Raw genomic sequence first — 57,671 nt, forward strand, 5'->3', positions numbered from 1 at the left:
AGCTACTGCCGCATAATTGGCGGCCGTAGGCAACGTGGGTTTGCCGGACGCTTACGAAATCCTGAGTTTAGAGTGGGCAGCTTGCCTTTAAAATTCCATTGTCTCAGTTATTTGCGTGTTGGGTTTTAGGGCTGCTGCCAGCTTGGCTCCCATGTTTTAGAAAATGCGGGGCTTGCCCAGCCGACGGGGAAATTGGCCGGCGTCATTTGCTCGCCGCCGGTAATAACATCGCCTTTTTCGTCTTGATACTTTAGCCATGTTACCGTGCGCTGCCACGCCAACGGACGTTTAGACCAATCACAAACGCCAGTCGCAAAGGTTTGCTCCAATACTAGCCAGTCGGCCTCTTGCCACAGGGTATTGCCCAGTCCGTAATTGTCGGTGCGGCTAAAGGGCTTCAATTGGCATTGTATTTGATCGCCATACTTATCGGCCCCTGCTTGGGTGCGAGGTGTGCCAAATACCGTCATCAATTCTTCTGGGCACATTTGGCCGGGTACGCCGCTGCACTGGTCCTGCACGCTTGCAGGTTTATTCACAATGATTTTTTGTGCTAGTGGCGTAACACTGGTATCCGCCTCAATGGCATCTAACCACGAGGCCATGGCTACCAAAGATTGATTCATGTAATTAAGGTCGCCGACCAAGGCGGTGAGGCCACCCCAGTGAACAAAGTTGTCGCGGTGACCAAATTCACGTTCAAGGCGCCAGCGCACCCAATAGCCGTGCACCGCGTCGTGCGCCGCGCCGGGATCTGGGCCAGTCATATTGATAATCGGCACGGTATCCATATTCACTACGGTATTCAAAATGCCGGTCCGGTAGGCATTGGGCAGCGCTGGGTAATCTGCCTTCATACGGCCTGCTGTCACATTCAAGCTCGGGTCTAAGCCGCCGATATTTGTGTTCAAGGCTAAAAATTGTGCAGGACTTATAGTGCCCTGTTGCAGAGGGACTAAGCCGTACTGTACGCCTTCGTTACCCAATGGGAAGCCGGCAAAACCATAGCCAAGATCTTTTTCAATTTGTGACCAGCGGTCGCTCAGCGGATCGGCAGCAGGGACGCGCTCGCGCTCACCAACCATATTTTCCATAAAGCTAATTACATCGCAGCGCACGCCGCCGGGATTGGTGTCTTGATCAAAGCGCTCTTCAGCGCTCACGCCGCCGCAGGCAGATGCGGGGTCTACTGCCTCGCCAAACAGCGCGGTGTCAGCCACCGTGGCATTAACAATACCGTTCACGTGACCGTAAATTTCGTTTTGTTGGGGTATAGCATAGACAGTGCCATCGCGAGAGGTTGGCGCCACAGGATTATCGGCGGTAATACCAAAGTAGCGCAGCAGCATATGGTAGTCGGCAAACTGGGTCGCGGTGCTCATTACATCAGGGTAAGTACAGGTGGTTAACAAGCCCTGATACAAGCCAGGGTATGCATTGGCAATCATGTTTTGGGTAATTGCGCCGCCAGAGCAACCTGTGCCTACGGTGTAACGCAACTCGCCATACTGTTCAATAAAATGCTCTTTGGCCATCATTAGCGATTCTGCTTGATAGCTCAAATTGCAATTGTGCCCTAAGTTTAACTGCGCGGTAGAGAGTACCGACCAGCCCATGCTCAGGGCGGTAATATACGATTGTTCGATGAGCGGGTTGCCTGGAATCGTGCCGGCGTAGTCATCAGTGGGCGGCGAATCGGTGTCGTGGTCGCCTCGGCAATTGCCACCGTGGGTAACTAATAAGCGACGATTCCACTGGGATTGTGGCTGTATTGCGGTCCAGTCTTCACCAGTTTTGTGCAAAGTAAAAATACTGTACTGATCGCGCGCCTGATAGCCATTTTCCTGACGCACAATAAATGGCAGCGTCTCACCCGTATCAGTCGTGGTGGTGGCGACATCGGCGGCTGGATTTTCGGGGTCATATGGCTGTAAGCCGCTTAGCGTCGGGTTGGTCGACTTGTATAGCCAGAGATATTCCACTTGTTGGTTGCAATCCTCGTCGTCAGCGCCATCTTGACACTTCCAAGGCTGAATATGCGGCCCAGTAAAAACAGGGCCACCCGAGGGGTGGTTGATTACGGTAATGCTATTGCCGATATTTGCGCTGATAGTGTTTTCGCCGAGGCTTAAGCCTTCCACCAGGCCTAGTAAGCGCAGTGGGTTGCTTGTGGTGGCTTGTAGCGTGCTGCTTACATCAACATTATTGAGGCGAAGGGTCAGATCTTCGGCGGCTTGAGCGTCCTTTAGTAGGACCTCAATTAATACATCGCCTGCCGATACGAGGTCGGGGCGGTTTGAGAGCACCTGCACGATCGCTCGATCGCTGGCCGGCCCCGTATGAGGAGGCTGAGCGCGGCTATTGCTTGAGCTGCCGCCGCAGGCGGCTAGCATTAGGGTGGCCGCAATGGCGAGAATTTTTGTATTCACGGTAATACTCCTCTGAGCGCTAGCTAATCGCGGTTTTTATGCGCACCACAACTATGGCACTTTGATTAGTTTTTGTGTAGTTATAAATGTTTACACCTAAAACAAGTGTAGCTTGCTATTAACAGAGCGGCTGTGGTTAATGGCTGAAAGTGCATAACAAGTGATTTTGGTGTGGGGTTGGCAAGGCCTAAAAAGCCGTTGTTATAACGAGTCTGGTGAGCTGACTCTGGGGCTCAAAATTGCGCTAACCTTTTAGGTAGTATTTATTTTGAGTACGGTGCAATTTGATTCATTCTTTCAGATACTTGGTACAGTCAGTTCAAAAATATAATATGGAAAGGGTCTTGGCTAAGTACATAGGGAATGCTTTGTTTGGTGCAACGTTACGACAATGTCGAAAGCAGCGAAATTTTTCGCAGCAATTTGTTGCCTCAGCGGCGGGCATTTCAAGTCGTCACCTCAGTTTTGTCGAGTGCAACAAGACGGGTGTTAGCCGTAAAACTTTAGCGCGCATTTTTACCGTATTAGAATTGCCCCCGAGCCAAGAAGAGATGTTATTGCAATTGGCGGGCTTTGCTTCGCGGCAGTCAGCGTATAATGAAATAAATTTAAATGAAGCATTACCTCGGCCTATACAGCAAGTTTTAGATGTATACAGCCCGTATCCCGCATATTTACTTGATCGGCAACTCAATATTGTGTCGATGAATACAGTGTCTAAGTTGTATTTGGAGTATTTTGAAATTAATTTAAAATACTTTAAAGGCAAACCTAATTTATTGTTGTCGGTCGTTGACCAAAGTAGTCTCAAGCCTTATTTTTTTAATTGGCACGAAGTGGTTAAGAGCATGATTTGGCGCTTGCGCAATCATGCTCGGCGGGCTCCAGAGGTCGAAGTATTTGAACATTTGGAACGCGAAGCTACAGCCAGTGAGGATGTGCGTGAGGCCTTGCGTCTTGAACCCAATGAACGGGCGCTACATGGCATTAATAATATTTTAATTGGTGGTGCCGCAAGAAGTGTGGAGTTTACTCATATCACCAGCAGCTTTCACGGGCCGATTAGTAATGGCCATTCCCCACGGTTTTTTGTTGAATCCTTTATACCCTCTAACGAAAAATCCGCGCTGCTTTTTGAGCAGTGTATTGCGGATCTTCCGACGCGTACATCGAATAAGAAGTTTTGATTGAGCGGCTGGGTGTGATTACAGCATTGCGCGCTGCTGAAACCGCTGCTTTTTCCGATAGGGGAATACATCGGCAACATAGCCGTTGCGAATTGTTTCCTGCAGGCCCTGCCAGTAGGCTGGGTCGTAGAGGTCACTGTGCAGCGAATCAAACACCTTCTTGGCGCGCTGGTTGCCAGAGAAGAATAGGCGAAACTCCTCAGGAAAAACATCTTCCGGATTAACCTCATACCAAGGCTGAGTCGCCATGGCTTGCTCATCATTTTTGGGCTCGGGCAGTTTTCTAAAATTACAGTCGGTGAGTGGGCATATTTCATCGTAGTCGTAAAACACCACGCGGCCGTGACGGGTTACCCCAAAGTTTTTCAGTAGCATATCGCCGGGGAAAATATTACCAGCGGCTAATTGTTTAATGGCATTGCCGTATTCGCCCATCACGCTTTCAAGCTGCTGTTCGTCGCAGTCTTTGAGATAGAGGTTGAGGGGCACCATTTTACGTTCTACATAGACGTGCTTGAGCAGCAATGCGTTGCCACTTACGCTGACTTTTGATGGCGCTTCTTTTTCTAGCTCGGCAATGAGTTCGTCGGAAAAGCGGCGGCGGTCAAAGGCGAGGTTATTAAACTCTTGGGTGTCGGCCATGCGTCCGCCGCGGTCCCAGCGCTTTACCAAGCTATAGCATTTGCGCACATGTTCTTGGCTCATGTCTTTGGGTGGCGTGAAGCGATCCTTAATAACCTTATATACATAGCCAAAGTCGGGGCGGGTAAATACCAGCATGACCATACCCTTTATACCGGGGGCAATGATATAGGGCGACTCGCTATTGGCGGTCTCGTTGACGGCAAAACGGAAAAACTCGGTTTTGCCGTGCTTGGGCATGCCGATGGCAATATAGAGTTCAAAGATTTCTTTGTGGGGCATTAGGCGGTGTAAGAAAGCGATGTACTCAGATGGAATGGACGTGTCCACCATAAAGTAGCTGCGACTAAAGCTGAACAATATTGAGATGTCGTCGGGGTCGGATAGCACCGTGTCGACAAAAATCGAGTTGTTTTCGCTGTGCAATATCGGCAGTACAAAGGGCATGCTGAAATCGCCGCTCACAATGCGGCCGACTAAATAGGCCGCCTTATTGCGAAAAAACAATGACTCGAGGGTTTCAACGTAAATCTCTTTACTGCGATCGCGGATTTTGGGAATCAATTCGGCGTTTACCACGTTCATGATAAATCCAATATCGCGGTCGAGGTTTTCCCAAGGGATATTGAATTCGCAGTCATTTAACAGTGAGCGGGCGATGTCGGCGGCGTTGTCGCCGTCAAAACGGTAGCGACGAAGTATGGACTCGGTGGAGGCGGGGGTGCAGTGCTCTACTGAGCTGAGCGCAAACGTATGCACATCGCGAATTTTTTCATGTTTAAAGACATAGCAGTATATGGAGTTGAAGAATGACTGGGCTATTTCGTAGTTGTCGTGATTCTGGATTAGCTCAGCGTACTCTTGTTTGGCAATCTCCCAGTTATCGCGGTCTTCGACACTACCGCCGGTAATTGTGTAGGCGGCTTCGGCGACAATCGACCGTTTTTGTTTCCACAAATCTAGGCGATCGCGCATGGCTTTTTGGGCGCCGTGCCAGTCTGCCGCCTCGAAGCGCGCTTGGGCGCCAAGGGTGATGTTTTTGTATTCGGCAAAAAAGGCGTCAAAGCCATTGAGTATGGCCATTGCGAGGCGGCGGGTTACTGCGGTCATTTGTGGTTCCTAGGTGTGTTGCTGGTTGCTTGGTATGGCGAGGAGACGCTTGCCGAGAGACGGTAGATGCAAATGCTGCCAGATTTTCGCGAGGTCTTTGCGTTTCCTGTCTCCCAGTAAGCCTCTCCCGCTTCCACTAAAGGAAACAATCCGCCATGACTTCCATTGCGTCGGGCTGCTGACAGTTTAACAGCATGGTATTAATTTCGCCTCGGCTAGATGCGGCATTCCAGTCTTTGGCGCGTTCGCGTATTCGCGCTTCGGGGCCAACAAGGGCAACTTCGTCAACAAGGGCGTCGGGCACGGCCGCGCGTGCTTCGTCCTTTTTGCCAGCTAAGTAAAGGTCTTGAATTTTTTCGGCGTCGTCGCCATAGCCCATTCGGCTTGCGTAATCGGTATAAAAGTTTTTGCCTTTGGCGCCCATGCCGCCGATATACAGCGCTAGGAAGTCTTTGATAAAGGCGCGGCAGCCGTCGAGGTTGTCGTCCATAATGACGCCAACAAAGGGTGCGACGTCGAAGTCAGCTTTGCTGCGGCCACTTTTTTGCAGGCCTTTTTCAATGCTGGGTTCCAAAACCGAGTATTTTTCTGGGCTCATCCACACTGGAAACACGCCGTCGGCCACTTCGGCGGAAGCGCTCACCCCGGCGGGTGTGATCGATGCAGTGTAAATAGGAATGTTAGGGTCGCCGTGCAGTATCGATTTTAGTGGCTTGCCTAGTCCGGTAGCGCCAGGGCCTTTATAGGGCATTTGGTACATGCCGCCGTCGAATTCTACTGGGCCTTTGCGTTCGAAAATCTGTTTCATGATTTGAATGTATTCGCGGGTGCGAGTGACGGGTTTACCGTAGGGCACCCCATGCCAGCCTTCTACCACTTGCGGGCCGGATGCGCCGAGACCGACGATGAAGCGACCGCCAGAGAGTTGGTCTAAGCTCATGGCGGTCATTGCCGCCATGGCCGGTGTGCGCGCCGGCATTTGCATAATGGCGGTACCGACTTTGATTTTGTTGGTAAGGGCTAAAATCCACGCGGCAGGGGTAACGGCGTCGGAGCCATAGGCTTCTGCTGTCCACACCGAATCAAAGCCGAGTAACTCCGCTTGCCTAACGGCGTCCATCGGCAGCGCGAGCTTTGCCCCAGAGTAGCCCAGTAATAATCCAAGTTTCATTGTCTGTTCCTTATTATTGGTTTTCGACAGTGCTAAGTCTTATTAGACCCTAGTAGATTATTAGCTATTTGTCAGGGGCTGGGCGGCCACAATAACGCCGCTTAGGTCGGCGTAGAGGTGCTCTCCTGGGCTGAGCGTGGTGCCGCCAAATTCGAGTGCAATATTGCAGCGGCCGTCACCAAGCTTTTCTGTTTTGCGGGGTACGCTACCCAAGGCCATGATACCGATGGGCATATTGGCGAGCTCTTCAACGTCGCGCAGATAGCCGTAAATTACGATGCCGCGCCAGCCGTTGTCGGCGGCCGCGCGGGCGAGGTTGTCGCCCAGCAGTGAGCGCCGTGGGGAGGCGCCGCCATCAACCACTAGCACGCGATCTTTACCGGGTTCTTTAACCATCTCGGCGACTTTGGAGTTGTCTTCAAAGCATTTAATGGTCGCGATCTCGCCCCAGAAATGCTGCTTACCACCGTAGTGGCGGAAATTGCCTTCGAGTACGCGAACTTTGTCGCCATGTTCGTCGCAGAGGTCGGGGGTGGATATTGTAATCATAGTAACTCCTACTGTGCCTGATGGTGGGCGAACAATGGAAAAAGGGGAAACTGCTAAGCCTTTTTGCCTCTCGCGTCTAGCATTGGTCAAACGGGTTCATTTATCCAGTAATGATGTCTAGGTATGAAACATTAATATCGGTATTAAGATATGCCATACCTAATACATTTAAGTAGGCTAAGCGGTCGGCTGTCATTAGGTCTATATTGGGTATGTCAAAACCACTTTCTTGATAAATATGGGCGAGATAAGCCATATAATCTTCACCTTCTTTTAGCAGCAGTAAGCTCGCGGCTCCAACATCAGGCTTTACTTTAGCGTTTAGTTCTTCTGGCAGGTTTACGGCAAACACGACGGCGTGCTCGTCACCTTCAACGCGCACGCTGCGGTTTCGCACGGCTTGCAGGGCCCAGTAAAAAGCCAGCTCTTTGCTTTGGGTTAAAAATACCGGCTCTATCGATTCAGTGTAGCTATTGCCGATCGTGGCCATGGTCTTTTTTGCAGCGCGCTTAAGTACTTGGTCGCCAGAGCGTTTCAGGCCCTGTGCTTTGATTGAATCGACTAGCGCCGATGAGGTGCCGTGATACCAGACATTGCTTGAGGCAAAGCCATGTTCATTTAACAACGCTTTAGCGTCTTTAAGATAAGCAGGTGTATCAGCCATATTCGAAATCACTCAATTGTTTGAGGTGGTAAGCATTTGGAATTCTAGCGTAAAAAGCTATTCAATACTTTTGCTAGGATCGTTAGCGGTCACTCTATTTCAGTTGTAAAAAAGGCGACACCTTTTGCAAGGAGTCGCCTTTTGGTACTGCGATAACGGTGCCCTAGTTATACAAGTGTATTCACCAGGGTAACCGCTTGCAGCTTAGTTGAACTGGTTAGAGGTGTTCTTCGCGCCACCTGCTTTCAGTGCAAGCTCGCCAGCGTAGTATTCTTTGTGATCGTCACCCATGTCTGAACCTGACATGTTCTGGTGCTTAACACAGGCAATACCCTGGCGGATTTCTTTACGCTGTACGCCGGCAACATAACCCAGCATACCTTGCTCACCGAAGTACTCTTTTGCGAGGTTGTCAGTAGACAGCGCCGCAGTGTGGTAAGTCGGCAGAGTGATTAGGTGATGGAACACGTTCGCTTCACGGGCAGTATCTGCTTGGAAAGTTCTGATGCGATCATCAGCAACGGCAGCCAATTCAGTTTCGTCGTATTCGGCTGACATGAGGTTCGCACGATCGTAAGCAGATACGTCTTTACCTTCAGCAGTCCAAGTGTCAAAAGTTTGCTGACGGAAGTTCAGTGTCCAGTTGAAAGAAGGCGAGTTGTTGTAAACCAACTTCGCATCTGGGTGAACTTTACGAACTTCGTCCATCATGCCTTTGATTTCGTGAACAGTTGGAACCGCAGTTTCAATCCACAGCAGGTCAGCGCCGGCGTTAATAGCTTCGATACAATCGAATACGCAACGCTCGTGGCCAGTGCCTTCGCGGAATTGGTACAGGCCAGAAGGTAAGCGCTTAGGACGAACCAGCTTGCCGTTACGGTTGAAGCAAACATCGCCTTCAGCCATGTCAGCTACGTCGATTTCTTCAACGTCTAGGAAAGAGTTGTAAACATCGCCCTGATCGCCTGGCTCTTTAACAACGGCGATTTCTTTAGTCAGGCCAGCGCCTTCAGAGTCAGTACGTGCAACGATAACGCCGTTGTCGACACCCAGCTCCAAGAAAGCGTAACGCAATGCGCGCAGCTTATTGTGGAAGTCGGCGTGAGGTACGGTCACTTTGCCGTCTTGGTGGCCGCACTGCTTCTCGTCAGCAACCTGGTTTTCGATCTGCAGGCAGCAAGCGCCAGCTTCGATCATTTGCTTGGCCATCAGGTAAGTCGCTTCAGCGTTACCGAAACCAGCGTCGATATCAGCAACAATCGGCACTACATGAGTAACGTGGTTGTCGATTTGATCTTGAATTTTAGCTTCTTCAGCGGTGTTACCGGCTTCGCGAGCATCATCTAGTGCGCGGAATAGGCCGCCCAGCTCACGTGCATCAGCTTGACGTAGAAAGGTGTACAGCTCGCGTACTAAGTCGGCAACAACCGTTTTTTCATGCATTGATTGGTCAGGCAGAGGACCGAATGAAGAGCGCAGTGCAGCAACCATCCAGCCAGACAGGTACAAGTAGCGACGATCGGTTTTACCATTGAAGTGTTTCTTAATAGAAATCATCTTCTGCTGGCCAATAAAGCCATGCCAGCAACCCAGCGACTGAGTGTATTTGGTCTTGTCTTTGTCGAAGGCAGCCATGTCTGCACGCATGATGTCGGCAGTGTATTTGGCGATGTCTAAACCCGTTTTGAATTTGTTCTGGGCACGCATACGCGCTGCGGATTCTGGGTTAATCGCGTCCCAGCTGCTGCCGCCGGTTTCTTTGAGTGCGGCAACTGCCTGGATGTCTGCTTGTAGAGTTGACATATATGGTCCCTATTTTGTTGCGTTGGGGTGGTTTAATGCTGGCTAGTCTACGCGCGGCGGCTAAATTTTTCTAATTTATAGATTTTATGTCGATTATTTATTTTATGAATGCTGACTGCCTGATTGCTACTAGCAGCTTATCTCGCTACGTAATAATAGCCGTGATAACGAGGGGGTGTTGAATTTCAGCATTGCCATCGCGCAATTTAGATTTATTCATTCACATAAAGAATAGTAACGATAATATGGATAAATTTGCAGAATTATCCCTAGCTGCTAGGATGGTGGTCTACATTGAGGCTTAGTTCAAACAGTGATGCCTCAAATTGCAATGTCTTATACAGAATATATTTAAATCATAAGGAGTGATTATGTCATCGCAGGCCAGTTCTAGGGTGCAGCACGCCGGCTTACAAATTGCCGATGTACTTTATCGTTTGGTCAACGATGAGGTCGCTCCTGGCACGGGCATTAGCCCAACTCAATTTTGGGATGCCATGGCGGCAGTCATTAGAGACCTCGCCCCTAAAAACCGTGCCTTATTAGCTAAGCGCGAGCAGATCCAAGCTCAGATCGACGAATGGCACCGCGCCAATCGCGGTCAGTTCGACGCAGCTAAGTATAAAGCATTCTTAACAGACATTAATTACCTGCTCCCAGAGCCGGCTGATTTTGCGGTTAGCACCGTGAATGTTGATGAGGAAATTGCCAATTTGGCAGGTCCTCAGTTGGTGGTGCCGGTAATGAATGCTCGCTACGCCTTGAATGCCGCCAATGCGCGCTGGGGCAGCCTTTACGATGCGCTATATGGCACTAATGTAATTTCCGAGGCCGATGGTGCTGATAAGGGTGTGGGTTACAACCCAGTGCGCGGCGCCAAAGTTATTGCTTACGCGCGCCAATTTTTGGATAGCAGCGTGCCTTTGGCCAGTGGTAGTCATGCAGATGCCACCCTATATAGCGTTGTAAATGGTGCATTGGCGGTTAGCTTGGCCGACGGCTCTGTTACTGAATTGCAGCAGCCCGAGCAGTTTGTAGGTTTTCTCGGTGCTGCCGCCAGCCCTAGCAATGTTTTGCTGGTGAATAACGGTCTGCACATTGATATTCAAATCGACGACCAACACTCCATTGGCAAGGATGATCCTGCGCGGGTTAAAGATCTGGTACTGGAGTCGGCCCTGACCACTATCCAAGATTGTGAAGATTCGGTCGCGGCAGTAGATGCTGCCGATAAAGTTGAGGTTTATCGCAATTGGCTGGGCTTAATGAAGGGCGATCTTCAGGAAAAGCTCACCAAGGGTGGCAAAGAGCTGGTGCGCACCTTGGTTGCTGATCGCGTGTTTACCGCCGCCGACGGCAGTGAGAAAACCTTGCACGGTCGCAGCTTGTTATTGGTGCGTAATGTTGGTCACTTGATGACCAACGAAGCCATTATTGATGCCGACGGCGTTGAAGTGCCCGAAGGCATTATGGATGCCATGGTCACCGTTTTGGCGGCGATGCACGATCTTAAGCAAACTGGCTCGCTGCGTAATTCGCGCACCGGCAGCGTGTATATTGTTAAACCCAAAATGCACGGCCCAGAAGAAGTGGCCTTTGCTGGCGAATTATTCTCGCGAGTTGAAGACGCTTTTGGTCTGCCGCGTAACACCTTAAAAATTGGCATAATGGATGAGGAGCGCCGCACCACGGTTAACCTTAAAGCGTGTATTGCCGCCGTTCCTGAGCGGGTTATTTTTATTAACACTGGCTTTTTGGATCGCACTGGCGACGAAATTCATACCAGTATGGAAGCCGGCCCGTTTGTGCGCAAGGCGGACATGAAAAAGCAGGCGTGGATTAACGCCTACGAAGATTGGAATGTTGATATTGGTCTGGCCTGTGGCTTAAGCGGCCGCGCTCAAATTGGTAAAGGCATGTGGGCTATGCCCGACGAAATGGCGGCAATGATGGATGCAAAAATTGCACACCCTCAAGCCGGTGCTAACTGCGCTTGGGTGCCGTCGCCCACCGCCGCTACCTTGCATGTTATGCATTACCACCAAGTTAATGTGAAGTCAGTGCAAGCGCAGCTGGCTAGCCGCCAACGCGCGGCACTTGACGATATTTTAAGTATCCCGGTTGCGCAGAACCCCAATTGGAGCGCTGAAGAAATCCAGCAAGAATTGGATAACAACGCCCAGGGCATGCTCGGCTACGTAGTGCGCTGGATCGACGCGGGTGTGGGCTGCTCTAAAGTGCCTGATATCAACGATGTTGGCCTGATGGAAGACCGTGCCACCTTGCGGATCTCCAGCCAGCACATCGCCAACTGGTTGCACCACGGCGTTTGTACGCAAGCCCAAGTGATGGAAACCATCAAACGCATGGCGGCGGTGGTTGACCGCCAAAACGCCGGCGACCCGAGTTACACGCCAATGGCGCCCAATTTTGACGACAACGTGGCTTTCCAAGCCGCCTGTGAGTTGGTGTTTAAAGGCTGCGAACAGCCCAGCGGTTACACCGAGCCAGTCCTTCATCGCCGTCGTATTGAATACAAAGCTCAAGCTAAGGCTTGATCTGTAAACGATTCCTTTCCTGTCAGTGAGGCTTGGCCCGGGTTTTCCGGGCCTTTTTTATTGCGAGGTCGGGTGTCGGAAGTCTGACGCCAGACGAAGGTATTGCGGCCTTTACGTCCGACATCAGGCGTCCGCCGCCAGACCTAATTTGCTGCCGCTGGCAGCAAAGCTTAAAAACGCCCATAATCACGCAAAACTATTAAGCCCTGCGGAGTTATTCTTAGTATGAATCTATCGCGAATCGACCTTAACTTGCTGGTCTACCTTGATGTGTTGCTGCGAGAAAAGAATGTGACCCGCGCCGCGGAGCAGTTGGGTATTACCCAGCCCGCACTGAGCAATGGTCTGCGCCGTTTGCGTGATTTGTTTAATGATCCGCTGCTGGTACGTACTAGCGAGGGTATGACGCCTACTGAGCGAGCGTTGGAGTTGCAGCCTCAAGTGCGGACTATTTTATCTGCGGTAGAGCAGGCGGTACTGCCAGTTTCTGATTTTGAGGTCACGAAGAGTAGTCGTGTCTTTCGGATTATGGCCAGCGACTACGCTGAATCGACTCTGCTGATGCCGCTGCTATTTAAGCTGCGCGATGAAGCCCCTAATATTACCTTGGACGTGCTTACGCCCAGTGATGTGACCTTTCAGGATTTAGAGCAGGGCAAAATTGATATGGCGATCAATCGCTTCGATCGTTTGCCTCAGTCGTTTCATCAGGCCACGGTGTGGCGCGACAGCTTTTCTTGTCTGATGAGTAGTGATAACAAAGCGCTTAATAATTTTGATATGGACGCCTTTTTGGCTGCTCCCCATATTTGGGTGAGCAAGACCGGTATGGGGGTCGGTCGCGGTATGAGTCAGCGCGACAGCCAACGCTTGGGCTGGGTTGATGAAGCCTTGGCAGAGTGCGGTCACGAGCGCCAAATTAGGGTATTTACCCGCCATTACCAGGTGGCGGCGCTATTGGCCAAACACCCCGATCTTATTGCCACCCTGCCAACCCAAGTAGCCAATTTGTACGCCGATGACCCGCGCTTAGCGGCGCGTAAGCCGCCATTTATGATTATTCCTATTGAGCTTAAATTGGCTTGGAGTCCGCTCTTGCAGCACGACCCCGGTCATATTTGGCTGCGCAGGCGCATTGTTGAGGTGGGCGAGGGAATTTCTGGTCGCGCTTAAACTCGGGCATGGCGACAGATTGCCGGGGCTGGCAAGTTTCTCACTTGGGCGTCGATATTGATCGCTAGGCAGCGAATATCGCCAAATACGCAATAATTTTGCCGCTCGGCGTGACCTCGTCGGCCAAAACTGTCATGCTTGTCGGCTTATTTTAACGGGAGGCTCCCATGATTATTGCTAACGATTGCGTAGTGGCTTTTCACTACACCCTGACCGACGAAGCTGGCGTTGAGATTGATACGTCTAAAGGTCAAGAGCCACTGGCCTATCTGCATGGTCACGGCGGTATTATCCCCGGTTTAGAGCGTGAACTGACGGGTAAAACCATTGGCGATGCGATGAAAGTAACTGTTCAGCCAGAAGATGGCTACGGTGAACTGAACCCTGAATTGATCCAAGCGGTACCTCGTGAAGCATTCCAAGGCGTCGATCAAATCGAAGTCGGCATGCAGTTCCAAGCCTCAGGTGCTCAAGGCCAAGTGCAAACTGTTGTCGTTAAAGCGGTTGATGACGAGTCTGTTACTGTTGATGCCAACCACCCTTTGGCCGGTCAGGTATTGCAGTTTGATGTCAGCATTGAAGAAGTGCGTGTTGCCAGCGAAGAAGAGCTTAGCCACGGCCATGTTCACGGCGCCGGCGGTCATCAGCACTGACTGCGAAGGTGTTTTAAAAGAGGCCTAGTGGCCTCTTTTTTTTGCCTGTTGTTTTATCCCTCGGAACTACTTTCTCCCGTCTCACCCTAGGTGGCAAGAAACCTGCTTAGCTCATATTGGTATGCTTGGTAATGGGGCTTACTTGCGGTTGTGTTATAACTAAGCTCTTAAACAAACTACTTAAGAAGTAATTCTATAGGTTATAGGGGGTTTTCTTTGTCTAACGCGGACCTCGCAGCGTTTTTATTGCAGGAGCGTTTGCCGGAGCAGTATCGGCAGCAGATTCACGCCTACTTCATCCCGTTTATAGAGGGTGTGTTGCCGCGTATTCGCGCTGGCGATTTGCGGGTATTGGGTATTCACGGCGCCCAGGGCAGCGGTAAGTCGACCTTGGCCGCGCTTTTACAGTGGTATTTACAGTGTGAGCACGGGATGACGGTTGCGGTGGTGTCCATCGATGACTTTTATCTGCGTCGGGCTGAACGAGAGGTGTTGGCGAAAACCGAGCACCCTTTGCTCCTAACCCGCGGTGTGCCAGGCAGCCACGACGTGGCGCTTGCCAAACAGACCTTGGCGGCCTTATTGGCCCTCAAGTCTGGCCAGTCGCTGGATTTACCGCGCTTTGATAAATCCTGCGACGACCGCGCCCAGCGGTCAGCTTGGCCGCGAATCAGTGGGCCCGTTGACCTCGTTATATTTGAAGGCTGGTGTTTGGGTGCAGAGGCTTGCGAGCCCGCAGCACTGCTGGCGCCGGTGAATGCTTTAGAGTTGGCAGAGGATAGCGACGGGGCTTGGCGTCGTTATGTGAATACCGCGCTCGCTGGTCCGTATCGCGATCTTTTTGCCCAAATTGATTATCTGCTAATGCTGGCGGCGCCCAGTTTTGGCTGTGTGCAGGGCTGGCGGCTTGAGCAAGAACAAAAATTGGCGGCGAAGGTGGATGCGGGTTCCGCCTCGGCATTAATGGATGCGCCGGCCATTCAGCGCTTTATTCAGCACTACCAGCGCATTACCGAGCAATGTTTGCGAGCGCTGCCCCTGCGCGCAGACTGCGTAATGACGATGGCGGCGGATCGTCAGATTAGCGCTGCGCACTATCCACGGCAAGGCGATGACCATGCTGCTGAGACATGCCCAAGCCTTGTGTTTAGTGATTTAGACGGCACCTTGCTCGATCACGACAATTACTCTTTTAGCGCAGCATTGCCAGCCTTGGCACGTTTAGCTGAATTGGGGGTGATTTGGGTACTCAATACCAGCAAGACCCAAGCGGAGTTGCATCAGTTGGCGGCGCAGCTGAATAATCCCTATCCCTTTATTATTGAAAATGGCGCGGCGGTGGTGGTGCCCGCCGGCTGTGATTTGCTGGCCGATGTTGATTTGAGCATAGTAAATGGCCAGCGGGTAAAGGAATTTGCGCCACGCCGCGAACAGATTTTAACGCTATTGCACGGGTGGCGAGCACAGTATGGCTATCAGTTTTCCGGTTTTGCAGACCACGATGCACCAACTTTGTGCAAAATAACGGGTTTAAGTTTACAAGAGGCAGAGTTGGCTCTGCTGCGTGAATATTCTGAGCCTATTCGCTGGGAAGACAGTGACGAGCGCTGGCAGGCGTTTGCGGTGCTGCTGGCTGCGGAGGGCTTGCAGGCACTAAAAGGCGGGCGTTTTATCCATATTATGGGCGCCGCAGATAAGGGGCGGGCGATGGCGTGGCTGGCTTCTTGCTTATACCCATCTGGCCCTGCGCCGCAGCTGATCGCGCTGGGTGACAGCGGCAATGATATTGCCATGTTAGAGCGAGCCGATATTGCTGTGCTGGTGCGTTCACCACATCATTCGCCGCCGCAAATAGTGGCGCCACAGGGAGACTTGCATATTACCGAAGGTTTTGGTCCGGTGGGCTGGAATGAAGCCTTGTTGGATATTTTTGGCGCCGGCGATTAAGCCGAGCCACCACCATGAACGTATGACAATAATATAGGGAAAGTTATGGGTGATTTTTACCAGAACGGTATCATTACTACCTTACACAATTTAATTGACCGGCCGGTGAGTGATATTGAGGCTGAACTGAAGCAGTTTGCTAAGCAGCGGCCAATGGCGCTGATGTTGCCCTCGCTGTTTTCGGAGTTGGAAGGTCCGGCACTGGCTGCGATCATTGATGAAATTGCCAAGGTCGATTATATCGATGAAATTATTATTGGTTTGGATCAGGCCGATGAGGCTCAGTATCGCTACGCCTTGAAATTCTTTAGTCGGCTACCCCAGCGTCACCGCGTGCTGTGGAATGATGGCCCGCGGCTGCGAGCCATTGATGCTCGGCTGCAAAAGCGCGGTCTTTCTCCCGAAGAGCCAGGTAAAGGCCGCAATGTGTGGTATTGTCTTGGCTTTATTCAGGCTTCGGGTCGCGCCGAGGCCATCGCCCTGCACGACTGCGATATTTTGACTTATGACCGTCGCTTGCTTGCGCAATTGTTTTATCCCGTGGCTAATCCGGCCTTTAATTACGAGTTTTGTAAGGGTTATTACGCGCGGGTTGCCGACGGCAAAATCAATGGCCGAGTGAGTCGTTTATTGGTCACGCCGCTGATTCGCTCCTTAAAGAAAATTCTCGGTGGCTCGGATTATCTCGAGTATTTAGACAGCTATCGCTACCCCCTGTCGGGGGAGTTCTCAATGCGCATGGATGTGTTAAATGATCTGCGTATTCCCAGCGACTGGGGCTTAGAGATTGGCGTGCTGTCGGAGATGTACCGCAATTACTCCACCAACCGGCTGTGTCAGGTTGATATTGCAGATGTTTACGATCATAAGCACCAGTCCTTGTCGGCGGCGGATGACGGCAGTGGTCTGTCGAAAATGTCGATTGATATATCCAAAGCGATTTTTCGCAAATTGGCCACTAATGGCGTGGTCTTTAACAGCGAAACCTTCCGCACCATCAAGGCAACCTATTACCGAGTTGCCCTAGATTTTGTCGACAGCTATCGCGCCGACGCGGTGATGAACGGCCTTGATCTAGATTTGCACCGCGAAGAACAAGCGGTCGAGCTATTCGCCCAGAATATTGTGAAAGCCGGCAATATGTTTTTAGAGAACCCCATGGAAACACCGTTTATACCGAGCTGGAATCGGGTAGGCAGCGCCGAGCCAACCTTGCTGGCCGATATGCTGGCCGCGGTGGAGGCTGACAACGAGGAATTCGCACAGTAATGACGGAATTAGGTCCCGAGCAGCATTTACGCACGCGCTTAGCCGCCCATTTAAAGGTTTTATATCCAGACCTTGGTGGCGAGGTGTTAATTGATCAGATGATGGGTGCAATGGCGCTAGACCAGCGCTGCTTTATGCCTGAGGCCCATAAAAACCACTGGGACGAAAGTGATACATTGGTTATCACTTACGGCGACTCAATTCTGCGCGAAGGGGAGTGGCCGCTGCACACCCTGCACGATTTTTTGCGCAGGGAGCTGCGCGGGGTGGTGAGCGGCGTCCATATTTTACCCTTTTACCCTTATAGTTCCGATGATGGTTTCTCGGTGATTAACTACGTGGAAGTGAATCCTTCGCTCGGTGATTGGCAGGACGTGAGTGCGATTGCCCGTGATTTTGATTTAATGGCCGATTTGGTCATAAATCACTGCTCTAGCCGCAGTCTGTGGTTTGAAAATTTTAAGCAGCGCCGCGACCCCGGCCAAGATTATTTTGTAGAGGTCGATCCCAGTGTCGATTTAAGTGCCGTGGTGCGGCCCCGCACCAGCTCTTTGCTAAGCGAGGTGCAAACCCTCGACGGCAAGCGTCATGTTTGGTGTACCTTCAGTCATGACCAAGTTGACCTTAATTTTGAGAATCCCAAGGTGCTATTGGAGTTCATCAAGATTATCCGCCATTACCTCGATATGGGGGTTAGGATTTTTCGTCTCGACGCGGTGGCTTTTCTGTGGAAAATTCCGGGCACCAGCAGTTTAAATTTAGAGCAGACCCACGAGGCGGTGCGCTTGCTACGCAGCTTGATTGAGCACGCGGTGCCAGACGCTATTATTATTACCGAAACCAATATTCCCCTGCGGGAGAATCTGGCGTATTTCGGTAATGCCAATGAAGCGCATATGGTCTACAACTTTTCGCTGCCGCCGCTATTAATTAACACCTTAGTTACCGGTAGCAGCCGCGCTCTAAAAACCTGGATGATGGGTATGCCAGCAGCTCAAGATGGCACCACCTATTTTAATTTTATTGCCTCCCACGACGGCATCGGCCTGCGTCCGGCGGAAGGTTTACTCGGCGACGATGAGATTCAGGCCCTTGTTGGTGTGATGCAAAAAAGCGGCGGCAGAGTGTCGTGGCGAGCCTTGGCCAATGGCGAAAATCGGCCTTATGAAATCAATATCAGTTTGTTCGACGCCATGCGTCGGCGGCTTGATGGCAGTGATAGTGACAATGGTGGCGAGGATGGCTACCAAGAGCAGCGGTTTATCTGTGCCCACGCCCTGATGTTGGCTGTGCAAGGGGTGCCAGCGTTCTACATTCACAGCTTACTGGCCACCGAGAACGATGAAAATCGGGTTTTGCACACCAGTCACAATCGCTCAATCAACCGCCATCAGTGGTCGGCGGATGATCTAGAGGAGCAGCTGGCGACGTCGAGCCACCACGCGCGCATTTTTACCGTGCTTAAAGAGCTCATCGCGCTGCGCTCAACGCAGCCCGCGTTTCATCCCAATGCTGCGCAATACCCGCTGCATCTTGGCGATCAAATTTTTGGTATTCGCCGTGAGACGCGAAGCAAGGATTTACGGTCACCGCAAACCATTGTTGCCCTGTATAACATTAGTGCTGAAGCGCAAACTATTCCCCTGTCAGAGTTAAATCTCGATCCGCGTCTGCAGTGGAAGGATTTACTCAGCGGTGGCCAAGTAATAGGTGATGTGGGCAGTATCAAGCTGCCACCCTACGCCTATTGTTGGTTTCAAGCGTCGGGTGGCGATGGCCGCTAAGGGAGGTTTAGCGGTTTAGGCGGTGCTCAATAAGCTCCTCTACCACGCTGGGGTCGGCTAGGGTCGATATATCGCCAAGGCTGTCGAGTTCATTGGCGGCGATTTTGCGAAGAATCCGGCGCATAATTTTTCCAGAGCGGGTTTTGGGTAAGCCCGGTGCCCATTGAATTAAGTCGGGTTTGGCGATGGGGCCAATTTCTTTAACGCAAAGTGCGATCAGCTCTTTGATTAATTCAGGGCTGCCTTGGACATCGTGCATCAGTGTTACGTACGCATAAATGCCTTGTCCCTTAATGTCGTGGGGGTAGCCAGCCACAGCGGCCTCGGCCACAGCTTCGTGGAGTACCAGCGCACTTTCTATTTCGGCGGTACCCATGCGGTGGCCAGAAATATTCAATACATCGTCAACCCGTCCGGTAATCCAGTAATCGCCATCGGCATCGCGGCGGGCGCCGTCGCCGGTAAAGTAGTAGCCGGGGTGGGTGCTAAAATAGGTTTCGATTAAGCGCTGATGGTCGCCATAAACACTGCGAATCTGGCCGGGCCAAGAGCGTTTAATAACGAGCAGGCCTTCGCCTGGGCCGACGATTTCCTTGTCATCATTATCGAGCAGTGCGGGTTCAACGCCAAAGAAGGGTTTGGTTGCCGAGCCGGGCTTCATGTCGATGGCGCCAGGCAGGGGTGTAAGCATGTGGGCACCGGTTTCAGTCTGCCACCAAGTATCGACGATCGGGCAGCGATGTTCGCCGATTACGCGGTGATACCACTCCCAGGCCTCTGGGTTTATCGGTTCGCCCACCGTGCCAAGCACACGCAGGCTGCTGCGGTCGGTACCGTCCACGTACTCGTCGCCAGCGCCCATTAAAGCGCGCAGCGCGGTAGGCGCGGTGTAGAAAATATTTACCTTGTGTTTGTCGACCACCTGCCAGCACCGCGAGGCGTCGGGGTAGGTGGGCACGCCTTCAAAAAGTAGGGTGGTGGCGCCGTTGGTCAGTGGGCCGTAGACAATATAGCTGTGGCCGGTGATCCAGCCGACATCGGCGGTACACCAAAACACTTCGCCGTCTTTGTAGTCGAAAACGTATTTATGGCTCATGGCCGACTGCAGTAAATAGCCGGCACTGGTGTGCATTACGCCCTTGGGTTTACCGGTGGAGCCGGAGGTGTACAAAATAAAGAGTGGCGTTTCGCTGGGCATGGCGACGGCGGGGCAGTCGCTGCTCGCACTGGCCATCTCGTCGTGATACCAGAGGTCGCGTCCATCCTGCCAGTTAATCTCACCGCCAGTACGTTTCACTACTAAGCACTTTTCAATGCAGGGGCAGTGCTCCAGTGCTAGGTCGGCATTGGCTTTTAATGGGATTTTTTTGCCGCTGCGCAGGCCTTCGTCAGCGGTGATCAACATTTTACAGTCGGCGTTTTGAATACGATCTTTTAGGGCGTCGGGTGAAAAACCGCCGAATATCACCGAATGAATTGCACCGATGCGGGCGCAGGCCAGCATGGCATAGGCCGCTTCGGGAATCATCGGCATATAAAGACAAACTCGGTCGCCCTTGGTGACGCCTTGGGCTTTTAAAACATTGGCGAGTTTACATACTTCTTCGTGTAATTCGCGGTAGCTAATGTGTTTGGATTCACTTGGGTCATCGCCTTCCCAAATGATGGCAGTTTGTTCGGCACGGGTTTCAAGGTGGCGGTCTATACAGTTGTAGGCGACATTGAGTTCGCCGCCCTCAAACCAGCTGGCTTCGCCCTTGCTAAAGTCGTAGCTGTTGACGGTGTGCCAATCTCGATCCCACGTTAAGAAGGCCTTTGCCTGATTTGACCAGAAGGTATCTGGATCCGCGAGGGATTGCTCATACATGGCGTCGTATTGCTCACGGTTGATGTGGGCATCGGCTGCGAAATTATCTGGCACGGGGTGTACATGGACTTTACTCATAGCAGAACTCTCAAATGCGCGATTGTTATCGTTGGACGGCGTGGCGCGTCGAATAGCGGATTTTCAACTTGCAGGATAACGGCTTGGCGGCAGTGATTGAAGCCCCCTACGACTAAAGTCGAGTAAGGATTTCGCTGGGAGTATTTGCTCGGTGGTATTAATAAATTTGGTGCAGGGGTGCCTAGCCATAACTTACTGGTAAATAGCGGGGCGGGAGGGGTGTGCGGGAGTCTCGGCTTGTGGCCGCAGCTCCCGCTCGGGGTCAGGCGACTTGAACGGGGATAGCGTTGCTGGCGTGGCTGACGGTATTGTCTGGGTTCATGTAGATCAGGCGCGGTTTGAAGTTGATAAGTTCAACTTCGGAATACGTAGCATAGGCGCAGATAATAATAATGTCGTCGACATTGGCCTTGTGAGCCGCCGCGCCATTAATCGAAATAATGCCACTATTGTCTTCGCCACGAATAGCATAGGTGGTGAAGCGCTCGCCATTGGTGACGTTGTAAATCTGAATCTGTTCGAACTCACGGATGCCCGACATATCGAGCAATTTACCGTCTATCGCGCAGGATCCTTCATAGTTTAGCACTGCGTGAGTAACGCAGGCTTTATGGAGTTTCGCTTTCAGCATAACGGACTGCATAACGCTGTTCCTTTCTCTTCGGTCGCTGCTGGCTTAATTAGTCGCTAGCATTCCCCAGTCGGCGCTGGAGTTAACGTTCAGGGTGACGTTGTCAATCAGGCGGGTAGTGCCAAGTTTGGCCGCCGCCAGAATTACAACTTCCTCGGTGTCCGCTGTTACTGGACGCAGGGTACGGGAATCGCAAATACTGAAGTAGTCTGCCTCTAAGCCGGCCTGGTTAAGGCTGGTTTTGGCGTGCTGCTCCAGTTTGCAATAACTGTCAAAGCCGCAGGCAATCGCCTCGCGACACTCCTGTAATACCTTGTGCAAAACGGGTGCAATTTGGCGCTGCTCGGCATTGAGATAGCCGTTGCGAGAGCTCAGTGCAAGGCCGTCGTCGGCGCGGGCGGTGGCAACACCAACCACGTCGATCGGCATGCATAAATCGCGCACCATTTTACGGATAACGCTAAGCTGCTGGAAATCCTTTTCACCAAACACCGCGGTGTCTGGTTGCACAATATTCAATAGCTTGGCCACCACGGTGGCAACACCGGTGAAATGACCGGGTCGGCTTGCGCCGCAATGTTCATTAGACAGTTCTGGCACAGATACTTTGCTGTGGCTGTCCATTCCCTCTGGGTAGATTTCGTCTACCTGCGGAAGGAATAAAAACTGCGCGCCTTCGGCAAACAATTTTTCTTTGTCTGCAGCGAGGGTTCGCGGGTAGTTGCTCAGGTCTTCGTTGGCACCGAATTGCAGTGGATTGACGAAAATGCTGACAACCACAATATCGGCATGTTGGCGCGCTCGACGTACCAAGCGCAAGTGGCCTTCATGCAAATTACCCATAGTCGGAACAAAGGCGACGGTTTTACCGGCGCGTTTTCCCGAATTAAGGGCGGCCCTTAATGCTGCGGCTGTGCTGTAAGTTTTCATACCCCTAACTTCCCAATCTCATACTTCGCCGGTTGCGAAGGTAGTTTGCTGTGAAGTCAGTCCGCGCACACCGCGGGCTGGCGACCAAAACACTGGCGTAAAGCCTTTTAAAAAACACTGATGGATTGTTCATAATCTGATCAGTTTGGCCAGTGGCGGGCAAGTATGCCCGAATCGGAATGGCCGTTCAATGCTTTGGTAACAAAAAATTCACGAGATTGTTACCCCGTAAATTGTTCCTCAAGGTAACAGTTTACACCTTTTTGCTATCAGTCAAAACTGTGCTCATCGGCGGGAAAGCTGCCGTCTGCTACGGCGTCATTGTAGCGGCCTAGCGCGTCGCCAATGCTACTGCTGCCTTCAGCAAAGTTGCGAACAAAGCGGGCGGTTTTCTCGGTGACGCCCAAGAGGTCGTGCATAACGAGTACTTGAGCGTCGGTTTCATTGCCTGCGCCAATGCCGATAACGGGGATTTTTAAGGCGCTGCTAATCTCGGCGCCTAATTTACGGGGCACGCACTCGAGTACCAGTAATGCGGCGCCAGCGGCTTCTAGGGCAAGCGCATCGTCGAGGATGGACTGGGCTTGGCTGTCTTCACGGCCTTGCACGCGGTAACCGCCTAGAACGTTGACCGACTGCGGGGTCAGGCCCAGATGGCCGCAAACAGGGATGCCAGCGTGGTTGAGTTGGGTAATGCTAGTGCAGAGCCAGCTGCCGCCTTCAAGTTTGACCATTTGCGCGCCAGCGCGCATCAGTTGGGTGGCGTTGTTTAGGCACTGCTCAGGGGTGTTGTAGCTGCCAAAGGGCATATCGCTAATGATGAGCGGGCGCTGGCAACCGCGGCTTACGCAGGCGGTGTGATAAGCCATGTCGTCAACGGTGACGGGCAGGGTGGAATCGTGACCCTGCAATACCATGCCTAGTGAGTCGCCCACTAAAATGGCATCGATACCGGCTTTTTCGACCAATTTGGCAAAGCTGGCGTCGTAGCAGGTGACGACGGCAAATTTTTGCTGGCTTTGCTTTTTGGCTAGCAAGCTGAGGATGTTGACCTTACTCATAGCGCGCCTCGACGGTGCTTAAAAAAAAGTGGGGTTAAAGTAATGGCGACCGCTGCGAATTTCCAGCAGATATTGCAATAACTGCTCATATTGCTGGTCATTATGGGCAAAATCAATTTCTGCGGCGTTAATAATGAGCAGCGGCGAGTCTTGGTAGGAGTGGAAATACTCGCTGTAGGCGCCGTTAATTTTCTCTAGGTAGTCTATATCGATATTGCGCTCAAAATTTACGCCGCGCTGGTGGATGCGCTCGCGCAGGGTTTTGGCCGGTGCTTGCAAATAAATCACAAGGTCGGGGGTGGGTACATCGACTTGGACCTGCTGGTAAACCTTGCGGTAGAGCTCAAGCTCGTTAGCATCAAGGGTGATTTGGGCGAATAGCGGGTCTTTTTGAAAGACAAAGTCGGCGACGTGGGTTTGTTCAAATAAATCGCTTTGGCGCAAATCGCTGAGCTGCTGGGCGCGCTGAAATAAAAAGAATAGCTGGGCAGAAAGCGCCGCGTGGCGTTGGTTTGCGTAAAAACGTGCCAGAAAAGGATTGTCTTCGGCCTTTTCTAAAAGCAGGTGGAAGCCTAGAGATTTGGCTAAACGGCGCGCTAAGGTAGTTTTGCCAACGCCAATTGGCCCCTCAACCGCAATAAAGCGGGGTGGTTTGTGAGGGTTGATAATCGGCTCGTTAACGAGGTTGTGATTCGTCATTGCTGTTTAAAACCCACAGAGTATCAGTGTCTTTAAAGTCTAGGTTTAAGCTGTCGCCGAATACGGACTGTAACAGCTTTTGAGGCGCAATATCGCATAGCGGACGCAGCACAAAGTCGCGCTGATGCATGCGTGGATGAGGTACGCAAAGCAATTCATTATTAATGCGCTGCTGGCCGTAGAGTAAGAGGTCGAGGTCGAGGGTGCGTGGCCCCCAGTGTAATTCGCGGCGGCGCTGATGCAGGGCTTCAATACCTTGCATGGCGAGCAGTAATTGCTCGGCCGTTAAGTCGGTGTCGATAGCGGCGGCGGCATTGACGTAGTTGTCTTGCTGGCCCGGCCCGACGGCTTGTGAACCGTAGAGTTTTGAGTTTTCAATGAATTGGCAGTTGGGCAGGGCTGCCAATTCATTGAGCGCGCTTAAAACGTGCTGCAGCGGATTTTCGAGATTGCTGCCCAGGCCAATATAGCAACGAATCATCGCGGTTTGCGAGGTCCGCGCCGGCGACGAGGGTTGCTGCGGGGCTTTTCGCTAGCAGGAACTTGGCTGAGCATGGCGCCGCGGGTGTCGACGTGGGCTTCTTGGAATGCCAGCCACCACTGTCCGAGTTCGGGTTCTATTTCGCCGGCTTGCTCGCGCAGTAGTAAAAAGTCGAAGCCGGCGCGAAAGTAGCGGTGCTCCAATAGTTGCTCAGGGCGCTTGCCGGAGCGACGGGTTAGGCGGCACTGCAGTTCCCAGATGTCGCGCATGGGCAGCGAGAAGCGCTTGGGTATGGCAACGGTTTGCTGTTGCTTATGGAGCACCCGCTCCGCGGCTTGATGCAGTGCGGCGATTTCGGGTGCGCCAGATGCCATTATCTCTTGGTGAAGGTGTTTTACCATTGGCCACAAGATAACTGCGTAGATAAAGGCTGGGGTAACGGGCTTGCCTTCGGCGATGCGGGCGTCGGTGTTAATCAGGCCCTGCTTGATAATTTCTTCTGCCGCAGGCTCTCGCTGGTTGAGCATTTTTTGGGTGGCGGGGAAGAGCGGTGCAAATAAGCCATAGCGCTGCATTAGGGCGTAGGTGTGCAGGCCTTGACCCGACATAAACAGCTTGATGACTTCGTCAAACATTCTTGCTGCGGCGATATCGCAGAGCAGCGGCGCAAGGCGCGTAAGTGGCTCTTCGCTGTGGCGTTCAATATCGAAGTCAAGTTTGGCGGCAAAGCGCACCACGCGCAGCATTCGTACCGGATCTTCTCGGTAGCGGGTCTCTGGATCGCCGATAATGCGGATAAGCTTGTTCTTGAGATCTTGCATGCCGCCGACAAAGTCGTAAACACTGAAGTCGCGGCTAGAGTAATACAGCGCATTGATGGTGAGGTCGCGGCGTGCGGCATCCTCGTCAACGGAGCCGTAAACATTGTCTCTGGTCAGCATGCCCGATTCGGTTTGCGCGGAGTGCTTATTGCGCTGGGGGTTGCTGGCTGGCGCGTCGTGGCTGCCGCGGAAGGTGGTGACCTCGATAATTTCGCGGCCAAAGCGGACGTGAACAATACGAAAGCGTCGACCGATGATGCGGCTGTTGCGAAACACGCCGCGAACTTGTTCGGGAGTGGCGTCGGTGGCAATGTCAAAATCTTTGGGCTGGCCGCCAAGGAGTAGGTCGCGCACGCCGCCGCCAACCAAAAAGGCTTCGAAACCTTCTTCGTTGAGTCGGCGGATGACTTTCAGTGCCGCATCGCTGATGTGTTTGCGCGACACGCAGTGTTCGTCGCGGGGAATAATGGCCACTTGGTGTGCGGAGCCTTGGCTGGATTTGGAAAATTTGCCGGTTAGCTTTTTCCACAGCCCGGTAACGGAGCTTGATGTCATTGAGTTTAGGGGTCGGCCGTTAGTTTGGAAAGGCGGTATTCTAGCACAGGGATTTAGGGTGTGCGGGAAATGCTCAGGGGGAATTTTCGGTGTTTCTAAAATGAAGAAGGGGAAAACAATGTCTTCCCCACCCAGGTCTCTTTGCTATTATATTATTATTATTGTTTCTCTTTTATTATTATTATTTTGTTTTCTTATTGTTGTTTGACAGTAAAGAGAGCATATGCCGTGCCAAGTTATGAAATTCGTTGTTTTTCAGTGTGTTAGGTATTTTCCCTGTTGTGGAAAGCCCTTACATATTTGTGAACTGTTACCTTACTATACGCCCTTTGTTACATTTCCTTGCTTGGGGTAACGATGGGCGTAATGCTTAAACGGTACTTAAGCATTGCTTCTAGTGGCTACCTTTTTGCGCGGAATTCCTAAGCGCTGACGACGTTCCCACAGGCATTTGCGGCTGACCCCAAGTTTTTGGGCAAGCTCGGTTTCGCTCATTGAGTCCTGATGTTCTAAAACAAAACGCTGGAAATAGTCCTCTAGCGACAAATCTTCGCTGGGATCATTATTGCTGCGGCTGGGTTTGCTGCGGCTGTCTTTGCGCTCTACGCCTGTGCTGCTATTGGTGGAGCGATTTGTGAATTCACTGCCTCGGCCGCGAATTTGGCTGATATCGACAAGTTCTAAGTCGATATCAAGGAGCTCATTGTCTATTTCTTTGCTGTCGCAGAGTATGACTGCACGCTCGATGGCATTTTCTAGCTCGCGAATATTGCCCGGCCATATATAGGTGGTGATGGCCTGAATCGCTTTGGGGCTAAAATGCATTAATGGTTTTTTCATTTTCTCGCAGCGATGCTTAAGCAGGGTTTCGGCCAGCTCGAGAATGTCCTTGCCGCGCTCGCGCAGTGGCGGCAGCTCTAGCTTCATTACATTGATGCGGTAGTAAAGATCCTCTCGGAAGTGTCCGGCGTGGGCCATCTCTTTGAGGTCGCGGTGGGTCGCGCAGATCAATCTAACATTAACCTTGCTCGACTCTACTGAGCCAATGCGGCGAATTTCATCTTCTTGTATAAACCGCAGTAGTCGCGCTTGGGCCTCTAAGGGCAGTTCGCCAATTTCGTCTAAGAATAAGGTGCCGCCATCGGCGGCTTCAATTAAACCGATCCGGCTGCTGTTAGCGCCGGTGAATGCGCCTTTTTCATAGCCAAACAGTTCAGATTCAATCAGTGACTCAGGTATTGCCGCGCAGTTCACGCAGATGATGGGTTTGTTAACCCGTGTGCTTTGATTGTGAATAGCCCGCGCTACCAGTTCTTTACCGGTACCGGTTTCGCCGTGAACAAGGACGGTGGCATCGGTGGGCGCGGCGCGACGAATATGGTCGTAGAGTTGTTGCATGGCCTTGCAGCTGCCTATCATGCCGTTGGCGTCGGCAATTTGCTTGCGCTGGCTGCTGCTGGGCTCGGGGCTGCTACCGGCGGGGGGCTTTTCGCTGGCGGTGCTGTTAATAATGCGTTCTACAGTCTCGAGCATCTCGTCGTGGTCGAAGGGCTTGGCAATATAATCGATAGCGCCTTTTTTCATGGAGTCGACAGCTGATTTGAGGCTGGCGTAGCTGGTCATGATGAGTACCGGCGCGTCGGTTTTACTAATGAGGTCTGTGCCTGGAGCGCCGGGGAGCCGTAAGTCGCTAATAATCAGGGCGTAGTCGTTGACATTGTAGGTGCTTAGGGCCTTTTGAACAGAGTCGGCCTCGTCTACCTGATAGTCATTGCGTTCTAGCAGGCGACGTAGTGCGACGCGGATGACGTCTTCGTCTTCAACTAAAAGGATCTTGGGCATAATTCTCTCCGTTGCTTGCATACGGCCAGCGCGTCGGCTTATTCAGCCGGACAACATAACGCGATCAGCCGATTATTTCTAGGGTGGCCTTGGCCGCCTCGCTGTCGATCAGATTGAGATGGATATGTATTCGGGTGCCATTGCCGCCAAATTCGGGGACGGGGCTTTCAATGCTGATATCGCCGCCGAGATCGCCAATAATGCTGTACACCAGCGCCAAGCCAAGGCCAGTGCCTTTGCCTGGCTCTTTGGTAGTAAAGAAAGGTTCAAAGATTTGATCTTGCAGTTTTTCGTCGATGCCAGTGCCGTGGTCAGTGACCATGATATGGGCTGAGTTGTCATCTCGCGTAGCGTCAATGGTGATCATGCTGTCTTCGGGGCTGGCGTCGCGGGCATTCGATAGTAGGTTAATAAATACCTGCATCAAGCGCTGAGTATCACCGGCCACCACGATGTCGCTGGGGCAATTATTGTTGTAGTGAATATGGCGCGCCTGCTGATCTAGGCTGAGTAATTGCACTGCCTCCATTACGCAGTCGCGCACAGTGACCGCCTCAAAGGCTTGGGTGGGGTCTTCGCGGCCGGTGTGGGCAAAGTTGACCAAGCTGTGCACAATACTGCTGATGCGCTGGGTCTGTTTTACGATTTGCGAAGCCGCCTCTAAGGTGTCGGGGTTGTCGCTCTCAAAGCGCAAATTCTGGGCAAGACAGGCGATACCCGTAACGGGATTGCCAATTTCGTGGGCGACACCCGCGGCAAGGCGGCCTATTGATGCTAGTCGTTCCTGATGGGTTAACTCGTTTTCTAGCAGTTGGGTGTCGGTGATGTCTTCCACTACCACGATCAATTCGTCGCGGCCCAGCATTTGCGATTCAGTGCGGTGCAGGTTTAGCCAGCGCAGGCCTTTATTGGTTTCAACGCTAAATTTGCTGCGGTGTAAATCGCTGCTGGCCAAAAAACTGAGCAGGCAGTTTGCCCAGGGCTCGGGCAAGCCCGTTAATCGCGAGCCTGTAACGGTATTGGACTTTATTTTAGTAATGTCGGCCATGGTGGTATTCCATAGCAGTATCTCTTGGTCGCGGCCTAGTGCGCAGACGCCAATGGGAAGGTCTTCCAGTGTTTGGCGGTGATAGCGACGCAGGCTATCTAAGTCTGCCGCTAGGCCGGTGAGATTGGTTTGATAGCGTTCTAAGCGCTCTTCAATGTAGGTAATGTCCTCACTGCTGCCGATGAGGTTGTCGGTATAGGGTAGGGCGCGGTCTATTACGCGGCGGGCACTGGATGGGCCGATGAGCGAAGATAAATTGACTTCAATGCGATCGCGGATTCGGCGCAGGGCGTATGGCCTCGTTTCTAATTCGTCGAGCTTTAGCTCATCGAGGGCGCGTTTAAATTCTTGGGCGGCGGCGCTGTCGCCCAAGACCTCTTGTAGGCGCAATCGGATTTCGCTGGCGTAATGCAAATTTAGGGTTTGGCGCGTGGGTCGGTTTAGGTCGTCGAGGGTGCACGCCTCGGCTGCGCGGCGCTCTTCGGGAGAGACATCGCTGAGCAGTGAAACAATAATAAAGACTAGGCCGTTTAACGCTAAGGATAGGCTTGTTACCACCACCCAAAACTGATCGTCACTTACGGGATAAATGTAAATATCTTTGAGGAAATTGGGTTGGCTGCCGGTGAACATCGGGACGACAAGGCCAATTGTCCACACTGTAAAACCGGCGCAGAGGCCGCCGATAAAACCGTTGCGATTGGCTCTGGGCCAATACAATACGGCCAGTACCCCAGGTAAAAACTGGAGGCAGCCACTGGCAGAGGTCATGGTTAAATTAGTCAGGCTCTGGGATTCGCCGATCAATTCATAAAAAACAAAACCAACGAGAATGATCACGCAGATTAAAAGCTGGCGGGTCATTAGCAGCCAGCGATAAATGTCGATGTTGCGACCTCTGGGCCGCAGCACTGGCAAGACTAAATGGTTTAAGCACATCGATGCTAAGGCGAGGGTGGTGATGATAATGGCACCGCTGGCTGCCGACAGGCCGCCGAGGTAGATCAATATCGTTAGCCATGGTTTGCCGATTTCCAACGACAAGCCCAGGGCATAGTAGTCGGCGGGAAGGCTGAGCTCGCTAGCGCTCCCTGCCCACAGAATCGGCAGGATGGGAAGGCTCATTATTAGTAGGAATAAAGGCAGCCCCCAGCTCGCTGTGGCTAGGTTTTTACTGCTGGGGTTTTCTGCGAACAGCATGTGAAATATATGCGGCATGCACACCGCAGCGGCAAAAAACATAATAAGCATCAAGCGGTTCACATCGCCAGCTTGGGGTTCGTTAAGGGGCGCTAAGGTCTCTGGTTTGCTGTCTAGCCAAACCTGTAAACCCTCAAAGCTGCCAAACACGACGTAAGTGCTGATAATGCCAATGAGCAGCACGGCAAAGACTTTCACCAAGGATTCAAAGGCTAGCGCGGTGACGAGGCCGCGATGGCTATCTTTTGACGCGAGGTTGCGCGAGCCAAATAGAATGGTAAATACCGTAATAATGAGGCAAAACAGAAAGCCGGTGAGGTTTCGGTAATCACCGCTGCCGCTGTCAATTGAACGGCCGAGGCTTAAAATGAGGGTGGATTCTGACACTGTCTGAATTTGTATGGCGAGCAGTGGCCATACAGCGACCGCCGTAAACACGGTGACTAGCGAACCTACCCAGGAGCTGCGAAAGCGAAAGCTAAGTAAGTCGGCCAGAGAGTTCAGTCGGTAGCTTTTGCAGATCCGGTGCAGTGGTGCCAGTAGTATGGGCAGTAAAATCATCGCAGCGGAGAGGCCAATATAGTAATTCAAAAAACTGTAGCCGTAGTGCTGCGCAAAACCTACCGCGCCGTACACCGCGAAACCACTTGCGTAAATGCCCAGCGACAAAACATAGGTGGCGGGATGGTTGATCAGCTTGGCAGGGAGAAGTTGGCGCTCGGCGGCATAGGCGATGGCAAAAAGCAGCAGCAGGTAGCTGATACCAATAAATAACAGGGTATTGATATCAAAGATCATTGCGGCGTTGCTGACGAAGGCTAAAAAACACAAAAAGAATTATGGCTAGCCACACCAAATGGTGGCGATACCAGAGATTGCTACCCGTGTAGAGCCAGCGGCCCAAGCTGGGCGCGTAAACAAAAGCAAAGGTAACTAATAAGAGCAGGGGAGAATGAATTTGCATGGCGACCGGAACGCGTTCACTGTCGGCTTGATGTTACTGGACGCGCGGGGAAACTGCAAAGAATGTGTCGAAAAGTGATGCTGAAGATTGGCGCGGGATAGTCGCGGGCGGATCAGTGCGCGGGAATTTGCCGACCGGCGGGTATGTCTTGGAGCTGCCAGTGCCCAGCGGCCCAATTAAGTAGCTCGGGAATAGTGTTGATGTGATCAGGGGGCGGGGTTTGCTGCAAATAGCGCAGCGCTAAGCAAAGGTTGTTAAAGGCGTGGCTATCGTCCAATGCCGGCGCAAAGCTCTGTTTGCTGAGCTTGTGGCCATCGTCGCCGACGATCACTGGAATATGGCAGTAGCGAACAAGGGGAAGGCCGAGGGCCTTTTGCAGGTGGATTTGCCACGCGCTGGCATCAAGAAGGTCGACACCGCGCACAATATCGGTAATGCCTTGTGCTGCGTCATCGACCACGACCGCGAGTTGATAGGCATATAAGCCGTCTTTGCGTTTTAGAATGGGATCGCCAATATCTGCCCCGCGGCGAATTTGCGGACCCTGCAGGCGGTCGTTAAATTCCACCGGCTGGTCGCCAATGCGCAAGCGGATGGCGGATTGTTCGGGTTGGCCTAGGTGGCGACATGCTCCGGTGTGAAGTCCATTGCTGGGCGCGAGTTGCCGGCGGGAGCATGCACACCAATAGGCGAGATTAGTGGTGAATAATTGATTAAGGTGCTGCTCGTAGGCGGCGCTGCGCTGGCTCTGCCAAAAAACATCGCCGTCCCACTTTAGGCCATGATTTATTAGACTGTTGAGGATGATTTGCGCGGCACCGGCCTGCTCCCGAGGCGGATCTATATCTTCCATGCGCAACAGCCACTGGCCACGGTTGGCGCGAGCGTCTAAATAGCTGGCCAAGGCGGTAACAAGGGAGCCAATATGCAAGGGGCCGCTGGGCGAGGGGGCGAATCGGCCAATATAGGGGGTGCTAGGGAGTGACATTGGGGGTGTTTGTGGGCGGCGAGCCGCCCAGCAAGATTTTAGCCGCGTTCTTGACGTTCTTTAATCTCGTCTAAGGTTTTGCAGTCTATGCACAGCGTTGCTGTGGGGCGCGCTTCTAAGCGCTTAATGCCAATGTCGACGCCGCAGGTATTGCAGTAGCCGTAGTCGTCTTCATCGATCAGATTTATGGTTGAGTCAATTTTCTTAATCAATTTACGCTCGCGATCACGGGTGCGGAGCTCAAGGCTGAACTCTTCTTCCTGTGTGGCGCGGTCGGCTGGATCAGGGAAATTGGCCGCTTCATCTTTCATGTGACTCACAGTGCGGTCTACTTCTTCCATTAGCTCTGCCTTCCAATTAAGCAGAATTTGGCGGAAGTGTTCCTTCTGTTTGTCGTTCATATATTCTTCGCCCTTTTTTTCTACATAAGGGACAAAGGTTTTCAAGTTTTCAGGTGTGCTCTGTTGTGCAGGCATGGTTGGCCCTCTTTTTTACAAGCCGTTAACCGCAAACCGCGGGCATGCGCGGCGACGCTGTGCCGCCAAATCGGCAAAACTACCAGATATGGCGCTGTTGCGCCACACGAAATTGCGCTTAAAGCCCTGTTGCGGATATTCATTGGGCTGATGTGATGATGTTAAGGCTCCGTGGATAAAGTTACACTCCTGCTTTTGGATCATAGGAATAGTATAGGTGAGTAAATCCTTTGCGCGTCGTTTAGCCGATATTGAACCGTTTCGGGTGGTTGAGGTGCTCACTCGCGCCAAGGCGCTCGCGGCGGCGGGCCGAGATATTATTCATATGGAGGCTGGTGAACCGGATTTTAGCAGTGCCGAGCCGATTATTCGCGCGGCAAAGGCCTCGTTAGACCGCGGTGAAACCAGCTATACCCCCGCGGCTGGCATTCCCGCGTTGCGCGAGGCAATCTCCAATTATTACCGTCAGGATTATGGGCTAGATATATCGCCGAACCGAATCATGATCACCCCAGGCGCCTCGGGTGCGCTGTTGTTGCTGGCGGGGTTATTAATTAATCCCGGTGACGGCATGTTGATGACCGACCCAGGTTATCCCTGCAATCGCCATTTTTTGCGGCTAGTTGAGGGCGAGGGGCAGCTGGTGCCGGTGGGGCCAGAGGATCGTTTTCAGCTCAGCGCAGAAAAAGCCGAGCAGCATTGGCAGGCCAATACCAAGGGCATTATGGTGGCCTCACCGGCGAACCCCAGCGGCGAAATTCTCACCGCGCCGCAATTGCGCGATTTACACAGCCTCTGTGAGCGCAAACACGGTCACTTGATTGTGGACGAGATTTATCACGGCCTGAATTACGGGGTGGATGCGCCGAGTATTTTGTCGATTACCGATCAGGCCTTTGTGATTAATAGTTTTTCTAAATACTTTGGGATGACCGGCTGGCGCCTAGGCTGGTTGGTGGCGCCAGAAGAGGCGGTGCCGGAATTAGAAAAATTGGCTCAGAATCTGTTTATCTCTATGTCGACGATGGCGCAACACGCGGCGCTGGCTGCCTTTGCGCCAGAGACCCGCATTATCCTAAACGCTCGCCGCGATGAATTTGCCCAGCGCCGCGATTATTTGTTGCCGGAACTGCGGAGTTTGGGTTTTGACATTCCTCACTGTCCAGCCGGCGCGCTTTATCTTTACGCCGGTATTAAGCGTTTTAACATGAGTAGTCCAGAATTTTGCCGCTCATTGCTGGAAGACCACGGCATTGCCATTACCCCTGGTGAAGACTTTGGTCGCTACCGAGCCGATGAGCATGTGCGCTTTGCCTACACCACCGGTATGGACCGTTTAGCCGAGGGTGTGGCGCGGCTGCGCAAGCTTTACGGCTGAGGATTGCTGTAAATTTGCACACCAAGCTCGCCGCTACTGTCATCGGCGCGTGCAGCGAGGGCACTTGCCATGGATTGCGCAATTGCTTGGGCGCGCTGTTTCATTGCCTCGCAGCGCGGGCCGCAGAATAAGCGGTCGATACTGTTGTTGAGTAAATACAGCCAGCGGTGAAAGTGGTGTGGGCTCAGCGCGGCACGGTGATGGAGTTCTTGGTGGCGCTTAAATAATTCGCCTTGATAAACCCGTTCAGACAGCAATTGCTGCACCCAGAAATCGGTGACCTTCGGCAGGTGATCTTCGAGTGAGAAGACCATTACGTCGGTAAAATAAAAGCCGATAATATCGTCATTGAGCACGTGCTCGTAGAAATGCCTAAGCAGGGTTTCTATATCGCCGCGATTGCGGATGTCGTGATTGCTGTTGTTAATCATATATTGAATGATTCGGCTCGTTTTGATTACTCGCGTGCTCAGTCGAAATTACTATAGAGAATAGGTGGTTCGGGCGGCGTCCAAATAGCCTGCCAGCGATCCTCCAAAGTGTATTTTGCGTAGAGCATAATATGATTTGGTTCGTAAAAATCGGCGCGCTGAACATCGGCAGCTAAGCCCAAGTACCACCGTTTGCTAATACGCTTTTCAACCGCGGCCTCTGCCGCATAGCCAGCGCCCCCGCCGGAAGAGCTGTTCCCGCCCAGTAAATAAGGTGCATCCTCGCGTGACCATGATCTAGAGACCGAGGCACCGATTAAATAGGACCAATCATCGTTAACGCGGCCGTAATAACGCACGGGAATAGACAGCGAGAGATAATTCTGGGGGCTAAAATAGGCGCCGTGCTGCAATGTGTATTCACTTAAATTTTTTCCGTATTGGAAATGGAGTAAGTTTAGGCCCACCCGAAACTTGCGATCTTCCTGATCAATTACACGATGATAGACGCCACCCAATATACCTAAGCGGGTGTTATCGGCGACGTTTTCGCCTGTCATCAGGTGGTATTGTAAGCTGGCCCAGTAACCATAGGCACCACCGCGATCGATACTCAGCCCGAGCTTGGCGCCGCTGCGAACGACTCCGCCCCACTCTGTACCTGCGTTGTTTGCCGTGGCGGGAACTTCCATGCCAACGTAGGACAAGGTAGTGCCCAGTTCGGGCCGACGCGACACCGCAAGATTCCAGCCCACCGTTGCTAGTTTGCCGCTAATGCCCGCGCCGCCTACTATATTGCTGTTCTGAAAACCCAGCGGGGTAGTGCCAATATCGGCCCACCAGCGATCACTTAGCCAGCCTAGTCCCAGGGCTATGCCGTCGGCAGTGCTACTAAAGGGAATCCGGTTTAGGCTTCCACTTTGAGGGTCTAGATAATTTACGGTACCCGAGTCGACCTTAACAAAATCGGCCCGTGCAATAATATGACCGTCCAAGCTTGGAACCGGCCATTTCACCTCTACTGGGACTTGGCTAGCCTGATCGCGCCCCGCGCGCTTTTTAAAATCTAGCCCGAAAGTAACATGGCCATCATTCCGGTCGCGCAGGGTATCTATTTGTTGGCGCGCACTGCGTGTTAGCCAGTTGTCTGGCGCAGATTGGTATAGCTGTTTTTTTTGAGACTGCTTGTTTAGCGGCGTAGCAGGCGGTTTAGCGCTGGCGCGCAGCAGCACGTTGTAAGCAAGTGCTTCTGTTAATTCTGACTGGCTTTCTTTTGCGCTTAATAGCATCGCCTTGCGGATTTGCATGGCGCTCATATCGTCGCGCTCACGCAGTTGGGTAATGAGCTGGTGCTCAGATTCACGGTCGTTATTGTCGCTGAGTATGGTCAGCAATTGCATTGACTCTGCGGGAGTTAGGTCGGCGCTGATGGTGAGCAAGTTGGCTGCTTGCTGTTGAAATATGGCGCGTTCGTTTATTGCCGCGCTACTGCGGAGTAGCCCGAGTTTGGCCGCAATATAGTCGGGGCCAAGGGATTGGGCTGCGCGGTGATATAAGGAATAGGCGAGCATATGATGCTCATCTTGCTCTGCTTGTTTAGCCCGCGTCAGTTGATAGCGGGTATTTAATAAAGCGAATTGTTGTTGCGCTTGTGGTGATGCGGCGCGTAAGTTGCGGCCCGAATACCACACTGAAAAATCATTGAGTTGTTCAAGTGACAACATCAAATTGCCATAGGCTAATTGTCGTGCCAATGGCCAATCTTGGCTCGGCTTTAACGCGTGATATATCGTTAATGCTCGCGGCTTTTGGTCCAATTCCAACCACGCTTTTGCCAATCGAATACGGGCATCGTCGTCGTTTGAATAATGCTTTGTTAGTGTGTTGAGTTTGGTTTGTACATTGGGGTTGTCAATATCAATGCCCCGCAGGGCAAGATCCAGCTCCAAGCGCAATAAGTTTTGCTGCATTGCCTCGCTGCGTTGCTGCGGGGGTATGCTTCGCAGTTGCTCTACGGCGGCGAGACCTTGCTCTCGAAATGACAAATATAAGGCGTAAGCAAACGTCATCTCGGCAGAGGGTGTGGTTTGTTGCCAATCTGCCATTAACTGGTCGGCGCGCTGGGCTTGCCCCAGCTTGAGTAATTCTTTCGCGAGATCAGCGCGCTGCCATGGCGAGATTGGTTGTAAGGCTAGGGCTTGCTCCACCGCTTCTAATATTTGATCTGGGTCGCCACTCCGTTTAGCAAAGTCGACTTGGGCTTGTGCGATTTGTTGCTTAAGCGCTTTAACTTGTGGGCTGACTGTTTGTTGTTGGGCAGGGCTGAACTCGGCGGCAAGCCGCAGCGCGGCATGGCGCCCACTGCGCAGTTCGCGCAGAGCCAATATGCCGCGCAGGGCTTGCCCATTTTGGGGTGATAGTTTCAGTGCGTATTGGTAGGCAGTCTCTGCCCGCGCATACTGCTTTTGGGCTTTGGCCACATCTGCTGTTGCAATATGCACGTGAACTGAGTTTGGGCGCAGTGCTTGCGCTTCGGCCAGCGTGCTCTCAGCTTGGTGAAATTGTTCCAGCTCTAATAATTGATCTATTTGTTTCAGTAACTTCCAAAAGTGGGCGGTGTCGATCAGTCGCGTCCATTTACCGATCCAGTCTGGGTTTTGGTTGTGCTGTAGCGCCAGTTGGAAATAGCGCTCGGCGGCGGCACTATTGCCCGTTCGCAAATACAACACGCCGAGCCCTCCGAGCACCTGCTCATCGTCTGGCCGGCCTTTTAAGGCATACAGTAATTCTGTCTCGGCTTGGGTGTTGCGCTGCGCGTCTAGTGCAGCCAAGCCTTGCTTGCGCGCTCGATAATAGGGGTCTTTTAATTGCTGACGTTCGGTTGCTAAGCGTTCAGCTGCGTGCCGGTAGCTGTCTTGGATGCTGATGTCGGTGGGGTAGCGCGACGCGAGGGTAGCGTAATCGCGAAGCACCGATGCATCAATGGGTCTTTCGCCCAAAATGAGCAGCCACGAGGCGGCGGCGCGTCTTCCCAAGCCGGGGCCTATTGCTAAGCGCTGAAAAATTTCCACCGCCTGTGGATCTTGTAAGCTGCGCCTGCTGAGGTGTTCTGCCAGCATGAGCTCTATTAGCGGAAAACCTTGGTATTCCTTGTTTAGACGTTCAAGGCTGTTTCGAATGCTGGCCCAGCGTTCAGGTATATGGCCCTCAATATCCATTACCCGCAATTGCAGTCCTAGGGTGGGCATACCATTGGGGAACAGTTCTTTAAATAGCGTAACGGCCTCTTCGCGCCGCCCAGCTGTTGCCAGTAATTGCGCGTGCGACAGTAGCTCCTTTTGTTCTGTCATTGCCCGTAAATACTGTTGGAAATACTGGGTTTGTTTACTTTGAGGGTCGTGCTTTTGCATATCTCGTAAAACAGCATCTGCGTCGTCAAAGCGCTGGTCGGCGATGAGTCGATAGCCGCGATAAAATTTAACGTCGGGATGTGACGGCGATATGGCCTCAAGTTGCGCTAAGGCGTGGTCGAGTAAATCCAAGCGATTTGCCGCTTCGGCGAGGTGCAGTTTCCGACGTAAAATAGTGGTGGCGTCTAGGGTGCCGGTGTCTATAGCCGCAGCTTGCGAGTCTGTGGTTTCAGAGAGCGTTACCGCCATGGCATTTTCGTTACTGGGCGTTGTCTCTATGTTGTCACGAATAAAGAAAAACCAAAGTACAAACGCCAAGCCAATAATTGGCACGGCCCGTAGCAAGGTCATCCAGCTTAATTGCACTGCGCATTCTCCCACGCTGGTAAGAGCGTGCCGTCGAGCGCAAAGCGGTAGCGGTGCTCAATCCAGCCAACACCAAATAGGCTTAGTACGGTGTCGTAATAGCCCCTGCCCCTTGGAATTTCTGCTCTAGCGAGCGCTACTTGCGCGGCTATTTTCGGTGCCTGCTGGTGATAAGTGGGCGACGAGGACATTAGTGGCAGTAACGCCGCCATAAAACCTACTGGGCCGTGTCCGGAACTGCGACCGTCGCGGGTGTCTACGGATTCTGGCGCAGCGCCATTAGCGATAGTTTTTGCTAGCATTGGGGCCATAGCCGTTATTAGATTCTGTTTGTGCGGATGGGTGTCGGCTAGCATTCCGGCCCATAAATAGCTGCGTATCGCTTCATAGCTTCCCTTGCCAGACGTTTGCTTGTCGGTGGCGACGCCTGTTTTTGACACGAGTAACCAGTCAGGGACAAAACCAGACGTTGAAACCATATGATTTAAGTTCGCTGTGGTGCTGGCAATCTCGGCCCAAGGTTGCTGTGGATAGATTTTGGCGAGATAGTCGAGAATGTGCAACGGAGTGTAGCTTGGGTTTATGCGATATGTGTTTTCGGAAGGATTGCTTTTATGGGTAATAAAGCCTGATGGTGCCGGCAATAGTAAGCGGCCTAGGCCGGCAATATTGGCAGTCTCTTCACCCGCGATGCGTCGGGCCATAAGATAGCCAAGGCTCGCATAATAGTGAGAATTCCATAGTCTTCCCGCTTCACTGAGCGTGTAGGCTATCCATAAATCCGCGTCAGCGGCGGCATTGCTATCAATGATGCCGTACTGACCGTTTGCCTTAGCACCCCATAACCACGAGGGCAGTTGGGAGCCTATATCGCCAGCCGCCAAATTTTGGTTGGTCCACATTAGCAATCGATCAAAGCTGTCGCGATCATTGGCAACTAATGCGAAAAACAAGCTGTAGGCTTGCCCTTCAGATGTGGTGATTGGTGTGCGGCCGCTGCGGTCAAGCACACGGCCGTCATCGATATAAGCTTCCCGAAACGCAAGCCAGTCCGGCCACGCGCAATTGCCGTCTGCTGCTTGTAGCTCCGATGCCAGCAGCATCAGCGTAAACGCCAGCAGAAGGGGTCTCATTCGTCGTCGCCTTCCCGCAGACGGCGAGCGGCAACAACCGCTAACAGCCGCCACAAGGTAATGGATATGAGAACAACTAACAGTAGTGCACACGCTGCCAGAATGAATGGATGTTTAGAAAAGTGGTACCAAATCAGTGTTTGCAACGGTAAGTGGCCAACGTAATAGGGTTTTCCCACGTTATAGCTGGCTACTGAGTCGCCGCGAAACAATGCCACCGATCCGTATATATAGGGCATTCTGCCAGGGGTGTTTAGGGAGCGGCTAACGTCGAGAAGGTCTTGGTCTCGGGTGCCGAGCAGCGCAACGATACTGCGCGAATCGTTATATGGCGATTGCATGCCTATTAGTGCGCCAAAAGCGCCGTTGGCATTCACGCTGACTTGTTCAGCGGTGGTCCATGCCTGTGTCTTAGCTAATGGGGAGCGATGCGTGTTACCTAAGTGTTGCGGGCGATCAAAGGAGCGCTGGCTTTTTTTCCACAATAGCGCGGGCAGATCTTGCTCGGCTGATGAGGCGGCCATTGAGGGATCAACGCCGATTGTCAGAATATCTTTGTTCGCCAAGCGGGAGGGCTCCCAGTTATCTAGTAAGACCAAACCAATTCCCGGATATGCGGCACTCGCAGAGAAGTAACCAACGGTTTCTAATAGCGATTGAATTAAGAGTGGACTTGGTGATGGCGGTATAACCACGGCGGTGTCAGACAGGTCTGCCATGCGGGTAAATGGGTAGCCAGCAGTTGCAAAGACTTGCAGGTTGGGCATTTCGATATAGTGTGGGTAACCGCTAAAATCCAGTGTTGAATCTGCTTCGATTATGGCTCGAGGGCTTCCTGCCGGTATTGTCTGGCAGGCGCCTTCATTTACCGCCGCGAAGGCAAAACGAAAATTCATTTGATTCAGGCTACCTACTTGAAACGCTGGAATCCGAATTCGATCGCTGCCGCCCATCAAGCTATCGTCTAAGAGCGGCACTCTTACTCGTTTGGCCTCGCCGTTGATTCCTGTGGTGGTTAGGCTAAATGCCTCTACAAACTGACCGTTGATTGACATGCTAAGGTTTGAATCGTCGCTGTTGCTGGCCGGCGGCGAATAACGGTAGCGTAAATCGAGCGGAATACCGCGGCTTTGCCATGTAAATAGATCTGGCGGAACACGTAAAGACACCGAAATATCGCTGGGCTTACGCCCCTCTACTTGCAGGTCCTTTGGGTCATTAACTAGCTCCCCTAATGTTACGGGGCGGTCGGTTCTAATCCAGTTTGGCGCATCATAGGGCTGGCGCGCTTGAATCTGTTCGGCATTTGTAATGGTCGCAATTGGGCCGCTCATTAATTCTGTGCCCAGTGCTAGTCCTCGTACGGCGGTTAGTAACTGCTCGCTGTCGCGGCCCTGAATGAGTAATAATTTGACATAGGGTTTGTCTGGGTGGTTAATAATTTGGATCGTTGGTTTGTCTACCAGCGGGTAGTCGGCAAGGAAGGCAGGGCGATTGTCATTGGTGAGCATTACGATTGCGTGCTGCTCAGGCGGCTGATTAATTAACACCGGAAAATTGACGCCCCGCCATTTGGCCTGCGAACCGAAATACGATGCTGCTATTGTTGCCGCATACACGGTGTCGAGCTGATACTTTGGGCCAAACACAACGGGTAAGGTAAGTTTGCCAAAATCTCGGTGGTCAAAAAACGGTGCGGGCAAGATGCTTAAATCATTGCTTAGGCGCACTCGGCGGCTATTGAGCACTACCTCACTGGCCTGACTGATCTCAACCCAAATTGAAGGATCGCTGGGGTTCCAGCATTCTTTATCTAAATGGCCAACCAATTCTATTCGTAATTGATTGTAGTCACTGAGGTAGCGCGAATCTAATGGTAGCGTTACGCGGTGACGTTGGCCTTTGTTTTGTTCTGTAATTTGCACCGCGTGTTGCAGCTCACCATTTAAATATATCTTAAGGTGCGAGAGTACTTGGGTGAGTGCCGGTGAGCTGATGAAGTCTAATTTCAGTTCGGCGTCGGTAACCAGTCTATCTAAACGAGAGCCAAAGCCGAGGTAAATGCTGCTTTCACTGCCCTGTACGTCGATTGAATTAGCGAAGCCTAAGCTAGTGAAGGTCATGGTGTTGCTGACTAGGCTCGGGTCTATTTCCTCGGCTTTACTGATGTCCTCAGCAAAACAGAAAGGCGACAATATTATGAACAAGCCCAGTAGCGATAAAATTTTTGCGTTTAGCAAAATTTAACCCTCATTGTTTAGTTTCGTGCCGTGGTTGATACACTGCGAGGCTGAAACGTAGTAAGCCCTCTCAGCATCCAGACCACGCCAGCGTATATTTGCGGTATTGGTTTTGGCGCATTAGTAAGTAATCTATTATAGCCGCGTCCGGCTGCGCCAATTACTTGACCCATGCTAATCGCAGGGACATCCTCGTCGTAAGCTTCTTTCCAATTTACCCACGTATCAGCTTTGGCGAAGGTGCATTGCACATAGTCGATGGTTTGCTGAATCGACAGGGGTGGTAAGCGCGTGCCGACAACTCCGTTGCTGGCGTAAACGATATTTAGCGGAAAAATGAACTCTTCATTGGCGCGGCGCAAGGCCACGTTCAGTTCCGTTTGGTTCTGAAGTAGTTGGCAGTCGGCTATTTCTAAGCGTAAACCGTCAAAGGAAAAATCACGTACTTTTGCTTGAATGCGGTGCCCGCTGTGCAAAATCAAACTAACGGGGATAGATACCTCTACCCGAGGGGCTGTGCGCACTTGCTTGGCTTCGCCACCAACTGCCGCGGCGGCGCCTAGAATTAGCATGTTATAAAAAGTCCATGTCAGGTTAATAATAACAGCCGAAATTTCTTCGCTCGGTCCTGATACTATTCTGACAATCCCCCAGATAACGCCGGCAACGTTTAATAACACTAGGGTAATATAGGGTTTTGATATTACCCAATCGAAATAATCCCGCTCTATTACGCCGCCCTTGGCAGTGACATTAAATGTGCCCTTATGCGGCGCAAAAAGTGCGACGGTTGTGGGTCTGGCAACGTACCAAGCCAATACCGACTCATAAACTTCGCCCCAAAAAGAATAGCGATACTTTCCTTGAAGAATTGAGTTGACCGATGCGGCATGAACCATGTGCGGCACCACATACATTAGTAATACCAGCGCGGGGGCGTAAATAATGTACGTATGCAACAGCAAGAATGCGAGGGGCGCAGTAAGAAAGATAAGCCGTGGAACGCCGGATAAAAAATGTAGCATGGCATTGAAATAGCACAGCCTTTGTTGCCAGCGCAGCCCTCGCCCAGTGAGCGGGTTGTCTATACGTAAAATCTGAGCCATGCCTCGCGCCCAGCGTATGCGCTGGCCAATATGGGCAGACAGGGTTTCAGTGGCCAGTCCAGCGGAAATGGGTGCGCTGAGGTAGGCCGAGCGGTAACCGCGGCGATGCAGGCGCAGTGAGGTGTGGGCGTCTTCGGTAACCGTTTCCACCGCAATCCCGCCTACTTCTTCAAGCGGCTTACGGCGCAAAATTGCGCAGGAGCCGCAAAAGAATGTGCCCCCCCAGAGGTCGTTACCATCTTGAATTAGACCGTAGAATAAGTTGCCTTCGTTGGGAATTTTTCTAAAGTTGGCCAAATTTCGTTCAAAAGGATCTGGTGAATAAAAATGGTGGGGGGTTTGTACTAGGGCTAATTGGGGGTCCTTCAATAACCACCCCATTGTTAATTGGAAAAAGGCCCTAGTCGGTATGTGGTCGCAATCAAAAATAGCGACATATTCGGCGTTGGTTTTGGTAAGCGCGTAATTAATATTCCCCGCTTTGGCATGGTTGTTGTGCGGTCGGCGAATATAATTCACGTTTACTTCGGCGGCGAAATCTCGAAAACTGTCACGCTTTCCGTCGTCAAGGATATGGATGTTAAGTTTATGTTGGGGCCAATCTATGCCCAAACTTGCATACACAGTGGCTTTGACAACATCCAAATCTTCGTTGTAGGTAGGAATAAAGAGATCGATTGTTGGCCACGTTTCTGGGTCGTCGGGGAGCTGCTGTGGCGTTCGTTGCAAAGGCCAGATATTTTGAAAATAGCCCAATAATAATACTAGCCAAGCATAAAGCTCTGCGCTTAGTAATACTAAGCCTAAAATGAGCCCTGTAGTGCTGTCCCAATTCAGCGTGTTTGTGGTTCGCCACCAGATATAGCGGGTTGAAACGACTAGCGACAGCACAATGAGTAGCATACTTGAAAAACGTCCCGGCATGCGCTGCAGGGCTCGTGCCATTAAATATAGTGCGCACACAAAAATAGCCTGAGCTTCAAGGCTGAAGGGAACAGTGATGCAAAGCAGGCTTAACAAGACAATAAGCAGCATGAGTAACTTGTCGCGCCATTGCATATTGTGCCAAAAGCTGGCCGCAAACTTGTTGTTTAAGTCGGCGTTAACCACCGCCTCTGTTTGGCGCTCATTAGCCTGTTGCCCCGAATCTAGCAGGGGCTTAAACCAGCCAAGAGACAGCGTCAATAGCTTTTGCGAGCGTTTGTTAACTCGGCGAATAGCACTGGCGGCGCCCTTTGCTGAGCGGCGCGCGGAGTATGGTCTAATAAATAGTAACCAAAACAGCTGCACCACGGCACGCAGGGGGTCACCAATTCGAGGGCGGCTCAAATCAATATGCGGGAATAAATATTGTAGTAAACGCCAACTTTCGATGCCGGCAATGCGGGGCTTTAAGAATGTGAGTGCAAAGAGTAGCCATACGGTGACCAATACCTTGCCCGTTAAAGAGTAGCCGCCTGCGCCTTTTAGGCAGTTATATTGATGGTGCAATTCATTTTGCAGCCAAGGTTTAAAGAGCGGTGCTATTAATATTGCCCGCTGGGTGATGATGCCGCGTCGCCGGCGGAGAGCCTCCCTCACTCGGTTGCCTGCCGCAGCTGATTTGTACACCACAGCGCTAGTAAATGGAAATCTAGTGCAGCCGCGCTCTCTGGCGCGTAAGCCTTTAGGGCTTGGAGGTGGGCGAACGCCTCTGGCACTGAGGCATCATAATGAATGACATTTGGCGCTAAGCAGTGCTCAAATTCATGTCGCATTACTAGGAGAAGGTCTTTTTGCAGCTCATTTTCAGTCTTTACTGAATTTAGCAGTAATTTACTGTCCATAAGTCGCTGGCTGTAAAGGGGGTGCGACACAAGCAGGCGATAGGTTTGGGTGTCTGCTCGAGCAATTAGCAAGGAAAAATCGGCTATTTTCTGTAAGGCGCAGAGCTGGTTAGAAAAGCATCCTGTTATCGGCGAGGCCAAATCCAATAGTAAAAAGTCCAGCGGCTGGCCGTGCAGTGCTTGGCAGATAGCTGCAAGATAGTCGGGCTGCTTTTTGAGGGTGTCGGCTAACTGCGTTAATGCTGCCTCGGTAAGCATTCCGAACGGCAGCACTCGGCTGCCATCGCTAGCTTCAAAACCGCTATCTGACCAGCTTTGCGAGGCCCGTGTGCTTGTAGCCCAGCCCGCTATGGTGTCGGTAGCTACGCCAAAGTGCAGCGCAAGGACGTTCTCTGGTGCGCAATCTATGGCGAGGCAGCGATGCCCAAGGTTTTGTAAGGCTGCCGAGAGGTTAGCGGTGACGGTTGTTACGCCACTTCCGCCACTGACTGAATGAAGCAGGATTATTTTCAATGTACTAACCGTTTAGTATTCACCGAGCACTGGAAATAGGCGATGGCGTAGCAATGCTTGCAGTAGCATGCAGCTCAGCCAATAAGGGCCAGCGCTGCTTTATTTGCCGGTAGCGGCGTTGCTCAACCACTTCGATGTATTTTTGGTCCTCAATTTTGTAGGCTCGATAGATTGCCTGTACATCTTCGCATTGCTGGCTTGCGCCCATTTACTCTATTCCTTGTAAATCAATTGGCATGTCCGGCACTTCAATTCCACCGATGTATAGGGCACTATACAGTATATATTAGGCTTAATAGGGGGCATTTTGTCGACCTATTAATGTGTTTTCAAGACAATTCAGAATTCTCACCTGTAAATAAGTTGTATTCATTTGGTCGTTTTGCCCTGAAGGATTCACATTCACGCTATGCACGGTATTCCCGAGCTTCCCGCGGAAGCATTCACCCTTCGCGAAGGCGCCTTTTATTGCGGCTTTAGTCCCGCTTTGCGAGACGCAGTTCCGGTGCTAAGTCGAATTTTGGAAAGCAGCAAGCGCGGTGTTTTTGCGGCTGATTGTTTGGAAACAGAGCTTTTTTCCGAGCTAGGTTTGGATGTGCAAACGCGGTTAATTAATGCGTTTACTTCAGCGCAGCACACAGCCTATTTTTGGCATTCCGCTCCCGCTGTCGCCGAACGCCGAGATTTGGCGACGTTGTTGTCTGAATGTCAGCGTCTTCATGTGCGCAAGAATACGATGTTGGTCGTTGCCATTAGCGCGTTTAGTGTTGCTAATGGCACGGAGAAGCAGCGAAGCAATCAAATTAAACAGTGGGCTAAATGGGCGCGGGCAGAAAATATAACCGTGTTGCTGCTGATCTACGGCCACTACGAATCGCTTCGCCCTACAATGATAAAAGAGTGTAACCATATCGCGGGGATGCTGAGTCTGTTACCAGTAAGCCATCAGCAAATTGATGTTTGTATACATTATTGGTGTAGTGCAGTGGATGTTATTGCTGATCGCGAGTTTTTGCTCGCGCGCGCCGAGAATGGACATTTCGCGGTTATTGACAGCAGCGAGCAACACACCAGCACCGAGACTACCACCGCAGTTGACGAGGGCGACTTTTATATTGCGGCGCCCGCGCTACTCGGGGCCGATCAACGGCTTAATAATCATGCAATTGTGGATGCCGTTGTTACGCGCTCCTTCCGCGACAACCATCAACTGATGGATTCTATTACCCACCTAGATGCGGCAACGGTGGTATTTAGCTGTTCTGTATCCGATGACGCCCGCGATGTTGCCGTAATGTGCTACAAACTTCGCACCAAGTATGGCGGTCGGCCTAAATTAGTTGTTCGCGAAGTTAGGCCCTGCCTGCGATACGCCGATACTCGATTTTTGCTGCGTGGGGGTGTTAGCTTAGTGGTGCCGCACTCTATCGCTTTTTCGGATTTCCTAGATCAAATTGATGCCCTGCAGGGCCAGGTGATGATTCGCAGCCTGCCGGCATCGCTGAGCTCAATGCTGGAGGCTTGGAAAGGTGTAACACAGCGTGGTTACTTTGAGCCGCAAGAGTTTGTTCGTTACGCCCAGCTGGCATTAGATGCCTCGCGGCAAACTGATCTCGACTTGGTGTTGCTAATACTTACGCCCGCAGAAACCCTTGCCATCGAACATTGTTTAAGCTTGTGTAGCATGACGCGTGACGGCGACTTAGTGACGGTCTGTGATGGAGAACTCTACATGCTATTTAGAGCCTGCCGAGCTACAGACGCAGATATAGCGCTGCGCAATTGTTTTGCTTTGCCACCTAAAGAGATCTTTGCGGAAACGTTGCAATTTAGTGAAGTGGCCGATATTGAAGAGGCGGTTGCCAGTATTTTGCCTGCCCGCAGCTTTATTGCGGCTGAGCGCGGCAGGCAGCTGCTCAGTCAATCACCCACTCAAATGGGTGCTGATACGCTATTAATTAATGTTGCTAACGGAAAGCGGATTGTGGCAAAACCAGTGGCGCTATTGCCGCACCAAGATTCATCAATCAGTTGATCGATAGGTTTATGCATAATAGCCGGTGAAAATTCAGTATGAATATAGAAAGTTTTTTGATTACGCTCTTGTTAGGCTGCGTTGCCGGCGGTTTTATTGGCTACTTTGTGCGCGATGTATTTGCCGCGCTTGCCGCGCTTATTTATAGGGTATATGCCAAACCTCGCTACTTTCGACCATTTGACCCCGAAAATATAATTAAAAACGTAGATGCCACCTCTAGTAACGAGCCTTCACAATGACCGATACGCCAGTGCCGCGCACCGTAGCTCTTAAAGGGCTCGGGTGGTGGAACCTTTATTTTATCGTTAAAATTTTCTTGTTTGCCCGTGGCCAAATTGATTTTCACCCGCTTGAAAATTTTAGCCTGTTGGCATTTCTATTATTTCCCATTACCAACAAAATTCTCAATGCAGTACGCCATCTTGCTGCAGTGCCGCTGGCGCTGTGGTTGTTTCACTACGATTCTTTTTTACCGCCACTGGAAAGGTTGGTTGCACAGTTAGATCAGCTGATGGCGTTTGAATGGTTTTACATGTTGGAGTTAGTCCTTCGCTTTATTCCACCCGCTACCTTGCTTGCAGCGGGGCTATTGGTGGCGGCGTATTATTATCTCGCGATGTTTTTCCGTATATCCGTTATTGTGGTGCTGGCTTGTGTTGGCGTGAGTTTGTATGGCGATAATTCTGTTAGCAAGGTGGCCGATTCGCCCGCTTTGGTGGCGACTGCCGCCGACAAAACCACCGCGATGGGGCGTGATGATGCAAGCCTGAACAAATACCTTCAGCAGTTTTTGAGTAGTGAACGTCAACGTGTGGTTGACTTCCCTAAAGCGATTGGCGATGCCGCGCCCTTTGATATCTTAATGATTAGCATCTGTTCGCTGGCGTGGGACGACATGAGTATTGCGGGGGTTACTGATCATCCATTGATGTCGCAATTTGATATTGTTTTTGAACAATTTAATTCTGCCACCTCGTACAGTGGCCCCGCGCTGATTCGACTAACACGCGCCAGCTGCGGTCAGCCGGCCCATGACGCGTTATATCAAGCGGCCGATCCCCAGTGTAGATTGTTCGATAATTTACAGGCATTAGGCTACGGCGAAGCCTTAATGATGAATCATGATGGTGTTTTCAACAGTCTATTAGAGCGCACTCGCCAGTACGGTGGTATTGACGTTCCACTGGTATCTCAAGAAGGTCTAACAGTAAGCCAAAAAGCCTTTGCTGGCTCACCGGTTACCAGTGATTTGGAATTATTGCAGCGCTGGCTGGGTACTAGGCAAGCTAGCACCCAGCCCGTACTGGCACTTTACAATTCGGCGAGCCTCCACGACGGTAATCGTATTCTCAATAGCGAGCGAGTTTCTGGTACGGAAAGCTACTCTATACGCGTACACCGCCTATTTGATGATTTAAGCCAGTTTATGAAGCAGCTTAAAGAATCTGGGCGTAATGTTGTGGTGATCTTGGTGCCGGAGCATGGTGGGGGTTTACGTGGCGATAAAATGCAAATTCCTGGGATGCGCGAAATTGCGTCGCCGTCAATTACCCATGTGCCGGTGGCTATTAAGTTGATTGGGCCGAGCATTGAGCGCAGCGATAAGGTGGCTTACATTAAAAAGCCAAGCAGCCACATGGCACTGTCACAGCTTATTGCCAATATTATTACTAGCGATGTGTATCATGGCGGCGCATTTTCGGCGGCCAGCCTTACCGATAATCTTCCTCAAACGGCGGCCGTGTCTCAAAATGAAGGTAGCACCGTTATAAGCATCGGTGGCGAGCACTATATTAGTTTGGACGGGCAACATTGGAGTCTTTATCCCTCCAATTGATTGGTATTGTTTTGGGTAAGAATACGGAAATTTCTGAATATTATGCGCGTCGGCAAGTTTAATGAATTGGGTATCTGGAGTAATTACTTCCTTATTAAGATTACCTTGTTTTTGTTGGGAAAAATGGAGTTTCATTTTCTCGGTAATCTATTGCTTGCCTTGTTGCTATTGCTGCATCTGCAGGGGCGCCCCGCACGGGTGCTTCGCCAAATTTGTGCTATTGGCATTGCCATTGTTTTACTTTATGTAGATGCAAAAATTCCGTTAAATGCGGTCGCTTTAGCGCTGATTAATTTGCCTGAGTACGAATGGTGGTACTCGCTAGATGTAGTGCTGAGGCTTCTTTCTTTGCAGGTTGTGCTGATTATTGCGCTGCTTTGCATAGTAAATTTCTATATTTCTCAGTATCTGGAAATTGGCGTTATTGTCTTTGTTGGTTTCTTGGCTATGGCGTTACTGAAAAGCGGGATTGCGACGCCGTTATTTGCGACCAATTACAGTATTGCATCGAACGTGTCTGCGAGTCATGGCGCTAGCGCTGTGCCGTTGCCAAACTCCGATCAAGCGTTAAATAGCTACCTTCAAAAATTTTTCCAGAGTGAACAAAGTCGCACTATTGAGATGACTAACACCAGTCAAGCAATGGCACCCTTTGATATTGTTTTTATTAGTATCTGTTCTTTAGCATGGGACGACATTGCGCTAGTCGGAATGAATGATCACCCCATGTTCAATAATTTTGATATTGTCTTTGAAAAATTTAACTCTGCTTCTTCGTATAGTGGTCCGGCAGTGACTCGGCTGCTCCGTGCTAGTTGCGGACAATCACCCCACGAAAAGCTGTCTGTTCGCGACGGTGTTGATCATTGTTTGGTGTTTCAGCAACTAAAGCATTTAGGTTACGAGCAGGCCTTGCTTATGAATCACGATGGTCGGTTTGATGGCTTTCTTAATCAGTTAAAAGTTTACGGCGGCATCGATGCGTCCCTTGCCTCCCAAGTTGATATTCCGGTATGCCAAAAGGCATTTGATGGTAGCCCAGTTTTGTGCGATCGAGCAGTGCTGGATCAGTGGCTGAAAGCCCGCAATACCTCAAGCGTAGAAAGCCAAGCTGTTTTTTTTAATACGGTATCACTGCATGACGGTAATCGCGTAGTTGGCGAAAACAGGCTCACAGGGCTCGCTAGCTATACGCGACGTTTACGTATTCTGTTGGATGACCTGCAGGGCTTTATCGATAACCTCACACAGAGTGATCGCAATACATTGTTAATCTTAATTCCAGAACACGGAGCTGCGCTGCGTGGTGATAAAATGCAATTGACGGGCATTCGGGAAATACCCTCACCCAGCATTACTCATATTCCCGTTGCGATAAAATTTATTGGGCCGCGTCTAAAACGCGTTGGCGGTCAAGTTAGTGTAGCCGCCGATAGTTCTTTCTTGGCTATTTCAGCATTAATCGCTAATGTTATGCAGCAGAATATTTTTGCGTCTAATACTTTTTCGCCTCAGTCAGTGGTTGACGGGCTGCCAAGTACTGCTGCGGTCTCTCAAAATGAAGGCAGTGCGGTAATTCATTTTGGCAGTAGCGACTATGTAACCGTGGATGGAAAGAGTTGGTCGCGATACTAGGGCGCATTCTGCGCTACTGGGTGACACTGGGAATAGCGCTCTTGTCGCTGCCAATGGAGGCTGTTAACCGAAAAGTATCGTCATTTCGGCGGCATAAGGTATTTTTCGGCAGCTGGCTATCGTACTCAATACCGCGTGGCGTGTGCGCCTTAGGGTATGATATGTGCTTTGGTGAGTTAGCAGGCCTGTTTTTATGTCTGCATGGCGACGAGGTGGGTATTGAAAAGAAACAGCGACGAGGCGCTTGCTTTACAGCAAATTATATCGCGGCTAGATGATTTTAAACCGCGTCAACGCTGGTGGCGGCGCTGGGTAAAACGGTCGGCCGTAGCGCTGATTTTGCGTGAGCTAGATGATCATATTGAAGTGCTGATGATTAAGCGAGCAGACCGCGAGGGCGATCCGTGGTCTGGGCATATGGCGTTTCCTGGCGGGCGTATGGATCGCCAAGATGTGACAGGTTTGCGCACTGCAATTCGCGAAACCGAAGAAGAGACTGGTATTTATTTAGATAAGGCTGGGCACTGTATTGGGCGCTTGTCCGACATTGTGAGTCGGCCCCATTCCGGCCGGCAACCGATGGTAGTAACGCCCTATGTTTTTCGCCTGCATACCGCGGTGAGCATCGAGGCCAATCACGAAGTGGCAGAAGCGGTGTGGGTGCCGCTGCGGTTTTTAATGGACCACGGTAATCGTGAGACGATGACGTGGGGGCGTGGCAAGTTGCAAATGAACTTGCCCTGCTATTTCTATGAGAAGCGTCGTATCTGGGGTATGTCGCTCAAAATGCTCGACGAGTTACTTGGTCTGATTTGAGTTGGATTCCGATTTCGCGGTTGGGTTCGCTAATTCTTCGTCGGCTTGCGCGGCGTCTAAGCCAGAGCGTAAATTTGGCCGTACGGGGCCAAACTCCTCGTCACTGCTTTGCTCTGGTTCGGGTAGTAAGTTGCGCTGGTCTTCCCACAGAAACATTTTGGTCTCGTTGAGTAATTTTCGCGCTTGGCTTTGGGGTCTAGCGGCTTCCGCAAGGGCCTCGTCGGGGAGCAATTTTTGCAGCCAAGCTTTAAACACCGCCATAATAACGGGGGTTTTCTTGGGGTCGACATATTGCCAGCGCGAGCCATCAAGAATGTTGCCAGACACCCGTTCTTCTTTTACGGGTAACCAGTAAACCCCGCAGCTGGATAAACTGAAATCGTCTTGGCGACCAAAGCTGATGTTGGCTTTAAAGGGGTTGAAGGCATCTGCCGGTGGATTGTCAATGCGGTGCAGGGCCATTATCCACTGGCTGCCAGGGGGAAAGTCCTTGGCCTCGGGTCGGCATAAATTGTCCTTTTTACCCCAAATTCGAATTTGCTCTCGGTACTCACTACCCTGAATGATTTCTTTGATACTTAAATCAAAGCCATTGCCTTGGCCGCGCTCGACTTCGCCGTAGACAACAAGGTCGGCTTCGGTATAAACCGTTTTAAACGGTCCCTGCCACAGGCATTCGCAGGCGAGGGTGGTCGTACTAAATAACAGGCTGATAATGGTGAGCGCAATTTTCAATGGTTTTCCTCATGATGCTCGGTGGTGTTGGGCCGGGTAATTAGTGGCTAATCATATACTGCTTAGAAAGGTATTTTAATGTTCTCAATAAAAAAGGGTGCAGCCATCGCTACACCCTTTCGGGGTCTTGCTTAGTTGATCTTTAGATGTCGAGCACGAGGCCTATGAAGTAGCCATCAACGGTGACATTGGCTTCTTCGTTGTCGTCTTCTAGCTGAACGTCAAAATTGCGGTAGCCGATTTCTAGGCCCAGCACCCCAAGTTCATAGCCTAGGGCAAGGGTCATGTCGGTGACTTTATTGTCGCCATAGGCAATGACATTGCCAAGGCCAGAGGCATAAAGCCCTGTTAGTGGTAATTCAAAGCGGGCGTTTACATAAGCCATTGGGATTGGTGCGTCGATCTCGATAGAACCCTCCCCACTCGTGCCTCGAATGCTGACTTCGCCGTCAAACATGCGCACGGTTACGCCCACGTCTAAGTTCACCCAGTTATCTAGAATTTCGTAGTAAAAGGTGCCGTCGGTATGCGTAAGGTCGGTTGTGGAATCAACCTCTTCACCGACGAGATAGCCCTTACCGTCGAAAGTATAAGGTTTTGTTAAGGTGCCCTTCTCGGAAATATCGAGGCTGGTGTGCTGTAGGCGAATATTTGGCAGCAGTGGCACGGGGTGCTCTAGGGCAACATAAAAACTCTTGCCGGTTTCGTCGTCGTAGCCGAGGTCGTCATTCATATCAATGCTTTGTGAGCCGGCTTTAACGTCACCGTCCCAGCTTTGTTTCCACATGTAGCCGCCAGCGGTGGCGCCTACAATATCTGCTTGGCTGCTTATTGATACGCTAGCGGCAAGTATTGCCAATGCGATAAGTCTTTTTTGCATGGTCTATTCCCCTAAGTGTTTTTAATGTTGTCATTCGCATTGCTTCAACCATAGTACCTGTCTATTACAGGGTAAATACTAGTTATTCAGTAATAATGCCATGTCCTTGGCGAAATACGTGAGGATGCCGTCGGCACCAGCGCGCTTAAAGGCCATTAAGGATTCGGCCATCACCGTATTTTTGTCTAACCAGCCATTTTGAAAGGCGGCGCAGTGCATGGCGTATTCGCCACTTACCTGATAGGCGTAAGTGGGCACGGCTAGTTCCTCTTTGACTCGGCGCACAATGTCCAAATAGGGCATGCCGGGTTTAACCATAATCATGTCGGCGCCTTCGGCTAAATCCAGTGCGCATTCGTGCAGGGCTTCGTCGCTGTTGGCGGGATCCATTTGGTAGGTGTATTTATTACCGCTGCCCAAGTTACCGGCTGAGCCGACTGCGTCGCGGAAGGGGCCATAATAGGCCGAGGCGTATTTGGCTGCGTAGCTGAGTATGCAGGTATTGATGTGGCCGTTGCTTTCAAGTGTGTGGCGGATGGCGCCAATGCGACCATCCATCATGTCGGAAGGCGCGACAATATCAGCGCCGGCCTTGGCTTGCGCCTCGGCTTGCTTGCACAGGGTTTCCACGGTGCGGTCGTTAAGTACGTAGCCGCTAGCGTCAATAATGCCGTCTTGGCCGTGGGTGGTGTAGGGGTCGAGGGCGACGTCAGTGATAATGCCAAGCTCGGGGGCGGCGTCTTTAATGGCCATTATCGCTTGCTGGGCCAAGCCATTAGGGTTGTATGCCTCTTCTGCGAAGAGCGATTTTTTGTCGGCGCCGACCACGGGAAATAAAGCGATGGCCGGAATGCCGAGGGCGGCAAGTTGCTTGGCCTCGGCGGTGATTAGGTCGATGCTTAAGCGCTCGATGCCTGGCATGGAGCCGACCGCTTGGCGCTCGTTGCTGCCTTCGCAAACAAACATGGGATAAATAAGATCGTTAACGCTAAGTTGATTTTCGCGCATTAGGCGGCGTGAAAAATCATTAGCGCGTAGCCGGCGCAAGCGAGTGGCTGGAAATGCGCCGCGGTGTAGTGACTTGCTCATAGTAGTTCTCAGCCTAGGTTTGCAAATACTGTTTCGGCCACTGCCAATGTTTCGGCAATGTCGGCGTCGGTGTGGGCGGCAGACAAAAAGCCTGCCTCGTAGGAGGCTGGGGCAAGGTAGACGCCGCCTTCTAGCATGCCGTGGAAAAAGCGGTTAAAGCGCTCGATGTCGCAGGCCATGACTTGCTGGTAGTTGGTGACGTGCTCGGCATCGGTAAAAAACACGCCAAACATAGTGCCAACGTGGTTGCTGGTCATGGGGATGCCAGCCGCCGCGGCGCGCTCGCGCAGGCCTTTCACTAATTTGTCGGTTTGCGCAAAAATAGGCTCGTAAAAGCCTGCTTGTTCAATGTGCTCTAGCATGCAAAGGCCGGCGGCCATGGCGACCGGATTGCCAGAGAGGGTTCCGGCTTGGTATACCGGCCCGCTGGGGGCGATGCAGCTCATAATTTCGCGCTTGCCGCCAAAGGCAGCAACGGGCATGCCGCCGCCAATGACTTTACCTAGGCAAGTGATGTCGGCGGTCACGCCGTAATAACCTTGGGCGCCCTGTAGGCCAAGACGGAAGCCAGTCATCACCTCGTCAATAATTAACACGCTGCCGCTTTGGTCGCAGCACTCGCGCAGGCATTCTAAAAAGCCTGGAATCGGCGGTACGCAATTCATATTGCCGGCCACGGGCTCAACAATAATACAGGCAATTTGCTCGCCGAATTCTTTGAAGGCCGCTCGCACGCCCTCAATGTCGTTATAGGTGAGGGTAATGGTGTGCTCGGCCAGCGCCGCGGGTACGCCAGGTGAGCTGGGTACGCCAAAGGTTAGTGCGCCCGAGCCGGCTTTGATGAGTAGCGAGTCTGAGTGACCGTGGTAGCAGCCTTCAAATTTAATGATTTTGTCGCGGCCGGTATAACCCCGAGCGAGGCGAATGGCGCTCATGGTGGCTTCGGTGCCGGAGCTCACCATACGCACCATGTCCATGCTGGGCATAATGCCGCAAATTTTGGCGGCGAGCTGGGTTTCTATTTCGGTGGGTGCACCAAAGCTCAGGCCTTTTTGCAGCTGCTCCGTCACTCTGGCAATGATGTCGGGGTGGGCGTGGCCGAGTAGCATTGGCCCCCAAGACAGCACGTAATCAATGTATTTTTTGCCCTCTACATCGAACAGATAGGGGCCTTTGGCGTGGTCGATAAAACGCGGGGTGCCGCCAACAGCTTTAAAGGCTCTAACTGGGCTGTTTACTCCACCAGGTATAAATTGACGTGCGACTTCAAATAATTGTTCAGAGCTGCTCATATAAAGGCTTCTTGTAATCAATAAATGGAACTTGGCGATGAATGGGGGGCATTATCCCGCGCTGAGCGCTGGCTTAAAAGGGCTTTAAGACCGCAAGTAATACAATAGCGAACAATGCAAAAACCGGTGCCTCGTTGAACCAGCGATAAAATACGTGTCGGCGCTGGTTTTGGTCATTGGCAAAAATCTTTACCAAATGCCCGCAATACAGGTGGTAGGCGATTAGTCCCGCGACAAATACCAGTTTGACATGCAGCCACCCCGCGTGAAGATAGTAGCTGGGTTGCAGGCTAATTAGTAAGCCACCAAAAACCACCGTTAATATGGCAAAGGGGCTAACAAAACGGTAGAGCTTGCGTTCCATGATTTTGAGCTGGTTGCGGGTGGCTTGGTCTTCGCTCATTGCGTGATAAACAAACAGTCTCGGCAGGTAAAAAATGCCGGCAAACCAGCAGATCACCGCAATAATATGGAAGGCTTTAAGCCAGAGCATGGGGCAATATCCTATTGAAGGCGCTAAAATTACTGTGTCGGTGCTGGGTGTACTAGGGTATTTAGCATACAATATCCCTTAGCCAAATGCGGCCCGCCGCAGGTTTTTTTCGTGCTGATTTTCATTCTGGGCATTTGTTTTCGCTCAACTGCCTGTACAGGCCGCTTATATAATGACCACCAATAGTAAACGTGCCCGAACTGCTCGCAGGCTTCGTCTGTGGTGGGTTTTGGGTAATCGCCACACTCGCCGCCAGTTCGGCACCCTAGAAGACTGGAAAACCCGAGGGGTTTTTTGGGTGGGTGCTTTAACGGTTGGTTTAGTGATTCAAGGCTTTGCGTGGCTGTCTGAAGAGAGCTACGGCCTAACCGAGACCATTTTTGCCTACGATCCCTATTTGTTTTTACTGATAACCCCCTTAGGTTTGGCCGCGATTGTGTGGGTGATGAATAAGGGCGGCAAGGCGTCGCGGGGGAGTGGTATTCCCCAAGTTTTGCTCGCACATAAGCAAAGCTATCACTGGTTACGCGGACCATTTTTATCGCTTCGGGTGGCAACGCTAAAGGTATTGCTGACCTGTGCTGGCTTGCTGGTGGGTGCAACGGTGGGGCGTGAGGGGCCAAGCGTACATGTTGGCGCGGCAATCATGTATAAATTTGGCTGCTGGGCAAAACTAAAGCAGCGCCAAGTAGAGAGCAGTTTAATTGTTGCCGGCGGCGCGGCTGGGGTGTCGGCGGCTTTTAATGCGCCCTTGGCGGGTATTGTTTTTGCCATTGAAGAGTTGCAGCAGTCGATGGAAGCGCGCACCACCGGTACGTTTATTATGGCGATTATTCTGTCGGGGGTGGTGGTGTTGGCCTTTGCGGGTCATTACAGCTATTTTGGTGTGCCAGAAGTCAGTGCCATGCCCTTTGCTTATTACCCTTATATTATTGGTGTAAGTGTGGCCTGCGGTTTATTGGGTGGTTTGTTTAGTGTGCTTTTGGTTCAGGGTAATCGTGCGGTAGCGCCGCTGGTGCAACGCTGGCCGCTGCGTGTTGCCTTGGTTGTGGGCTTGCTGCTGGCGGTAATGGCGATATTGTCTGGCGGCTTAACCATGGGCAGCGGCTATGCTGAGGCGAGAATGCTGCTGGCGGGTGAAGATGAGGCAAGTTGGCTCACCGCTGTTGGTAAAATGTTGGCTACCTTGCTAACGTATTTTAGCGGCATTCCTGGTGGCATTTTCTCGCCTAGTTTGGCTGCTGGAGCCGAGTTGGGCTCGGCGATGGGATCGTTGTTTCCGCAAGTGCCTACGGTGTCATTGATTTTAGTGGGAATGGCGAGTTATTTCGCCGGCGTGGTGCAGCGGCCAATCACCGCCTTTGTGATTGTGCTGGAGTTGACGGGCAACAACCACGATATACTGCCCGCGCTAATGGTGAGTGCCCTTACCGCAACGGCGGTGTCGAAATTAATTATGCCCGAACCGGTCTATCATGTGCTGGCCAAAGATTTATTGCGTGGCTGGGAGTATTTGCTCCGCGATAAAGAGGAGCCAGCGCCAACGGCGCAGCTAGACGAGGCTGGGCGTACTAACTCGAATCATTAATTTAAAATACACTTTTTAAGTGCTAAATAGCATTGAATAAACGAAGGAGAGTCGGCGTGTTAAAAGTAGGAATTGTAGGTGGTACAGGTTATACCGGCGTTGAATTGCTGCGCTTATTGTCGACTCACGTCGAGGCTGAAGTGGCGATGATTACGTCGCGCGCGGAAGATGGTGTAGCGGTAGATGAATTATTTCCTAGTTTACGCGGTGCGATGGATCTGCGGTTTTCTACGCCAGATGTGGAAGCCCTCGCTAGCTGCGATGTGGTGTTTTTTGCTACTCCTC

The 57,671-nt window shown here is 51.6% G+C and carries 44 protein-coding genes (1 of these 44 running past the window's edge); 14 read left to right on the forward strand and 30 right to left on the reverse strand.

Features of this window, described 5'->3' with window-relative positions:
- Positions 1-125: 125 nt before the first annotated feature.
- Positions 126-2,429: a DUF6351 family protein gene (locus P1U47_RS15345; RefSeq protein WP_301030088.1), complete on the reverse strand. Its 2,304-nt coding sequence runs from the start codon at positions 2,427-2,429 to the stop codon at positions 126-128.
- A gap of 344 nt (positions 2,430-2,773) precedes the next feature.
- Between P1U47_RS15345 and P1U47_RS15350 the strand changes: the two genes are divergently transcribed.
- On the forward strand, positions 2,774-3,616 hold the full coding sequence (locus P1U47_RS15350; protein WP_301030089.1) for a helix-turn-helix domain-containing protein: 843 nt from the start codon (positions 2,774-2,776) through the stop codon (positions 3,614-3,616).
- A gap of 18 nt (positions 3,617-3,634) precedes the next feature.
- On the opposite strand, the gene aceK is transcribed toward P1U47_RS15350, so the two are convergent.
- The 5 genes from aceK to P1U47_RS15375 form a co-directional block, all read right to left on the reverse strand.
- Positions 3,635-5,368: a bifunctional isocitrate dehydrogenase kinase/phosphatase gene (gene aceK, locus P1U47_RS15355; protein ID WP_301030090.1), complete on the reverse strand. Its 1,734-nt coding sequence runs from the start codon at positions 5,366-5,368 to the stop codon at positions 3,635-3,637.
- Positions 5,369-5,504: 136 nt separating this feature from the next.
- Positions 5,505-6,539 carry an LLM class F420-dependent oxidoreductase gene (locus P1U47_RS15360; RefSeq protein WP_301030091.1) on the reverse strand — a complete coding sequence of 345 codons (1,035 nt, stop codon included), beginning with the start codon at positions 6,537-6,539 and terminating at the stop codon, positions 5,505-5,507.
- A gap of 60 nt (positions 6,540-6,599) precedes the next feature.
- Positions 6,600-7,088, reverse strand: a complete 489-nt coding sequence (rraA, locus tag P1U47_RS15365) for a ribonuclease E activity regulator RraA (protein ID WP_301030092.1) — start codon at positions 7,086-7,088, stop codon at positions 6,600-6,602.
- A gap of 100 nt (positions 7,089-7,188) precedes the next feature.
- Positions 7,189-7,752, reverse strand: coding sequence for a hypothetical protein (locus tag P1U47_RS15370; RefSeq protein ID WP_301030093.1), 564 nt, complete (start codon positions 7,750-7,752; stop codon positions 7,189-7,191).
- Between the two features lie 204 nt (positions 7,753-7,956).
- Positions 7,957-9,555: an isocitrate lyase gene (locus P1U47_RS15375; RefSeq protein ID WP_301030094.1), complete on the reverse strand. Its 1,599-nt coding sequence runs from the start codon at positions 9,553-9,555 to the stop codon at positions 7,957-7,959.
- 371 nt (positions 9,556-9,926) lie between these two features.
- Here P1U47_RS15375 and P1U47_RS15380 point away from each other — a divergent pair, with 371 nt between their 5' ends.
- The 6 genes from P1U47_RS15380 (at position 9,927) to P1U47_RS15405 (ending at position 18,939) form a co-directional block, all read left to right on the forward strand.
- On the forward strand, positions 9,927-12,113 hold the full coding sequence (locus P1U47_RS15380; RefSeq protein ID WP_301030095.1) for a malate synthase G: 2,187 nt from the start codon (positions 9,927-9,929) through the stop codon (positions 12,111-12,113).
- Positions 12,114-12,338: 225 nt separating this feature from the next.
- Positions 12,339-13,286 (forward strand): LysR family transcriptional regulator, encoded by a 948-nt coding sequence (locus tag P1U47_RS15385; RefSeq protein WP_301030096.1) that lies wholly within the window; start codon positions 12,339-12,341, stop codon positions 13,284-13,286.
- A gap of 167 nt (positions 13,287-13,453) precedes the next feature.
- Positions 13,454-13,939 carry a peptidylprolyl isomerase gene (locus P1U47_RS15390; protein WP_301030097.1) on the forward strand — a complete coding sequence of 162 codons (486 nt, stop codon included), beginning with the start codon at positions 13,454-13,456 and terminating at the stop codon, positions 13,937-13,939.
- Positions 13,940-14,155: 216 nt separating this feature from the next.
- A complete protein-coding gene (locus P1U47_RS15395; protein WP_301030098.1) occupies positions 14,156-15,886 on the forward strand; it encodes an HAD-IIB family hydrolase in 1,731 nt (576 codons plus the stop codon).
- A 45-nt stretch (positions 15,887-15,931) separates the two neighbouring features.
- Complete coding sequence (locus P1U47_RS15400) at positions 15,932-17,155, forward strand: glycosyl transferase (RefSeq protein ID WP_301030099.1); 1,224 nt, start codon at positions 15,932-15,934, stop codon at positions 17,153-17,155.
- The gene (locus tag P1U47_RS15405) at positions 17,155-18,939 is read left to right on the forward strand and encodes an alpha-amylase family glycosyl hydrolase (RefSeq protein ID WP_301030100.1); all 1,785 of its coding nucleotides are present in this window, start codon (positions 17,155-17,157) and stop codon (positions 18,937-18,939) included. Before P1U47_RS15400 ends, P1U47_RS15405 begins: the two co-directional genes overlap by 1 nt.
- Positions 18,940-18,946: 7 nt before the next feature.
- Here P1U47_RS15405 and acs read toward each other — a convergent pair whose 3' ends face one another.
- The 12 genes from acs to dksA all read right to left on the reverse strand — a co-directional run bounded on the left by acs (position 18,947) and on the right by dksA (position 32,580).
- The gene (acs, locus tag P1U47_RS15410) at positions 18,947-20,884 is read right to left on the reverse strand and encodes an acetate--CoA ligase (RefSeq protein WP_301030101.1); all 1,938 of its coding nucleotides are present in this window, start codon (positions 20,882-20,884) and stop codon (positions 18,947-18,949) included.
- Positions 20,885-21,146: 262 nt separating this feature from the next.
- On the reverse strand, positions 21,147-21,527 hold the full coding sequence (gene panD / locus P1U47_RS15415) for an aspartate 1-decarboxylase (protein ID WP_301030102.1): 381 nt from the start codon (positions 21,525-21,527) through the stop codon (positions 21,147-21,149).
- A 33-nt stretch (positions 21,528-21,560) separates the two neighbouring features.
- Positions 21,561-22,445 (reverse strand): pantoate--beta-alanine ligase, encoded by an 885-nt coding sequence (panC, locus tag P1U47_RS15420; protein WP_301030103.1) that lies wholly within the window; start codon positions 22,443-22,445, stop codon positions 21,561-21,563.
- A 269-nt stretch (positions 22,446-22,714) separates the two neighbouring features.
- Positions 22,715-23,506, reverse strand: coding sequence for a 3-methyl-2-oxobutanoate hydroxymethyltransferase (gene panB / locus P1U47_RS15425; RefSeq protein WP_301030104.1), 792 nt, complete (start codon positions 23,504-23,506; stop codon positions 22,715-22,717).
- 18 nt (positions 23,507-23,524) lie between these two features.
- Positions 23,525-24,205, reverse strand: coding sequence for a deoxynucleoside kinase (locus P1U47_RS15430; protein ID WP_301030105.1), 681 nt, complete (start codon positions 24,203-24,205; stop codon positions 23,525-23,527).
- On the reverse strand, positions 24,183-24,686 hold the full coding sequence (gene folK, locus P1U47_RS15435) for a 2-amino-4-hydroxy-6-hydroxymethyldihydropteridine diphosphokinase (RefSeq protein WP_301030106.1): 504 nt from the start codon (positions 24,684-24,686) through the stop codon (positions 24,183-24,185). The genes P1U47_RS15430 and folK overlap by 23 nt, the downstream gene beginning before the upstream one ends.
- Positions 24,683-26,062 (reverse strand): polynucleotide adenylyltransferase PcnB, encoded by a 1,380-nt coding sequence (gene pcnB / locus P1U47_RS15440; protein WP_301030107.1) that lies wholly within the window; start codon positions 26,060-26,062, stop codon positions 24,683-24,685. Before pcnB ends, folK begins: the two co-directional genes overlap by 4 nt.
- A gap of 381 nt (positions 26,063-26,443) precedes the next feature.
- Positions 26,444-27,904, reverse strand: coding sequence for a sigma-54 dependent transcriptional regulator (locus tag P1U47_RS15445; RefSeq protein ID WP_301030108.1), 1,461 nt, complete (start codon positions 27,902-27,904; stop codon positions 26,444-26,446).
- A gap of 64 nt (positions 27,905-27,968) precedes the next feature.
- Positions 27,969-30,950 carry an ATP-binding protein gene (locus P1U47_RS15450; protein ID WP_301030109.1) on the reverse strand — a complete coding sequence of 994 codons (2,982 nt, stop codon included), beginning with the start codon at positions 30,948-30,950 and terminating at the stop codon, positions 27,969-27,971.
- The gene (locus P1U47_RS15455; RefSeq protein ID WP_301030110.1) at positions 30,940-31,116 is read right to left on the reverse strand and encodes a hypothetical protein; all 177 of its coding nucleotides are present in this window, start codon (positions 31,114-31,116) and stop codon (positions 30,940-30,942) included. Before P1U47_RS15455 ends, P1U47_RS15450 begins: the two co-directional genes overlap by 11 nt.
- A 112-nt stretch (positions 31,117-31,228) precedes the next feature.
- Positions 31,229-32,104 (reverse strand): tRNA glutamyl-Q(34) synthetase GluQRS, encoded by an 876-nt coding sequence (gluQRS, locus tag P1U47_RS15460; RefSeq protein ID WP_301030111.1) that lies wholly within the window; start codon positions 32,102-32,104, stop codon positions 31,229-31,231.
- A 38-nt stretch (positions 32,105-32,142) separates the two neighbouring features.
- Complete coding sequence (dksA, locus tag P1U47_RS15465; RefSeq protein WP_008251300.1) at positions 32,143-32,580, reverse strand: RNA polymerase-binding protein DksA; 438 nt, start codon at positions 32,578-32,580, stop codon at positions 32,143-32,145.
- Positions 32,581-32,797: 217 nt separating this feature from the next.
- On the opposite strand from dksA, the gene P1U47_RS15470 reads away from it, so the two are divergent.
- The gene (locus P1U47_RS15470) at positions 32,798-33,958 is read left to right on the forward strand and encodes a pyridoxal phosphate-dependent aminotransferase (RefSeq protein ID WP_301030112.1); all 1,161 of its coding nucleotides are present in this window, start codon (positions 32,798-32,800) and stop codon (positions 33,956-33,958) included.
- On the opposite strand, the gene P1U47_RS15475 is transcribed toward P1U47_RS15470, so the two are convergent.
- From P1U47_RS15475 to bcsR, 7 genes are read right to left on the reverse strand one after another with little or no spacing between them, the layout of a single operon-like run.
- Positions 33,949-34,389 carry a group III truncated hemoglobin gene (locus P1U47_RS15475; protein WP_301030113.1) on the reverse strand — a complete coding sequence of 147 codons (441 nt, stop codon included), beginning with the start codon at positions 34,387-34,389 and terminating at the stop codon, positions 33,949-33,951. The genes P1U47_RS15470 and P1U47_RS15475 overlap by 10 nt on opposite strands.
- Before the next feature lie 38 nt (positions 34,390-34,427).
- Positions 34,428-38,165 carry a cellulose synthase subunit BcsC-related outer membrane protein gene (locus P1U47_RS15480; RefSeq protein ID WP_301030114.1) on the reverse strand — a complete coding sequence of 1,246 codons (3,738 nt, stop codon included), beginning with the start codon at positions 38,163-38,165 and terminating at the stop codon, positions 34,428-34,430.
- Positions 38,156-39,298 carry a cellulose synthase complex periplasmic endoglucanase BcsZ gene (gene bcsZ / locus P1U47_RS15485; protein ID WP_301030115.1) on the reverse strand — a complete coding sequence of 381 codons (1,143 nt, stop codon included), beginning with the start codon at positions 39,296-39,298 and terminating at the stop codon, positions 38,156-38,158. Before bcsZ ends, P1U47_RS15480 begins: the two co-directional genes overlap by 10 nt.
- Positions 39,295-41,538, reverse strand: coding sequence for a cellulose biosynthesis cyclic di-GMP-binding regulatory protein BcsB (gene bcsB, locus P1U47_RS15490; protein WP_301030116.1), 2,244 nt, complete (start codon positions 41,536-41,538; stop codon positions 39,295-39,297). Before bcsB ends, bcsZ begins: the two co-directional genes overlap by 4 nt.
- Positions 41,539-41,555: 17 nt before the next feature.
- Positions 41,556-44,225, reverse strand: coding sequence for a UDP-forming cellulose synthase catalytic subunit (gene bcsA, locus P1U47_RS15495; RefSeq protein WP_301030117.1), 2,670 nt, complete (start codon positions 44,223-44,225; stop codon positions 41,556-41,558).
- A complete protein-coding gene (gene bcsQ / locus P1U47_RS15500; protein ID WP_301030118.1) occupies positions 44,222-44,983 on the reverse strand; it encodes a cellulose biosynthesis protein BcsQ in 762 nt (253 codons plus the stop codon). Before bcsQ ends, bcsA begins: the two co-directional genes overlap by 4 nt.
- Positions 44,984-45,002: 19 nt before the next feature.
- Positions 45,003-45,191, reverse strand: a complete 189-nt coding sequence (gene bcsR / locus P1U47_RS15505; RefSeq protein WP_301030119.1) for a BcsR/BcsP family cellulose biosynthesis protein — start codon at positions 45,189-45,191, stop codon at positions 45,003-45,005.
- Positions 45,192-45,392: 201 nt separating this feature from the next.
- Here bcsR and P1U47_RS15510 point away from each other — a divergent pair, with 201 nt between their 5' ends.
- From P1U47_RS15510 to P1U47_RS15525, 4 genes are all read left to right on the forward strand, one after another.
- Positions 45,393-47,018, forward strand: coding sequence for a BcsE family c-di-GMP-binding protein (locus P1U47_RS15510; RefSeq protein WP_301030120.1), 1,626 nt, complete (start codon positions 45,393-45,395; stop codon positions 47,016-47,018).
- Between the two features lie 238 nt (positions 47,019-47,256).
- Entirely contained in the window at positions 47,257-48,858 is a 1,602-nt protein-coding gene (gene bcsG, locus P1U47_RS15515) for a cellulose biosynthesis protein BcsG (RefSeq protein WP_301030121.1), read from the forward strand.
- 42 nt (positions 48,859-48,900) lie between these two features.
- The gene (gene bcsG, locus P1U47_RS15520) at positions 48,901-50,493 is read left to right on the forward strand and encodes a cellulose biosynthesis protein BcsG (RefSeq protein WP_301030122.1); all 1,593 of its coding nucleotides are present in this window, start codon (positions 48,901-48,903) and stop codon (positions 50,491-50,493) included.
- 219 nt (positions 50,494-50,712) lie between these two features.
- A complete protein-coding gene (locus P1U47_RS15525) occupies positions 50,713-51,309 on the forward strand; it encodes a CoA pyrophosphatase (protein WP_301030123.1) in 597 nt (198 codons plus the stop codon).
- Here P1U47_RS15525 and P1U47_RS15530 read toward each other — a convergent pair.
- From P1U47_RS15530 to hemJ, 5 genes are all read right to left on the reverse strand, one after another.
- Entirely contained in the window at positions 51,292-52,044 is a 753-nt protein-coding gene (locus P1U47_RS15530) for a hypothetical protein (RefSeq protein WP_301030124.1), read from the reverse strand. The two genes, P1U47_RS15525 and P1U47_RS15530, sit on opposite strands and share 18 nt — an antisense overlap.
- 142 nt (positions 52,045-52,186) lie before the next feature.
- Complete coding sequence (locus P1U47_RS15535; RefSeq protein ID WP_301030125.1) at positions 52,187-52,924, reverse strand: TIGR04219 family outer membrane beta-barrel protein; 738 nt, start codon at positions 52,922-52,924, stop codon at positions 52,187-52,189.
- A gap of 78 nt (positions 52,925-53,002) precedes the next feature.
- A complete protein-coding gene (gene hemB / locus P1U47_RS15540) occupies positions 53,003-54,013 on the reverse strand; it encodes a porphobilinogen synthase (protein WP_301030126.1) in 1,011 nt (336 codons plus the stop codon).
- Between the two features lie 8 nt (positions 54,014-54,021).
- Positions 54,022-55,305, reverse strand: a complete 1,284-nt coding sequence (gene hemL, locus P1U47_RS15545; protein WP_301030127.1) for a glutamate-1-semialdehyde 2,1-aminomutase — start codon at positions 55,303-55,305, stop codon at positions 54,022-54,024.
- Positions 55,306-55,378: 73 nt separating this feature from the next.
- A complete protein-coding gene (gene hemJ / locus P1U47_RS15550; RefSeq protein WP_301030128.1) occupies positions 55,379-55,798 on the reverse strand; it encodes a protoporphyrinogen oxidase HemJ in 420 nt (139 codons plus the stop codon).
- A 172-nt stretch (positions 55,799-55,970) separates the two neighbouring features.
- Between hemJ and P1U47_RS15555 the strand changes: the two genes are divergently transcribed.
- Positions 55,971-57,386 (forward strand): chloride channel protein, encoded by a 1,416-nt coding sequence (locus P1U47_RS15555; protein WP_301030129.1) that lies wholly within the window; start codon positions 55,971-55,973, stop codon positions 57,384-57,386.
- A 56-nt stretch (positions 57,387-57,442) separates the two neighbouring features.
- Positions 57,443-57,671: the 5' portion of an N-acetyl-gamma-glutamyl-phosphate reductase gene (argC, locus tag P1U47_RS15560; RefSeq protein WP_301030130.1), read on the forward strand. The gene runs 812 nt beyond the window's last position; the window shows 229 of its 1,041 coding nt (coding positions 1-229); its start codon is at positions 57,443-57,445; its stop codon lies beyond the right edge, outside the window.

The sequence above is a fragment of the Zhongshania sp. genome (genome assembly GCF_029212375.1).
Classification (GTDB): Bacteria; Pseudomonadota; Gammaproteobacteria; order Pseudomonadales; family Spongiibacteraceae; genus Spongiibacter.

Excerpts from the sequence above, each read along its gene's own strand:
- aceK (WP_301030090.1), bottom strand. The coding sequence starts at position 5,368 with ATGACCGCAGTAACCCGCCGCCTCGCAATGGCCATACTCAATGGCTTT.
- P1U47_RS15360 (WP_301030091.1), bottom strand. The coding sequence starts at position 6,539 with ATGAAACTTGGATTATTACTGGGCTACTCTGGGGCAAAGCTCGCGCTG.
- rraA (WP_301030092.1), bottom strand. The coding sequence starts at position 7,088 with ATGATTACAATATCCACCCCCGACCTCTGCGACGAACATGGCGACAAA.
- P1U47_RS15370 (WP_301030093.1), bottom strand. The coding sequence starts at position 7,752 with ATGGCTGATACACCTGCTTATCTTAAAGACGCTAAAGCGTTGTTAAAT.
- P1U47_RS15375 (WP_301030094.1), bottom strand. The coding sequence starts at position 9,555 with ATGTCAACTCTACAAGCAGACATCCAGGCAGTTGCCGCACTCAAAGAA.
- P1U47_RS15380 (WP_301030095.1), top strand. The coding sequence starts at position 9,927 with ATGTCATCGCAGGCCAGTTCTAGGGTGCAGCACGCCGGCTTACAAATT.
- P1U47_RS15385 (WP_301030096.1), top strand. The coding sequence starts at position 12,339 with ATGAATCTATCGCGAATCGACCTTAACTTGCTGGTCTACCTTGATGTG.
- P1U47_RS15390 (WP_301030097.1), top strand. The coding sequence starts at position 13,454 with ATGATTATTGCTAACGATTGCGTAGTGGCTTTTCACTACACCCTGACC.
- P1U47_RS15400 (WP_301030099.1), top strand. The coding sequence starts at position 15,932 with ATGGGTGATTTTTACCAGAACGGTATCATTACTACCTTACACAATTTA.
- P1U47_RS15405 (WP_301030100.1), top strand. The coding sequence starts at position 17,155 with ATGACGGAATTAGGTCCCGAGCAGCATTTACGCACGCGCTTAGCCGCC.
- acs (WP_301030101.1), bottom strand. The coding sequence starts at position 20,884 with ATGAGTAAAGTCCATGTACACCCCGTGCCAGATAATTTCGCAGCCGAT.
- panD (WP_301030102.1), bottom strand. The coding sequence starts at position 21,527 with ATGCAGTCCGTTATGCTGAAAGCGAAACTCCATAAAGCCTGCGTTACT.
- panC (WP_301030103.1), bottom strand. The coding sequence starts at position 22,445 with ATGAAAACTTACAGCACAGCCGCAGCATTAAGGGCCGCCCTTAATTCG.
- panB (WP_301030104.1), bottom strand. The coding sequence starts at position 23,506 with ATGAGTAAGGTCAACATCCTCAGCTTGCTAGCCAAAAAGCAAAGCCAG.
- P1U47_RS15430 (WP_301030105.1), bottom strand. The coding sequence starts at position 24,205 with ATGACGAATCACAACCTCGTTAACGAGCCGATTATCAACCCTCACAAA.
- folK (WP_301030106.1), bottom strand. The coding sequence starts at position 24,686 with ATGATTCGTTGCTATATTGGCCTGGGCAGCAATCTCGAAAATCCGCTG.
- pcnB (WP_301030107.1), bottom strand. The coding sequence starts at position 26,062 with ATGACATCAAGCTCCGTTACCGGGCTGTGGAAAAAGCTAACCGGCAAA.
- P1U47_RS15445 (WP_301030108.1), bottom strand. The coding sequence starts at position 27,904 with ATGCCCAAGATCCTTTTAGTTGAAGACGAAGACGTCATCCGCGTCGCA.
- P1U47_RS15450 (WP_301030109.1), bottom strand. The coding sequence starts at position 30,950 with ATGATCTTTGATATCAATACCCTGTTATTTATTGGTATCAGCTACCTG.
- P1U47_RS15455 (WP_301030110.1), bottom strand. The coding sequence starts at position 31,116 with ATGCAAATTCATTCTCCCCTGCTCTTATTAGTTACCTTTGCTTTTGTT.
- gluQRS (WP_301030111.1), bottom strand. The coding sequence starts at position 32,104 with ATGTCACTCCCTAGCACCCCCTATATTGGCCGATTCGCCCCCTCGCCC.
- dksA (WP_008251300.1), bottom strand. The coding sequence starts at position 32,580 with ATGCCTGCACAACAGAGCACACCTGAAAACTTGAAAACCTTTGTCCCT.
- P1U47_RS15475 (WP_301030113.1), bottom strand. The coding sequence starts at position 34,389 with ATGATTAACAACAGCAATCACGACATCCGCAATCGCGGCGATATAGAA.
- bcsZ (WP_301030115.1), bottom strand. The coding sequence starts at position 39,298 with ATGAGACCCCTTCTGCTGGCGTTTACGCTGATGCTGCTGGCATCGGAG.
- bcsR (WP_301030119.1), bottom strand. The coding sequence starts at position 45,191 with ATGGGCGCAAGCCAGCAATGCGAAGATGTACAGGCAATCTATCGAGCC.
- P1U47_RS15510 (WP_301030120.1), top strand. The coding sequence starts at position 45,393 with ATGCACGGTATTCCCGAGCTTCCCGCGGAAGCATTCACCCTTCGCGAA.
- bcsG (WP_301030121.1), top strand. The coding sequence starts at position 47,257 with ATGACCGATACGCCAGTGCCGCGCACCGTAGCTCTTAAAGGGCTCGGG.
- bcsG (WP_301030122.1), top strand. The coding sequence starts at position 48,901 with ATGCGCGTCGGCAAGTTTAATGAATTGGGTATCTGGAGTAATTACTTC.
- P1U47_RS15535 (WP_301030125.1), bottom strand. The coding sequence starts at position 52,924 with ATGCAAAAAAGACTTATCGCATTGGCAATACTTGCCGCTAGCGTATCA.
- hemB (WP_301030126.1), bottom strand. The coding sequence starts at position 54,013 with ATGAGCAAGTCACTACACCGCGGCGCATTTCCAGCCACTCGCTTGCGC.
- hemL (WP_301030127.1), bottom strand. The coding sequence starts at position 55,305 with ATGAGCAGCTCTGAACAATTATTTGAAGTCGCACGTCAATTTATACCT.
- hemJ (WP_301030128.1), bottom strand. The coding sequence starts at position 55,798 with ATGCTCTGGCTTAAAGCCTTCCATATTATTGCGGTGATCTGCTGGTTT.
- P1U47_RS15555 (WP_301030129.1), top strand. The coding sequence starts at position 55,971 with ATGACCACCAATAGTAAACGTGCCCGAACTGCTCGCAGGCTTCGTCTG.